The sequence below is a fragment of the Sunxiuqinia sp. genome (assembly GCF_055140945.1).
In genome coordinates, this window is sequence record NZ_JBSQYS010000026.1 from 1 (window position 1) to 57,671 (window position 57,671).

The following is a 57,671-nucleotide window of genomic DNA, read 5'->3' on the forward strand; positions in this document are numbered from 1 at the left end:
AAATGTACTTTGGTCGAAACCACAACTACCTTCATTGTTATTAATGAAGACGTGTCAGATGGCGGAGTTTGTCCTGAAACGATTACCCGTACTTATCAAGTGACTGATTCATGCGGAAACACCTATGTGAAAGATTACATTTTCACAATTATCGATGAAACCAAACCAATCTTTGTTGGTCCAACGAGTATTACGGCTCAATGCTCTGCTCCTCCAGCATTTGCAAATCTTAATGCATTCTTGAGTGCCGATGGCTATGATATCATAGATTGTAAATTGAATACATCTAGCTTTAGCGTACAAACTGAAGCTCCAATTGGTGGACCATGCAACCAAAGAATTGTAAGACGCTATTCAGTTGAAGATATGTGCGGAAACATTTCTGTTTTCACTCAAACGATTACTATTCGTGATACTGAGAAACCGGTATTCGTGCGTGCTCCTCAAAACCAAACGGTTACTTGCAATATTCCAACGCCATATCAAAATTATAATGAATTTGCATCTGATGGTTGGATGGCTACAGACAACTGCGGACTGAATTATAACAGTTTCAGACACGTTTCAGATGATACCACATCCTTTAGCTGTCCAATCGTGGTTTACCGGACTTACGCAATTACTGATAATTGTGGTAATACTGCTGAACTTAAGCGTTTCATTACTGCAATTGATGAAGAGCCGCCAACAATCAATGCGCCGGCAAATATGCGAATAAACATTGGTACACCATATCCTGATGCTGCGGTTAACTATGCCGAGTTCACCGCCCAAGGAGGAACAGCCTTTGATAATTGTGAAATCGACACTGCCTCGTTGAATTTGATCGATGAAGTAACATATACGTCTACTGATGCGGACACGATTGTTAGGACTTACGAAATAAGCGATGCTTGTGGAAACACTTCTACCGATGCACAAGTGATCATCATCAATAAGCTGGTGCCGGCATACCTGATTAATTCACCTGATTTATACATTGAGTGCCGTACCGATTTAGGTACTCCATTTACAACATTGGCTGAATTTATTGCTGGAGGTGGATTTGGATACAGTAGTTGTGGTTTCGACCAAAGTACATTTGCAATGGTTTCTGAAAGTTCAGATGGATTGAGATGTCCTGAGACCGTTACACGAACTTACCAGATCGTGGATCTTTGCGGCGATACGGCTACTGCGACTCAAACCATCTACATTCATGACCTAACAGAACCGACCATTTCATGTCCTGCTAATGTTTCAATTAGCTATGAAGCTGGAATACCCGAACCGTTTACAGACTTGGCTGGATTTATTGCAGGTGGTGGTCAGGCTAATGATAATTGTGGGCTAGTCAACGAAACATTCACCTTGGTTGACGAAAGCTACCCACCGGGAACCTGCCCCGAGCAAATTATCAGAACCTACGAAATAGCTGACTCCTGCGGCAATACGGCACAATGTCAGCAAGTGATTACGGTACTCGACAACGTAGGTCCTGAAATGACCGCTCCTGCAGACATTGAAATAGTCTGTTTGGGCGACACCACATTGTCGTATGCAAGCTATGCCGAATTTGTTGCAGCAGGTGGTTCTGCCAGCGATCAATCTGGAATTGTGGAAAGCTCATTCGGGCTTTATACCGTCGTACAAACAACTACCGCAAATGGAGCTGAAGTGATCCGTACTTATGCCATTAAAGACTCCTGCGACAATATTGGCGTCGTTGAACATCGGATTATCGCACTGGATGATGAACCGCCAATTGCAGTTTGTAACGATATAACGGTCACTTTGAATGAAAGCGGAGTTTATCAATTGACTGATATTGACCTTCAAACAATTGGCAGCGGTTCATCCGACAATTGTACTGCTGCAAGTGACTTGCTGTTCAGTGTTAGCATTAGCCAGTTCGATTGTGCTGATATTAACGGATTTATTTCCGTAGTCTTGACCGTGACCGATGAAGGTGGCAACAGCTCAACATGTAATACAACCATTCAAGTGCTCGACACCATCGTTCCAACCGTGAATTGTAAAGACATCACAACCTATCTTGGTGCAAACGGTCAGGTGACTGTTTCTGCGTCTCAATTATTGGATACCTACGATGACAACTGTAGCATCGCATCGATATTAGTTAACAAAGGAGATTTCGATTGTACAAATATTGGAGATAATTTGGTTTCAATTACAGTTACGGATCTCGCAGGCAACTCTGCAACATGTAATTCCACAGTAACAATTGCAGACACAATTCCACCAAGAATTGTATGTCAGGATATTGAATTGTTCTTAGATGCCAGTGATGTATTATCAATTAACGAAAGCATGATCGTATTGGCAAGCTCCGATGAATGCGGAATTGCTTCAGTTGAATTGAGCCAAACAGACTTTAACTGTCTGAATGTTGGTCAGAACAGTGTGACTGTTACTGCGACTGATGTTAATGGTAATGTTTCAACTTGTATTGCACAGGTAACCATTTATGGTAATTCTCGTCCTGATGCACAGGATGATACTGAAACCATTATCCATAACCTGCCAACAATCATTGATATTTTAGCCAATGACACAGATCCAAATAGCTCGATTGATGCATCAACATTGACTATTACGAACCAGCCAAGCAACGGAACAGTCGTAATTAACAGCGACTTTACAGTTACATATACGCCAAATACTGACTATACCGGAACCGATGCCTTTACCTACAGCATCTGTGACGATGGTATTCCATGCGATACATTGTGTGACGAAGCGCTCGTTCAATTGGCAGTATTGCCTCCAAATGAGCCTCCTACAGTTATGGTTGACAATTTCACTGGTAGCTGTAATAACATCGTTGGAAGCTTAACCATAAATGATTTCGATCCAAATGGAGATCAACTCATCATCAATACCACACTGGTGGTTGAGCCAACCCAGGGAACTTTGACCATATTCGATGATGGTACATTCCGCTATGAGTTTGAACGTGGCATCGCTTACCGCGACAGCTTTATTTATGAAGTTTGCGATGATAATTACAATAGCATGTGTACTCAGGGAATTGCGTACATCAGTATTTTTGCTGACTCGGATTGTGATGGAGTTGCCGATAGCACTGATATTGATGATGACAATGATGGTATTGTCGATTGGGAGGAAGGAGATCGGACAATTGATTCGGATGGTGATGGAGTACCAAATAGTTTGGATATCGATTCGGATAACGATGGTATTATTGATAATATTGAAGCACAGGCAGAAGGTGAATATGTTGCACCAAGCGGATTGGATGAAAATAGAAACGGATTGGATGATATTTACGAACAAGGATCGCAAGTTGGTATTGACGCAGTTGACACTGACGGCGATGGCACTCCTGATTACCTGGATGCTGACTCTGACAATGATGGAGTGCCTGATAGCGTCGAAGGTTATGACATTGGAGCAAAAGGTATTGCCGAGCTAATTCCTGAATATTCAGATATTGACGGAGATGGATTGGATGATGCTTACGACAATTTCTTCGGGAATTACAATACCAATGATCCGGACAACCCATATGGAACGAATCCACACTTGCAGGACTTTGATAATGATGGAATCCGTGACTGGCGTGATACGGATGACGACAATGACCTGATCCCAACGAAATATGAGGATTTAAACAACAATAACATTTACTACGACGATGATATTGATTTCGACGGACATCCGGAGTATCTGGACTTCCAGGAAGACTGTGAATTATTTATTCCTGAAGGGTTCTCACCAAATGGTGATGGCATTCACGATTTCTTCCAAATCGTTTGTATCGACAAATATCCGAATGCGAAGTTGTTAATCTTTGATCGTTGGGGAGAATCAATGTATGAACATGAACACTATGGTAATCTAAGCTTCTGGGGCAGCTATGAAAAAGCATGGTGGGATGGAAGCCGAACAAACGAAGGCCAATTTGACAGTGAGAAACTTCCGGTAGGTAACTACCTATACATCTTGATCAAGGGAGACGGAAATATGGAAAGAGGATTTGTAATGATTTCGTATTAAAGAATATTATTAATAATATCGTAGCGGGAATGGCTGGAAGGAGAAAGCAACATATAATTACCAATTGCATGAAGAGAAGTTTCGTTCTTTTCATGATGGTAATGGCTTTTCATATCTCAGCCCAAGCACAAACCGACCCTATTTTCACCCAATACATGAACAGCATACAAACGGTAAACCCGGCCTATGCCGGTATGTGGGAGAAAGTAGGGATACAGGTTTTTACCCGTCAGTATTATGTCGGCCACGATGGAGCCCCTCTCACCAAGTCAGTTTCATTCTACTCCCCTATAAAAAATGAGAATAATGGAATTGGGCTGAATATTGTTGACGATCGGATTGGTTATGAAAAAAAGTTAACTGTTACTGCCGACTATGCCTATCAGGTCAGGTTAGATTGGAAAACCTATTTACGCATGGGATTAAAGGCCGGTTTTATTAACTACGACAACCTTTTAACACAATATCAGCTGTATCCTGATGGTATCGATGATCCCCAATTCATGGAAGACGTTCACATTAATTTCATGGTTAGTTGGGGAATTGGAGCTATGGTTTACTCGAAAGACTACTATGTCAGTTTTTCAATTCCACAAATTATCAAGAATGATTTTCAGGCCAACCGAAACAACTATTCTTCACTTGCTGAATTAAGATATGCCTATTTAATTGGTGGATATCTTTTTGGGCAGCAGCGACAAATTCGGTTTAAACCATCCTTTATGTTAAAGGGTGCCATTGGAGCTCCACTTCAAGCAGACGTCTCTGCTAACTTTTTATTCTACAATAAATTTTGGCTCGGAGCAATGTACCGAACCAACAATACTGTTGCCGCAGTCATGCAGTTGGTCGTATTAAAAAACCTCCGGCTTGGGTATGCTGTAGATTACTCAATATCTCAGGAATTTCGAAAATACCAGTTGGGAACTCATGAAATCCGTTTGATATACGAGTACGACTTTTATAAACGACCTTATACCAAAAGACGGTATTTTTAATTGAAGTGCAGATAGAAAAAGACATCAACTAAAACAGAAGAACAGAACGAAGAAGAAAAAAACAAGAACAAGAAGATACACGTTCCAAACATTGAGATCTTCAGGAAGTCGTCGTTACACTCTGAAACCAGAACAAAACAATCGCCCGATCTATATTGTTGTATTTTAGAAGGTTAATGCCAGACCCATTACCCCTTCGGTAGTCGTCTTACATTTCAACACATTCAAAAACATGGCAATCAGTAATCTAAAAAGTAAGTTTTACAGCTCCACCAAGATTTCCTTGATCTATTTGATTATTAGTTGCGTTTACATCATTTTCTCCGATGAATTTATTTTGCATATTTTCGGCAGTACACTATCAGTTTCTACCTTAACGACCATTCAAACCTACAAAGGACTGTTGTTTGTTTTTCTAACCTCAGCCCTTCTGTTTTTATTAATTCAACGCGAAATAAAAGCAAAAAGAAAATACATTCAGAAACTGGAATTGCAAAAGCAGGATCTTTTAAATCTAACAGCTGAAAATGAAAAGGTAAAAAAAAGGTTGCAGGAAAGGAATGTCTATATTGAAACCATCTTGAAGAATCTTCCTCTGGGAATTGCCGTAAATAGAATGGATATTGGCACCACTACATTTATGAATAAAAATTTCTCGAAAATCTATGGTTGGCCGGAAAAAGATTTGGATAACATTGACAGTTTTTTTGAAAAAGTTTATCCGGATGAAAAATACAGGGAGCAAATAAAAGAGAAGATGTTTAAAGCTATTGAAGATGGAGACCCCAACCAGATGCTTTGGACGGATATCGAAATTACAACCGGCACCGGCAAAAAAAAGATTATAGAAGTCCAAAACATACCGGTATTCGATCAGAATTTAATGATTTCTACAGTCAGGGACACAACCCAACAAAACACGATTGAACAAAAGGTGAAAGCAAGCGAAGCAAAATTTTCGACACTTTTTAAAATGAACCCAACTGCCATTGTTTTTACCCGTCTTTCGGACGGCGCAATAATGGAGGTCAATCAAGCGTACATCGATTTATTTGGGTATTCAAAAGAAGAGCTGATCAATCAGTCAACAAAGAAGATTTCTATTTGGGAGAATTCTACGCAAAGAGATTTGATGATTGAAACACTAATGCAGGACAGATTCATCCATGATTTTGAAGCTCTGGCAGTTCGCAAAGATGGTCAAATCATCGAGACGCTTTCCTATCTTCAAGTCATTGATCATTCGGGAGTTGAATCAATAATCGCCATCATTCTTGACATCACTGAAAAGAAAAGAAACGAGCACAAAATCGAAGAGTCGAGAATACTGTTGGAGAAAATTATAAATAATCTGGATGAAGCTGTTTTATTAGTTGACCCTAAGGCTAGAAATATAAAACTGGCTAATGCTGCCGTTGAACGTATTTTTGGATATTCACCAAGAGAGATTGTTGGCAAACAAACAAAACTGCTACATATTAATCAGGAAATGTTTGAGGAATTTGGAAAACGAAGTATACCGAAACTTGAAAAAGATGGTGTGTTTCACACTCAATTTCAAATGAAACATAAAACCGGAAATTTAATTGAAACCGAGAATACCGTTTCAACCATAAAAGAAGAAGATGGATGGTTCTTGGGTGTTGTAAGTGTAATTCGAGATATCACAAAACGAAAAAAAACGGAAGGCAAACTAAAAGAATACCAGAAATCGTTGAAAATGCTGACAACAGAAATCTCATTGTCTGAAGAAAAACAACGAAAAGAAATTGCAGCCAATATTCATGACCATTTAAGCCAACTGCTAGTCATATCAAAAATGAAATTGACAGATATTCAGAAAGATACTACCAGCCCCAAAATACTTGATGAGTTAAAAGCAGTAATTAACTACATCTCAGAAGCACTGGAAAATACCCGAAAGATAACTTACGACCTTAGTCCACCTGTGTTGTACGAACTTGGTCTAATTGAAACCTTGTATTGGCTTGCAGAAAAAACAGAGGAGGAACACCGCATAAAAACAACATTTTCGTCGGATGTAAATGAACTACAAATCACCGAATCCAATTTGATTTTCATATACCGAATAGTACAGGAGTTAGTCAATAATAGTGTAAAACATGCACACGCAAAAAAGATTAACATTTCTCTCAAAGCTTTGAATGGTGAACTTGAAATCATGATTTCCGACAACGGGAAAGGATTCAACGTCAAAAACATACCACAAACAAAAATAGGGAAAGGTGGGTTTGGTCTTTTTACCGTAAGAGAACGGATACAAAATCTGAATGGTAGAATTTCAATTTATTCAGAAATGAAAAAAGGAACGGAAGTTAAAATTTATATACCTTTAGAATAATCTAACATCCGCATAAATGCAAATTGAAATCGTTTTAGTCGATGATCACAAAATTCTCCGCGATGGTCTCAAAAATGTAATTGAGAAAATCGCAAATATGAAAGTAGTGGGAGAAGCAGATAACGGAAGGGAGGCCTTGGAACTATGTTCTAAACTAAAACCTAAAGTTGTAGTAATGGACATCGCCATGCCAGGTTTAAACGGAATTGAAGCCACCCGCCAGATTGTTAAGGAGAATCCAGAATGCAAAGTAATCGCGTTGTCGATGCACTCCAACAAAAGATTTGTGACCGGTATGATTAATGCTGGTGCTTTTGGTTATATGTTGAAAGATGCCGACGCAAGTGAACTGATAAAAGCCATAAACACGGTTGTTGCTAACAAAAAGTACGTTTGTAACAAAATTTCAGGAGTTGTCCTTAATAAGGAAGTAATCAATAACACAGAGGAAGAAGAAACCGATTTAAGCCAACGTGAAAAAGAAATTCTTCAGTTAATTGCCGAAGGAAAATCTTCAAAAGAAATAGGTACTATTCTTTTCCTTAGCTCAAAAACAGTAGACACACACCGGAAGAATATTATGGATAAACTGGAGTTACGAACCCTGCCCGAACTAACCAAATATGCTATACGATCGGGGTTAACCTCACTCGACGATTAAGCTTTTTAACTACTTTCCATTTTTCTGAACATCCAATTTCCGTTGTTCACCTCTTCAGGAAATAAGAATACTCAAACACGAGATTAAGCAATCTGCTTATTGCAATAAACTTTAACCCCTTCCATCTTTGTATCTGGAAAAATAGCGACGCAGATATAAAATTTAGAGATGGGCAGAGGAGAAAGAAACGTGAAGGAAAAGAAAAAGCGAAGCAAAAAATTTGAACTGCTTTTTAACGAACTAAATGATGCCATGTTTCTGCACGATTTTGACGGAAACATACTTAAGGTTAATGACTACGCCTGTAGAAGGCTTGGTTATTCAAGAGAAGAGTTTGCATCAATGAATATTGGCGATTTTGCTTCTGATGATATTATTTCAAATTGGAAGGAAAGGATTGAAATCATCAAACGACAGAAGAACTTCACTTTTGAAACTACCTATATCACCAAATACAATCAGTTAATCTATGTTGAAATCGTTTCAAAACTCATTGAAATAGACAACAAGACATTGGTTTTAAGCAGCGGTCGTGATATTTCAAAAAGAAAAAATTATGAAATGCGATTGAAAGAATCGCGCAATATTGCAGCCGAGAACGAACTCGAATTGAACACCATTTTCAACAAAGCACCATCAACAATCATTCTTTTTGACGAGGAGTCAAGGATTATTCGAATCAACCACAAGGGGATATTAAAATTCAACGTAGACGATGAAAACCTTATTAATAAGCGAATTGGAGACATTCTCAATTGTGAAAGCACTCGAAACAGAACCATTAATTGTGGTTTTGCCAGTGCATGCATAAAGTGTCAGCTTTCAGAGATTATTCGCAATACCATCACCCAAAAGGCTGAATACAACAAAAAGGAAATCTCAATCGAACTCCTGCGAGATGGCGTATCGACCAATAAAACACTGTTAATTTCCACTGCATTTTTAAAAAAGAACGGACAAAATACCTACCTGGCAACTATCGACGACATCACATCCAGAAAACAGATGGAACTGGAATTAATTGCAGCAAAAGAAAAAGCCGAAGAATCGGAAAAACTTAAATCTGCATTTTTAAACAATATCAGTCACGAAATTCGTACTCCGCTTAACGGAATATTGGGCTTTATCAATTTCTTCGAAGATGATAGTTACAATTATTCGAAAGAAGAAAAAACGGAATTCATTCGGATTATGCGCGAGAGTGGTGAGCGACTTGTCAACACTGTTACCGATCTGGTTGAGGTATCAAAACTAGACAGTGGAATTCATACCCTTTGCGAAGAAAAAGTGGAGCTCATTAACGAGCTTCAAGCCTTTGTAAACGAACAAAAAGTCCGATTTGCAAACACAACTATTTTATTTGAATCTGAAATTGACCCTGCTTTAAAAAATCAGACCATTGTAATTGATAAAATCAAGCTTTTTCAGATTCTAAAAAACCTTATCAATAACGCACTTAAATTTACATCGCAAGGAAAAGTATGTTTATCGGCAAAAACAAAAAATACCAACCTTATTTTTTCGGTTGAAGATACCGGAATCGGTATAGACCCCAAATACCAGGATGCCATTTTTGAGCCTTTTCGACAAGCTGATTCCGGCTTATGCAGAACATACGACGGAAATGGCCTTGGCTTGACGATTGCTAAAAAACTAGCCGGAAAACTAGGAGGGGATATTTGGTTTGAATCAGAGTCTGGTAAAGGAACTACTTTTTTCTTTTCCGTTCCACTTCATATCATCAAAAGCACAAACACACATTCGGTGCATCAACGCAACGGGGCCTCACCTAATTTGAAACTGGCTGGTAAAAAAATCCTAATTGCAGAAGATGAAATGTCAAATTACGTGCTTCTTGAAGCAATTCTCAAGAAAGAACAATGTCAACTTGTCCATGCTTCTAACGGCAAAGAAGCGGTAGACATTTTCAGCAAGGATCCTTCGTTTGATATCATAATAATGGATATAAAAATGCCGGTGATGGATGGATTGGAAGCAACGAGTAAAATTAAAGCAATACGGAAAGAAGTTCCGATTGTCGCTTATTCAGCATACGTCTTTAATGAAGAAAAACAGAAAGCGATAGAAGCAGGTTGTATCGATTTTCTATCCAAACCTGTTGGGAAGGAACAAATATTAAAAACCATCGAGAAACACATTCTTTCTTCAAGCGAATTATTTAAACATTGATTTGTTGCTTATCCCAGATTATAAATTCTGAATTTATAAACCGATTATTGCCACAATTTTAGCTATGACAGCTCTAAGAAACCGAATAGCCTCCGAATTCCACCCCGTAAAGATTGTTTTAGTAGAAGATAATGCTGAAGTGGCTGGATGGATAAAAGATAAGATAAACGATTTCGGGAATTTAGCACTTGCAGGGATATCTAATACATATAATGGCGCATTTGAAATGATTAAAAACGAAGAGCCACAATTGGTTATTCTGGATTTAAGACTCCCGGACGGAAATGGATTGGACATTCTGAAAAAAATAAGAAAAACCAGATTGAATATTATTGTAATAATTCTATCACTGAATATTCAGACTAAAAATGTTTGTTTAAGGATGGGAGCTGATTATTTCTTCGATAAAAATAAAGGCACTGACGTTCTAATAGAAAAACTAAAATATTTCAACGGCTAATAAAATTTCATGAGCGATTTAACTTGTTCTTAGCGCATGAATAAGTTCCTTTTTTGACATTTTACTCTGGCCATTAATACCAACGTATTTTGCTTTGTCGTATAAATGGACAAATGTTACAGCTTTCTCATTCCTTCGCAGTTTGTCTGGATTAATTACACCGCGCGGTAATAGCAGCATGCCGTAGTTGTTATTTCAAATTCATGGATAGAATTCACTCAATTACAGATGCAAGCTGACATTAGGTTTTTTAATTACTATTAAATAATCCAACGATTACTATGCCCAACATAAATATAAATAAGAACCAGAAAAAGGTTCCCAATGCCAATGTGGTCTCTTGTTCTTTGGCAATTTCATCTTTTTGCAGTTCTAACTCGCCCTTGGTTTTTGGGTTTGGAGTTGTGGCTGCTAACAGCAGCGCAATTATTAATCCGACTACCAGCGGTGGAATCCAATACACAGTATCATAAAAATACGGTCCTACCGGAGCAATCCAAAAATCGGCAGCAAAAACTGCCAACAGAACAATTGCAAAAAAAGCCCAGAAACTTCCCCACGGTCCTCTCTTTTTCAGAAAATAAGAAAAGAACAGAGTTATTAAAAATGTAATTGAAACCAGATAAACTATACCTAAAAATATGCTACTCATAACTGTTGTTTTTTATATTCAATTCATATTTAAAACCAATATTGTGCCAATATCACCCATTACATTTTGAACTTTAGCTTTAAAAACACTAAAAACAAAACCAGATAGAATTAAGTATTTTTTTGAATGGATTAAACAATCCGGTTCTTTCCGAATTAATGAAACAGTTTTTTTTCATACACGCTAAAACTGCCTCTAGCTTACGATTACACAAATATGAATTACTCTGGTAGCATTAATTTTCTTTCAACTCAAGCTTCAGATAATTTACGTAATAGTATTCTTTTCAAAATACATCTCTCAAAAGAGTTGAATCATTGTTTGTCTCTCAATTTAAGCGCAAAAGCGAATCCAACATTTGAGGAATTATTCTGTGAATTGTAGATTTTTTTCCTCAATTTCATTTATTAGCCCTTTGTTATTTTTTTTAATTAATATGCTGGAACGACTAGCTCAGTAATCTTAAATGAATCACCCCGCTGCAAGCGGACCAGCTATCAAAAAGAAATCAAACCTAAGTCAGGACAACATAAATGCCCGACATTGAATAAGCAGCTAAAATTTTGTTTTCCGTAATTGAAAAAGCAAAATATGAAAGCTGATATTTCCCTATTGTTTGTAATAGGTGACAGAATTCATATCACGAAGGAGAATTTATACGCAGAACAAGCTATTTCCATAATAACTCTGTAGAATTATTTCCTCGCTATTCAACAAATCAACAGATATCAACATATTACGCTTAGCTTTCAATCAAAAACCCTGAGCACATTCTACTATTAAACAGGCACTTACACTTGCAACAAAAAGTATATATCAGATGGATAAGCTTGGTACGGTTATCGATTTCCTTAATTCACACACGAACTCAATAAAAAAAGAAGGACATACATTATGAAACCACTACCAAATGAAATTGTCAAAAAGAATATTGTTGACCAACTTGTCTGGAATGGCGATATAAATATTAAGGATATCAATATCGAGGTCGGGGATGATAAAGTACTGCTTAAAGGAACCGTTGACAGTTACAGCAGTAAACTTGAAGCCGCCAGAGAGACAATGCTTATAGCCCGCAACCACGATATCGAAAACCAACTGGAAGTTAAATTTAATCCCAAACAATCGGTTACGAACGATCTTGAAATAATGGACAACATTCAGAATATTTTAAGGTGGAATGATGGAATTAATCCAATAGACATACAAGTTGAAGCTGAAAACGGAAAGGTGACTTTATCCGGTACCGTTTCCCGATCGCGTGAAAAAACGAAGGCTGAGAAAATTGCAGCGTCCGCCAAAGGTGTTGTTGATGTTAGTAATCAGATTTCAGTAAAACCATCAACGATACATTCTGATACAGAGATTGCAAATGATGTTAAAAGAGCATTCGAAAGAAATCCACTTATCGACACGGACAAAATTTTTACAGAAGTAACGACCGGTATTATTCATCTCTCAGGCTCTGTTGCCAATGACGTTATCAGGAAGGAAATCCATGATATCGCCCTGTATACTGATGGTATTGTAGATATTGTGAATGAAATTACCATTGAATAGCAAGTAGTTCGCCATTACTTCTGCGCCTGAATCCGATAAAAAAAATAACAAATATCCCTACCCGACTTGCGGACTTGTTGGATATAAAACCAGAGAATGAATTCCAGGTTCGAGCCTACAGAAACGCTATCCGAATCATTGGAGGACTTTATTTATTCCCGAAAGGTTTTTCATGAATTAAAAATTTAAGGAAATCACATTATGAAAGTTAAAAGTATGATTTTACAGTTATTGGTGTTAATCCTCATTGTACCGACTGCCTACAGTCAGCCTCGCGAAATATACATCGAAGGGCACGACCAGTTGAGGTACACAGTTGAAACAATAAAGGCAAAACCGGGCGAAACCCTGAAAATAACGTTGAAAACGGTTAGTGCAATGGACAAAAGTCAGATGTCGCACAACTGGGTGTTGCTAAAACAAGGGACTGACCCAATGAACTTTGTTACCAAAGGATTACAACACCCCAAGTCAGAATACATTGATCCGGCGCTGACCGACAAGATTATTGCAAAAACCGATATGCTTGGTGATGGAGAAACGGATTCAGTAACTTTTAAAGTACCCGACAAAAAGGGCGAATACCAGTACGTTTGCACTTTCAGAGCACATTTTCAGGCCGGAATGAAAGGCAAATTGATTGTGGAATAATTTGAGGTGCAGAGGCGAACAAAGGAAAAACTTACGAAAAAAGAAAATCTATTCCATCGAAACAAAAGCCCGAGAATAAACGTCACGTATACCACTGAACGAATGCAGGAAACACAGTGAAGACGACATCTGTGTTTATAAAAAAATAAAATAATTGATTATGGAACTCATCTATAAATTTGAAGAACTTGACAACTCGAATGTTAAAGAAGTTGGCGGAAAAAATGCTTCGTTGGGCGAAATGTTTCACCAGCTAAGTTCGAAGGGTATTAATGTCCCCGACGGATTTGCTACGTCAGCTGAAGCCTACTGGAGATTCATCCGCGAAAACGAGCTGGAAGATAAGCTAAAAGAGACGCTTTCTTCATTAAATGATGATGATTCCACCGAGCTGAAAAAAGCGGGCAAAAAGTGCCGCAAATTATTAATGAAAGCCACCATTCCCGAAGACATTGAAAAAGCTATTCTCGATGGTTACAATGAACTGAAAAAGCGTGAAGAATCACTGGAGAGTGTTGCTGTGCGAAGCAGTGCTACTGCCGAAGATTTACCCGATGCAAGTTTTGCGGGGCAACACGAAACGTACCTCAACATTAAAAATGAAGATGAATTGCTCGAAGCCTGGAAAAAATGTGTGGCTTCGTTGTTTACCAACCGTGCCATAAAATACCGCGAAGAGAATGATTTTGAACACATGAATGTGGCACTTTCAGTAGGCGTGCAAAAAATGGTACGTTCCGATAAAGCTTCGGCAGGTGTAGCTTTTACCATTGATCCCGACAGTGGCTTTGAAAATGTGATCCTGGTAAACGGAACATGGGGACTGGGAGAAAATGTGGTGCAGGGGACTGTACGCACTGATGAATTTTATCTTTTTAAAGAAGCGTTGAAAAATGACAAAGATCCCATTCTCTCCAAAAAACTGGGTTCGAAAAAGAAAATGATGGTTTACAAGAAAAAGAAGAAAAGCGACGAAACCATCAAAAACAAAAAGACTCCGTCTAAAAAGAGAAAGAAATATGTATTGAAGGATGAGGAGTTGGTTCAACTCGGGAAGTGGTGTCTCGAAATTGAGAAACATTACAACAAAGCCATGGATATTGAATGGGCAAAAGACGGAAATTCCGATGAATTATTTATCGTACAAGCTCGTCCCGAAACAGTACATTCTTCCAAAGAAAAACCAAGCAAGTTGAAGAAATTCAGTCTGAAAGATGGAGGCCACGAACCGATGCTTACCGGCGTGGGTATTGGTGATAAAATTGCTGCCGGCAAAGCAAAAATTCTCGATTCGCCCGATGAGGCCGACAAACTGGAGGAAGGAGATGTTCTGGTAACCAAAATCACCAATCCGGACTGGGATCCGGTGATGAAAAAAGCCTCAGCCATTATTACCAACAGCGGCGGCAGAACCAGTCATGCGGCAATTGTAGCCCGCGAGTTAGGCGCAGTAGCTGTTGTTGGCGCAAAAGATGCCACCGACGAAATAAAGGACGGGCAGGAAATTACCGTTTCGTGCGCCACCGGGAACGAGGGGCGCATTTATGACGGAATCCTTGACTGGAATGAAGATGAAATTGATCTGGATAAAATTGGAAAACCTGATACTGAAGTAATGCTTATTCTTGCTAATCCCGCTACTGCGTTCAACAATGCTATGCTTCCGGTTGACGGTGTAGGTTTGATGCGCCTGGAGTTTGTCATTAACAGTTCCATCAAAGCGCACCCAATGGCTCTCATAAACTATGATGAACTGAAAAGCAAGAAAGCAAAAAAGAAAATTAAAAAGCTCACCAAAGGATACGACGATAAAAAAGAATATTTTGTCGATAAATTATCGAAAGCAGTGGCTACCATTGCTGCCGCTTTCTATCCGAAAGATGTAATTGTGCGGATGAGCGATTTTAAATCGAATGAATATGCTGAATTAATTGGCGGTAAGGAATTCGAGCCGCAAGAAGAAAATCCGATGGTTGGTTTTCGCGGTGCCTCCCGTTACTATCACGATAAATACAAAGAAGGATTTGCGTTAGAATGCCAGGCAATGCAAAGAGTGCGGGATGACATGGGACTCACAAATGTAAAACTGATGATTCCGTTCTGCCGTACTGTGGAAGAAGGAAAAAAGGCAAAGCGCGTTATGGCCGAAAACGGATTGAAACGCCGTAAAAACGGGCTTGATATATATATGATGGCCGAAACACCAAGTAACGTAGTTCTCGGTGAAGATTTTGCTGAAATATTCGATGGGTTTTCTATCGGTTCCAACGACCTGACACAGTTGACACTGGGACTTGACCGCGACTCAGAAATGGTGAGCGACTTGTTTTCCGAAAAGGACAATGCCGTAAAAACATTGATTAAATGGGCTATTGACAAAGCGCACTCCAAAGAACGCAAAATAGGTTTGTGCGGACAGGCGCCTAGCGACTTCCCCGAAATGGCACAATACCTGGTTGAATGCGGAATTGATAGTGTTTCGTTTAATCCCGATGCTGTAGCCAAAGGAATCGAAAATATTGCAGAGGCCGAGAAAAAGAAAAATAAATAGTTATGCCTGAATTACCCGATGTTGAAATTTTCAGAAAAGCAGCTGAAGTTCCTGCATGTGGCATATTAATTGATTTCTTCTATTTGTCCGTTCGAATGAAAGATCTGGCTGGGGGACCAACAAACAGGAATGAATTAGTTTGAAATTATTTAAAAATCAATAAATTATAAGTTATGAAAACACTAAAGTACATTTTTTTATTTGTATTCTATTTGTATGCAATCAACCTCGTGGCACAAGAAACAAAATGGGTAGCCGACAAAGCTCATACAAAAGTTAAATTTTCTGCAACTCACATGGCAATTTCTGAGGTAGATGGTAAGTTTACCGATTACGATGTGGAAGTTTTTGCTGACGGTAAAGATTTTGACGGAGCAAACGTTAAAGTGACTATTGATGCAAAAAGTATTGATACCGACAATTCTAAAAGAGACGAACACCTGCGCTCTGATGATTTTTTAAGTGTGACAGAATATCCTGAAATAACATTTACGGGAGAACTGGAAGAAACCGCCACAAAAGGAGAATATAACCTTGAAGGTGTATTAACCATCCGCGGCATTTCCAAAAAAGAACTACTTCATGTTGAACACAATGGAACGGTAGAAGCGATGGGAGCTGTACGCGCCGGATTTAAAATTACCGGAACAATTGACCGTTTTGACTACAATGTAGACTGGAACAAAACGTTTACAAGTGGACTGGTAGTTGGCAAGGAAATTGACATTGTTTGTGATATTGAACTGAATAAAGCAAAAGAATAACAAGATAGGGAGCCAATCAGTTAGTAAAAAAAGAAGAGCCGTGGACAGGGAATTTTCCCTTGCAACGGCTCTTTTTTTTTTAATAATTTGCTTTTTTTTATGTCTCCGGTGAAACTCCCATTGATAATCATTCTCGTATGTTTTGAAAATACTTCTTATGGTCGTTTCATCTAAAAGTATTACTCGGCAATGCCAATTACACCGCAGGCAACTCTCGCTCCGGCTGCTCCGGTAGGCTGCGACGTTAAATCATCTTCACCAGCATGCACGATAATTGCCCGGCCAATGATCGCGTGTTTGCCGGTAAAGCTTATCATTGAGTCTGTCATTTCAAAATGAACCGTACCATCTTCGTCAGCTTCAATATTCCCCAAATCGCCTACATGACGCTCAGCATCAGAAGGTGAACCGTGCTTTGTGTTTTCAGGGTTAAAATGTCCTCCAGAGGAAGTTCCATCAGATGCCGAACAATCTCCGTATTGGTGAATGTGGAAACCGTGCTTCCCTGGCGTAAAGCCTTCGCCATCAAAAACTATCTTCACATCTGAGCCGCTTTGGGTAAATGTTACAATACCGCGTACATCGTTTCCTTCAGTAGGATGCAGAACACAAACAGCTTTGTTTACCGACATGTCAGACTCCACAACACTTTTTTCAGTATTCATGGACGACTCATTTTCCTGATTTTGTTTTTGTGCATTGGTGCACGACTGAGTTGCAAATAATATTCCTGCTGCAATTAGCAAATTAAGCACTAGTAGTTTTCTATGTTTCATAACTTAAATTTTTAGAGTTAATTATAAATTTCATCACTGTTCTTGATGAACATATATTAAATCCCTAATTTTAGCCGGGATTATATTTTCACCATTAGAGCAAAGAAAATGTGTTATTCAATTTCCTGAAACACCCAAATCTGCTTCAACCGATGGATAAATCGACTCATTTTAGAGCAACACAAATGATTTATCACAATTACATGGGAAGACCATTTCCCCGGAAAAAGCATATTTGTAATCAATCAACGATGTGAGTTCTTCGCTCATCTCTATTTTTCCTTTACCTGTTTACATCCCACCTTTTTTTTCAACGCTCCTAGACCTATATTGTTCAACTGTGCATTACTAAATAATATTGGAAGTGCTGCATTTGAATATACAAAAACCTAAAAGCTACTATGTTCTTGAATATCTCCCCGACGATTCCAAATATACCACAAGCCAGTCTAGCTTCTACATCACCTGTTGGATGAGAAAACAAGTCGGTTACACTGGTATGCACAGTAATAGTCGCACAACAATACGATTCAATATCCGTCTCGCATTATTTATCTTTGCTGAATATAGAAAAAGGGACTACCCAATATGAAAAATTGAATAGTCCCTTTTCTATTTAAGTTTATATCGCAGCTATCAGCAGCTTTTATATACTCCTAAAAGACGATGCAATTCGAATACTTTAATTGATATCCCAAAACAGCCTCGTGGTTAATAAATCTCCACCTATTGCACTTGCTGCGGCTGCATAGTTATCAGCATTTAGTGTTTGTTCGTTAACCGGATAGGTAAAGCGTGTTGGAACCTCATCAACTCCGGTTGGTGGGTTTGGAGGCAATACTAATACAGATGGGTAGTCCAACCTTCTGTAAAAAGTGTAACCGATAAATCCCCTTGTATACATCGCTACCCAGGCTTGAGTTCCAATTGCATCTTTCCAATTGGCGTAGGAAGAGTACGAATGAGCTGCAAGGAAATCAGCTGCTTCCCCTTCTGTTCCATCCCATTGAGTAATCGATGATGTGACCGCTTCGTTGAAGTATTCCTCAGCAGATGTCGATCCCACATTCCATTCGCGAGCAGCCGCCTCAGCAAGGTAAAACTGAACTTCGTCATAGGTCATTAGAAAGCCTGGGAAATCAGGCTGTTCGATAGCAGAATTGTAGTGTACTTTCGAGCCATATGAACCACCGCTTGCACCATAGTCAGTTGTGATACCCTCCAAGTTTTCAAAATAGTTGTCCAGTCTCGGATCACCTTGATCTGTCATAAAATTAACCATGCCTGATACCATCACGAAATCGTGTCTTCCACTCAACACCAAGTCAACGTGAAGCTCATTCACATAGGGTAACGATTTTTGGTAAGGAAAGTAAGCTCCGTCTTCCTTTGATTCAAATACACCTTCGTATGCTGCTTCAACGGTAGATTTCCCGAGAGCAGAAAGTGGACCATCTGCAATTCCGACACCCAATTTAACCAATAATGAATTACCGAATTTAATCCACTTTGAAACATCTCCACCGTAGATTAAGTCGGCAGTATCAAAACTTCCCTGCGAATCATCAAGCGTTTCGGTTGCTTGACTTGCTATGGCAATAATATCTTTATAGATCTCTTGTGCATCATCGTATTTCGGAGTATAGTTGTCCGGGTCAAGTGCCTCAGAGTAAGGAACATCTCCAAATATATCAACCAAACGTTGGTAAATAAAAACGTTAAGTAAATCGATAATTGCAAGCCTGTTTGCCTGATTCGCTTCCTTCGCTGCCAAGTTTGGTGCTTCAAGCTTTTCGGCGGCAATTAGCTCCGAAGCATCTTTCAGGTCAACGAGCATTTCATAATAGTTCTGAAAGATTTCATCCGGGATTCTTCTGTTCACAATATCATAATTGGCTTCATCTCTGTAGGAGCGTTCTGTCCAATATTGAGCCATCAGTTTCCAGATGTTAACATTGACATTGGTACTCGCCATCTGATCGGCCAGTTCAATTTGAGCATTTGTGAAAAGAACACTGGCAGTAACCGCCTGAGGGTGTTTCTTATCAATATTTAGTTCCTCGAAATTGTCAGTACATGAAGACAATACTCCAAGAAGAAATATAATTGAAATTAATATCTTATTTCTCATTTCAGTAAGTATTAAAAGTTAACATTTAAGGTGAAACCAAAATTCTTGGTTGATGGCATAACTCCACTTTGCCAGCCCTGGATGTTCCCTGCACCCTGTGTTGTTTCCGGGTCAGCGTAGGGAAGATTTTTATGAATGATCCAAAGGTTGGTTCCGACAAAACTAACTGACATTTCTTTAATGAAAGTATTGTCAAAAATATCATTGGGTAAGGTATATGTCAGCGACAGTTCTCTCAGCTTAACATAGCTGGCATCATAAATGTGCATCGCATTCGGTGCAATTGCCGAACCTACGGGGGTATAATAAGTTCCCATTTCGTCCGAACGAACATCATTCGGAGTTCCGTCAGGCAGTACTCCTTCCAATATTAAACCTCCATCAGTTGCAGGATCTCCGGTTACATAGTTACGTAATGGATTTCCAAGTTCATTCAGCTCGGCAGATTCTTTATACAATCCGGTACTCGAACCATACCACATGTCGAGCGAAAATAAGTCTCCCCCATGCTTCCAGTCGATTAAGAAACTTAAATTCAGATTTTTATATGAGAAGCTGTTTCTGAAGCCGGCAGTCCAATCTGCGTTAACATCACCAATAATTTGATCTGAAGTTGCTGTTTTTTGGTAAACACCATCTTCAATGATTCTTTTGTCAGATGATCTTTCATCGTTATAATAAACAAAGTCAGTTCCCATAATTACTCCAAGAGGAAGTCCTTTTCTTGCATTAATCGTAACTCCTCCCTGAAGATCAGCCAATTGTAAGTTATCTAATCCTTCTGCAAGGGAAACAACTTCGCTTTTGTTTTTTGACCAGTTCAAGTTCAAATCCCAGCTAAAATCCTGAGTTTTCACGGGAGTTGCATTTATCATGAGCTCGACCCCTTTGTTGCTTACTTCTCCCGCGTTTACATATTTAAAACTGGATCCTGTAGCATACGAAATTGCTGCTGGCATAATTTGGTCAACAGTTCTATTATCGTAAACTGCCACATCAAGACCTAATCGGTTTTTCAAAAAGTTCAAGGTCAATCCAGCCTCTAAACTTTTTGTCCGTTCTGATTTCAGACCCGCGTTGTTAATTGTTTTCCTGGCATCAGTAGAACCACTGTTTGAAGCGACACCATTTCCACTAAACGGAAAGTCTTGATAGTAAACGTTAGTTAAACTCGCAAAAGGAGCATCGTTACCAACTTCCGCATAGTTTAATCGGAACTTACCTAAGCTTAAAACATCCGGGTCAATAAACTCAGTAAAAATAAAACTAGCTGAAGCAGATGGGTATAAGTAAGTATTATTATCGGTTGGCAATGTTGATGATTGATCAATCCGAAGTGAACCTTCAACAAATACAATGTTTGAAAAGCCAACTGAAGCATTTGCAAAATAGCCGTTTACCTGAATGCGTCCTTCATTTTCTTCCGGCAACTGCAATGGCGATTTGGTATTTGCTAGTGAGTAAATCTCAGGAACTGCAAGACCTCCATTGGTAGATGCCCAAATATCAGAGAATGAGCTTTTCCTGATATTGGTACCGATCAAACCGGTCATGTTAACAGTTTCAGACAGGTCTTTTTGGAAGTTGGCCATCAAATCAAAGTTAACCTCGGTAAAATCACCTCTTTTTACAGAATAACCAGACGAAGTATCGTCGTATCCAACTCCAAATTCTTCAGCGATCGAACCAACAGCTCTCCGTTCTTCTTGAATATAGGTGTAATGATCAATGGCAGCTCTACCTGTAAATGTTAAAAAGTCAGTTGCTTCCCAATCAACTTTAGCATACCCAATTAAACGATCTCTACTATCGTTCTGATAGTTTTTATATCTTGTCCAGTAAGGGTTATCCCAATAAGCAGGAGCCAAATCATCCGGAGCGTTCATGTTCCAGGTTGCATTCGTTCCTAATTGCTCAAATGCAGCTTTCTGCTCAAGGACATCAATATTTACCTGCCACCACTGGCGGAAGGATGATAAAATGTTACCACCATAACCAGTAGAGTTTCTACCCTTGGTTTCGGTATTGATATAATTGGCAAATGACGAAACTTTGATTTTATCTGTGACATCGTATGAACCTGTGAAACTGAAGTTGTTTTTATCCAGTGTACTGTTTGGCATCAAACCGGTTTGTGTCAGGTTTTGGTACGAAAAACGATAGGATGTATTTTCTCCACCTCCTGTAATTTGAACAGAGTTTGACATCGATGTCGAATTTTCAAAAAATGCAGAAGCATCGTTTTTCGCAGCAACCCATGGAAGTGCTTGACCGTAAGTGCTTAATCCGGGGATGAACGAATTCCACTGGTAAACATTTAAACTCGGATCAAAAGGCTCGCCCATTGATGCATCTTCATAAGTTGGATCAATATATTCATCTGTTCCATCACCATCATAGTCCCAGTATTCCAATCCTGGATGGTCTGAGCTACTGTACCAGTCTAAACCATAACCACCACCATATTTATTCTGATATTCAGGGAAGGTACTTTTATCCATAACACCAACAGTAACATTGCCTGAGTAAGAAACACCTAACCCAGTTCCCTTTTTACCTTTTTTAGTGGAAATTAGCACAACGCCATTTGCAGCTCTGGAGCCGTAAAGTGCTGTTGCTGCTGCACCTTTCAATACAGAAATTGATTCTATGTCATTCGGATTAATATCAGCTGCAGTATTTCCATAGTCATAACCGTGTCTTCCTTCTTTCTGATACGAATTATTGGAAGTGGAATTGTCGATAGGGATACCATCAATTACGAAAAGTGCCTGGTTGTTTCCTGTTAACGAGGAAGATCCACGAACGATAACGTTTGTTGATCCACCAAAGTTGGTGTTGGCTTTAATTTGTAATCCGGCCACTTTCCCTGACAATGCAGTCGTAAAATTATTGCCCTTGGCAGTGTTGACCTCTTCACCGTCAACTTCCTGTACTGAATATCCCAGAGATTTTTTCTCTCTGGAAATACCAAGAGCAGTAACTACAACTTCATTTAAACCAACTACATCAGATTTCATTTTAACATCGATTGTAGTGCTGGTAATTTCAACTTCTTGTTTGAGCATCCCAACAAACGAAAAAACCAGAGTAGTCGCTTCTTGTGGAACTTTTAATACATAGTTTCCATCAAGATCAGTAATCGTTCCGAGCGATGTGCCTTTTACCGACACAGAAACACCAGGTATCGAACTTCCATCCTCAGCAGAAGTAACAACACCTGTAATTTCCTTGGTTTGAGCCCAACTCGACTGCAAACCAATTGCAAAAATTGCAAGTAATAATGCGATTCTTTTCATAGAAATAATTTTAATAATTTAAATGCATCAATTCATAAATGGTGTGGTCATAAGGGATTTCTGAATGCCCTTACCTGTTATATATTATACAGGCTGCGCATTTTCGTGAATGCATCGCCCTATTCGAATTTTAGGTTCCAAAAGCAAAAATTCAAAAAACAATATGTAAGCACTAGTTACCTTTATTGCCTGTTTTTAAGAGTACACTTTTTTTAAAATAGAAATTCCCCAGAAATAAGATCAACTACCTTATATTCCCCCAAACATATGGTAGCTGCCTTGTTATTTTAAATTACATTTTAAACCTCGCATCTCCATTTTTGCAAGGTTATGTTATCAGATGTTAATTAAAACTAACAAAACAAAAATAAAGAATTATAACAATTGACTAAGAATCGGGTAGTTTATTTAACAGACATCAAACACAACAAATGTCATAAATCAAAAAAATAACAACCTAAAACCCCACGTGTAATAAATGATTAAAACATTGCATATGTGCACATTGCAACAGAAAAAATCTATCACCGGACAATGCTATTTAGAACTAGTCTAAATTAGAACAACTTTGTTAAATTTTTCATTTTCTTAACACAATAGGTCTTGGGATAGGCATCCCCAGTCGATATTGTAAAAAAATCACCGGCACCCCCCTTGTCGGCAGGGGGCAATCCTGATATACTTACATTTTCTGAGACATACACCTGACTAATGCCAGCTCCTTTGGCTCCAAGTATGTCTGTCTCCCAGGAGTCACCGATCATAACACTCGTCTTCTTTTTTGAATTACAACACTTTAGGGCATGCAGAAAGATACGTTTGTCAGGTTTAGGAATTTGAACAGCTTCTGAAGTAAAGACCCGGTCGAAGAAAACATCAAGTCCGCTTGTTAAAATTTTGCGATGCTGGACTTCGGTAAACCCATTTGTAATAATGTGCATTTGATAGCGTCGCTCTTTCAGGTATTGGAGTGTTTCAATCACTCCCGGGAATAGCTTTGTTTGCAATGGCATCAGCTCGAGGTACTGTTCATTCATTACGACCGGGTCAATCCCTTCAACATTAAAATGAGATAAGGTATCTTCGAAACGTTTTTTGATCAGATCTGGTTTCCGAATTTCCTTATTTCGGTAGGCTTCCCAGAGTTTGTGATTGATTCCTTGATAATAGCTAAAAAAGGCTTCAAAGTCATTAATCTGATCATTTACACTGAGTTCTTCAAACGTTTGTTTTAAGGCCAGCTTCGAATTTGCATCAAAATCCCAAAGCGTGTGATCCAGATCAAAAAAAAGCTGCTCGTATTTCTTCATGGTTGTTGCAGTCTGCCAGTTCTACTTTTTCCCTTCAACAACAATAACAATTTCGCCTTTTACTGTTTTGGCTTTAAAATAATTGGCTAGTTCAACAACGGTACCCCGCTTCGTTTCTTCGTAAAGCTTAGTCAGCTCTCTTGAAACAGAGGCCATTCTGTCGGCTCCAAAAAACTCGGCAAATTGTTCCAGACTTTTGACCAGCCGGTAGGGCGATTCGTAAAAAACCATGGTGCGTTCCTCTTCGGCTAACTGCTTCAGCTTTTTTTGCCGTCCTTTTTTAGGTGGTAAAAAGCCTTCAAAACAAAACCGATCGTTCGGTAGCCCCGAATTTACCAGAGCCGGAATAAGTGCTGTAGCTCCGGGCAAGCATTCAACTTCAACATCATTTTCAATACAAGCTTTTACCAGTAAATAGCCAGGATCGCTAATTGCCGGCGTTCCGGCATCGGAAATTAAAGCCAGGTTTTCGCCCGATGCCATTCGTTGCGCCAGGCTTTCAACCGTCTTATGTTCGTTGAACTTGTGGTGCGAAAAGACTTTTTTCTGAATCTCAAAATGATGCAGCAATTTGGAAGATGTCCGGGTATCTTCGGCCAATATTAAATCAACTTCTTTTAACACTTTAATGGCACGAAGCGTGATATCATCCAAGTTTCCAATTGGCGTTGGTACAATGTATAGTTTCCCCATATTAATTTGTAAATCGACGTTTAACCAGTTGTGCAAACTGAATGCTGGTATCTGTTTTTTTCCATTTGAAGTTTGAATTCAAATAGGACACCGCGTCATCAAGATTGTCGGATTGATCGATACTGCGAATGGTGCGATGAAAAAGAGCAGGATCGTTGTCGAAAAGCTCGCGAGTGTACTGAAAGCGGTCGTTCAGCCCAATAGCTGTCTCCAGCTTTTCGATAGGAGAACTTGCCAGTCTTTTATCGAGTGAGTTCGAAGCTAAAATCAAATCATTCAGCGATTTACCTTTGACAAAATTTTCCCCTAACGTTTTGAGTTTATCAGATTCTTCTTCGATGCTTTCTTCTTTTTCATTCGAACTACTTCCTGTAGTTGGTTCGGGCGTCTGTTCCTGACTATTTTTTTCTCTCGGAGCCTCTGGAGTTTCTGCTATTTCCTTTTCAGAAGCTTGCTCTGGTTCAATATTGGTGTTATTTGGCGTATTCTCAGGTTTTATCTCATTTTCCTCCGGTTTGCTCAACTCCTCTTTTACTTTTTCTTCAATTTTTTCTGAAGGAAGAATTGGTGTCGTAATCGTTGTTTCCTGTCTCTCCGGCATCGGCGTGTTATTCTGTGCTTCGCTAATTTCCTTTAGGAATTCAAACTCCTGCGAAACCAATTTCGATTTACTTAATGCAATATTCAGTTCAAACTTCGAAATATCCTGAGATTGATGTAATGAAGCAGTTATCTCATTCAATTCTTCCAAATCTTTTAAAATAAGTTGTATCAATTTGTGTTTTTCCATAATCATTCCAAAACTAGATTACCCGACATTTTCGTTACTTTTGTAAAAGTAGTAAAATCCAAAATTAATAAAGGTAAATGTTTCTTGAAAGGGATGTCAGTCATCATAAAAACGGTGGAACAATCGAAGTTATTGCCGGATCAATGTTTTCGGGCAAAACAGAAGAATTAATCCGGCGTTTAAAAAGAGCACAATTTGCTAAGCAAAAGGTGGAAATTTTTAAACCGGTGGTTGATACGCGTTATTCGATCGCGGAAGTGGTGTCCCATGACGAAAACTCCATTCCCAGTTCTCCGGTTGAAAACTCAGCAAATATCCTTTTATTAGCCGGCAATGTTGATGTTGTGGCCATTGATGAAGCGCAGTTTTTTGACAAAGGGCTTGTTGAAGTTTGTCAGAAGTTGGCCGACATGGGTATTCGTGTGATCGTTGCCGGCCTGGATATGGACTTTACTGGAAAGCCTTTTGGGCCAATGCCGGATTTGATGGCTATTGCCAATTACGTTTCTAAAGTGCATGCTATTTGCGTTCATTGCGGAAGTGTTGCCCAGTTTTCACATCGGTTGGTGTCGAACAACAAACAAGTGATGCTTGGAGAGAAGGAAGAATATGAACCCCTTTGCAGGGTTTGCTACAATAAGGCGAAAAACACATGACAACATACGACATCGACAAAATAGCTGATATTATTGATGGAAACCTACAGGCTGCTGTAAACGGCAATGCAAAACCGATCTCCAATATTTCCATTGATAGCCGAACCATTGTAGATCCGGATTCCTGTTTGTTTTTTGCGTTAAAAGGAGAACGGCACGATGGACATCGATTCATTGAAGAGTTGCACAAAAAAGGGGTTCGTAATTTTGTGGTGTCGCAATTGCCAACAAAATCTGATCTGGCAAACTTTATTGTTGTTAAAGATACATTAAAGGCACTACAACAACTGGCTACTCATGTGCGGAATGAATTTGAGTTCCCCGTGTTGGCAATCACCGGAAGTAATGGAAAGACAATTGTAAAAGAATGGCTGTTTGATTTATTGCAAAGTCAGTTTCGAATTGTTCGGAGTCCTAAAAGCTACAATTCACAAGTTGGGGTGCCACTTTCGCTTTGGAACATGAACCGCGATGCCGACCTTGGAATTGTTGAAGCAGGAATTTCCAAGCCAGAGGAAATGATAAAATTAGCTGACCTTATTCATCCCGAATTTGGAATAATTACAACGATTGGAGACGCCCATCAGGAAAATTTTAAAACGTTGGAAGAAAAGCTTACGGAAAAGTTAAAGCTTTTCGAAGGTTCCGAGTTGTTAGTTTATCGAAAAGATTCAGCATTAATTGATCAAGTTGTAAGCAACAAATTTAGAAACGAGCAACCAAAACTTTTTTCGTGGTCTACCGGCGAATCAAAAGCCGATTTGCTTATTCGAATTGAAAAGAGCTTGCAGAAGACAAGTCTTTATTTTTCCTGGCTTGAAAAATCGTACGAAACCGAAATTCCTTTTACCGATGATGCGTCGTTGGAGAATGCTTGCCACTGTTTAGCTTTTATCGCGGCCAAAGGCTGGTTGAACGAATACCTATTGAGTCAATTCTCAAGCTTGCAGCCGGTGGCTATGCGTTTAGAGTTGAAGCAAGGAATCAATGATTGCCTTCTTGTTAACGATTACTATAATTCCGATATCAATTCGCTGGAAATTGCTTTACAGTTTCTGAATCAACAAACCAGCTCCAGTAAACAGCAGAAAACGGTGATCCTTTCAGATATCAGGCAGTCGGGCTTTCCGACTCGCCAATTGTATGCTGAAGTAAGCCGCTTGTTAAAAATGAACAAGGTGAATCGACTAATTGGAATTGGCAAAAACATAGCGGAACACGAGGCTGTTTTTGAAATGACGACCGAATTTTATCCTTCAACATTGGATTTTGTTCACAATTGGAAATCGCACAATTTTAAAGATGAAGCCATATTAATAAAAGGTGCCCGGGAGTTCCGCTTTGAAGAAATCGCCTTGTTACTTCAAAAGAAGTATCACCAAACACAGTTGGAAGTCAATTTAAATAGCTTAGTTGAAAACCTGAACATTTTCAGAGAAAAAGTAAAACCACAGACGAAAATAATGGCTATGGTGAAAGCATTTTCGTACGGAAGTGGCACCGTGGAAATTGCGAGGGCTTTGGAATTTCAGAAGGTCGATTATTTAGCGGTTGCGGTGGCTGATGAAGGCATTGAATTGCGACAGGCAGGAATCGAAACGCCAATCGTTGTCATGAATCCGGAGGGGCATAGTTTTGAGGCGATGATTGAATATCGCCTGGAACCAAACGTTTATTCCGCGGAGTTGTTTCGGCAGTTTAATGCCGTAGCAAAAAGTTCTGCCGTTTCGTATTATCCGATCCACATCAAAATTGAAACCGGGATGAATCGGTTGGGATTTTCAGATATTGATGAAGTAAAACACATTTCCCAACAAATCAATCACGAAGAAGTATTGCGCATTCAATCGGTATTTACACATTTAGCAGGTTCCGACGAGGCACAGCACGACGAATACACCCGTAAGCAATATCAACGGTTTATTGAGATCTCAGATATCGTGGTGAGCTTTCAGAAAAATAAGGTCATTCGACACATATTAAATTCAGCCGGAATTGAGCGGTTTCCCGAATTTCAACTCGACATGGTTCGTTTAGGGATCGGACTTTATGGCGTTCCGGCAACCAGCAATACGCCTATTCGCCCAATTGCGCGATGGACCAGCGTTATCTCACAAATTAAAACGGTTAATGTGGGCGAAACAATCGGTTATGGACGGAAGGGAAAGGCAGATAAAATAAAGACAATCGCGATCGTTCCCGTTGGGTATGCCGATGGTTTTTTACGACGTTTCAGCAATGGCGTAGGAAAGATGTGGATTAACGGGACGAAAGTACCTGTTATTGGCAATGTGTGCATGGACATGACCATGATTGATATTAGCGAAGCAAATCCGCAAGTTGGAGATTTAGTGGAACTAATGGGAGAGCATATTCACTTAACAGATTTGGCAGAGTGGGCAGAGACAATTCCCTATGAGATACTGACCGGGATTTCGCAGCGGGTCAAGCGAGTGTATTCTCAAGAATAAAAAAAGGGGAAATAAAACCCAAAATTTCATTCCCCTTTTGCTGTTCAGCTATATTTTTTACCCTAATTTACTGATTCGCTCCAATTTTTGCTCATCTAAAATTCGGATTTTACGTCCGTCAATGGCGATAACCTTTTCGCCGGCAAAAGTTGAAAGTGTCCGAATAGCGTTGGATGTTGTCATGTTTGAAAGATTGGCAATGTCTTCACGCGAAAGAAATACTTTTAATGTTGCACCATCATGCTCAAAGCCATATTTATCTTTCAGCAGTAGCAGCGATTCGGCCAACCGACCTCTAATGTGTTTTTGAGTTAGTGTAACCGTTCTGGAGTTGGAAAATCCTAATTCACGAGCAAGTTTGCGTAGCAGTTTTGCGGTAACACTTGTATTTTTCAACATTGAGTTGAAGAAAAAATCACTATCAACATGACAGGCAAGCGAATCTTCCAAGGCAACCGCTGAAGCGATATGAATTTCTTCGGCAAGTAATGCCCGATAGCCAATGAAACCATAGGGTTTCGTCATTCTGATAATTTGTTCGCGCCCACCAACCCCTTCTTTGAAAATTTTGATTTTCCCTTCAATCAAAAAAGAAAAACCGGTTGGTTTATCTCCCTCTTTGTAAATAAATTCATTCTTCTTAAAATTGGTCAGGGTAATGTGTTTGAGTAGTCGTTCTTTCTCATCGGGAGTGAGACAACTGAAAACCGATTTTGGGTTTTCAAGCATTTCTTTAATCCCCATTTCATGGCTTAGCATACATTCCAACTTTATATGTTATAGAGCATCAAAGTTAACCAATTTTAACAAATAAAAAACGTTTTAACATCCTTTTTTAGCCAAAAAGTGCTGGCTCACAAATAAATCTGAAAAAGAGTACTATTCCTGTATAACCATTCTTTTTGAATTAATGATACCTTGCAACAAGGGGCATCTTTCGTCCAAATCCAAAAGCTTTTGAGCTAACCCTTATTATCGGGGGGGACTGAAAACGTTTGTATTCATTTTGATTAACCAATTGCGTTACTTTAAAAACCATTTCTTTATCAAAACCTTGTTCAATAATCTCTTTGGGTGATAAATTTAACTCAATGTAATTGAACAAAACCCGATCTAAAATGTCGTAGTCGGGAAGTGAATCGGTGTCTTTTTGATCTGGTCTTAGTTCTGCCGAAGGAGGTTTTTGAATGCTGTTGTACGGTATGACTTCTCCATCCCGGTTAATGTAATTCGAAAGTTTATAGGCATCGTTTTTATAAACATCTCCAAGTACTGCCAAACCACCATTCATATCGCCATAAAGAGTTCCATAGCCCACTGCACATTCACTCTTATTCGTTGTATTCAGCAAGATGTTTCCGAACTTGTTCGATAAAGCCATAACAAGTATTCCACGGGTTCGAGCCTGAATATTTTCTTCGGCAACGCCTGGAGGCAAATTTCCAAACACCGGACTTAATTGATTTTCAAATTCGTCAACCATATTTTGAATGGCGATGGTGTCGTACTGAATACCCAGATTCTCGGCTAGATGCAGAGCATCGGCCACACTGTGGTCAGAGGAATATTTCGACGGCATTAAAACTCCACGTACATTTTTTTTCCCCAAGGCCTCTACAGCCAGAGCACAAACCAAGGCCGAGTCAATTCCACCGGAAAGACCCAGAATTGCTTTTTTAAAGCCCATTTTCTGAAAATAGTCTCGAATCCCAAGAATTAAGGCTTGATGAATTTTAGCAATATAGTCTTTTTCTTGTTGGTGTTTGGGTGAAGGGTTCTCGGTGTCAACCACATGGAAATCTTCTTCGAAATATGCCAGCTCCACCGGAATTGTTCCGTCTTCTTTCAAATAGATCGAACCACCATCAAAAACGACTTCCGTATTCGCACCAACCTGATTTAAGTAGATAATTGGAAGTTGGTATTTGATGGCTTTCTTCACCAAAATATCTTTTCTCCAGTTCTCCTGATTGTATGAAAACGGAGATGCTGAGAGGTTAATTACAAGATCAGGATTCAGCTTGCTCAATTCCTCCAGAGGCGAACGGGTATACAACTTGTCTTTTCCAAATTCATTCTGGCTTGGCTGTTCATCCCATAAATCTTCACAAATAGTAATGGCCAGCCGTTTGCCGTTTAGCTCTACAATATCGAACTGGCGGTTGGGCTCAAAATGGCGATACTCATCAAAAATATCGTATGTAGGAAGCAACGATTTATGACGGATTGCCTCTATTTTTCCATCTTTCAGCAAAAAAGCTGAATTGAAAAGTTTCTTTCCTCGTTCACTTTGGTTAATACTTGGACCTCCAACCAATGCCGCAACCTTAGTGCATTCTTTGGCTATTCTGGCAATGGCTTGTTCCGCTTTTTCGATAAACTCTTTCCGCTCAAGTAAGTCATGCGGATAATAGCCGGTTATAGCCAGTTCTGAAAAGATAACCAACTCCGCTTCCTGCTTCTCCGCTTTCCTGATGGCTTCAATAATTTTATTGGAATTATCTTCGAAATTAGCAATATGATAGTTCAGTTGTGCTAATGCAATTTTCATGGTGAATCCGTTTTAGGAGAGCAAAAATAATTGAAAAAGAACAAAAAACGATTGGATTCTTAGAAAACAAGGCCAAGTTTAAATACAAGTGAATTCAAGGTCGTTTTATCGTCAAATTGGTCATTTGAAGTAACATCAAGAAAACCATTTTTATAGATGATTCCCAGCGTGATCGCGTTGTTGCTTCCAAGGTCGAAATGAGAACCGATTCCCATGTTGAGAGCCAAGTTGAATAAATTAATCTCTTCATTAATATTGTTTTTTCTCAAGGTTTCATCATCGCTCTCTCCTTTCGCTTGGATGTTGACTAAACCTGAAAACCCAAATTGTCCCCAATACGACCAGCGACGAAACTGGCTTGTGCGAAGTTTTACGGCCAATGGGACTTCAACATATTTTAGTTTATACCGAAAAGAAGTTCCCGACTGGAATGTTTGTCCGGCAAACTGCACATCGCCGACACTATTGTAATAACGAATATTCCCTCCGGTATTATTAATCAAGATTCCGGTCGCAAAGGCATATTTTGATTCTTCATCGAAGAAAAAGTCAGCATTTACACCATAGTCAATCCCCAAAGCTGCGCTGCCTGATTCAGTCCCCTGAATATCCGCCGAAAACCAATTGACCGATGGACTGGCTGAAAATGAAAGACGAGTTGATCGCTGTGAAAAAGCGATTTGACTGATGATTAAGAAACCGGCAATTAAGCAAATTATTTTTCCTGGCTGTTTCATAAATTTCTGTTTACTGACTATTGAAACGCACAATGTAAGCGTTTTTGTATTCGCAAATCTCGAATAATCTTTTTAAAATGGCAATTAACAGGTTCTCATTATTGATAATTACACCTGACACACCTGGCAACCTTCTTAAGTGACTTTTTACTTCTCTCTGCTTACATAATGAACATACTTTCATAAGTGCTTCAAAATCAGATGTTGTGCAGTATGTTTGTTTTTATTTAATCTAAATAAGAAGTAACTTCTTGATGGAATTGATTGGTTAAACTTAAAAAATTACAGAATGAAAACACAAAAGCAGTTATTACAAAAGATTGTCATCGCTACTATGATCCTGTTTTTTGCATGTAGCCCTTTTCAGAGCCAAGCTCAGGATGATCCCATGTTCTTTGTTGTCGTAGATTTTATGAAAGTGAAAGCCGGCGATGAAGGTAAATATGTTGATTTGGAAAAAAATGTCTGGAAACCGATACACCAGGAGCGGATTAATCAAGGTGAGATAATTGGCTGGATACTTTATCAGGTCCATTACACCGGTTCTGATGACGAATATAATTTTGTTACCGCATCGGTTTTTGATGATCCTTCCAGGCTTGAACATACTTTTCGGCTTGACATGGAAAAGGTTCATCCTGACATGGACTTGGAGAAAGCTTTTCAGGAAACAATGGAAAGTCGTGACTTGGTTAAGCAACAACTTTTGAGACGGATTGATGCTGTTTTCCCAGAGGGTGCTCCCGCAGATTATGAATATATCCAGGTGAATAAAATGAAGGTTAATCCCAGCATGGGAGGTGAGTATGTCAGTCAGGAAGTAGATGTGTGGAAACCGGTGCATCAGGAACTTATAGATAATGAAGCACGTGCTGGCTGGTCTTTGTGGGAGACCACTTACCCAACCGGAATGGGCATGGAGTACAATTTCGTGACAGTTGATTATTTTAAAGACTTTTCAAAGATAGGAGCAGCTGACGTGTTTGGAGCATTTGAAAAAGTTCACCCTGATAAGGACCCGATGGACTTAATAAATGCTATTGGTGAAACCCGGGATCATGTTAAAGCGGAATTATGGAGAGTCGTTGATTCGGTCTGGAAACAATAGAATATAATTGCAAAATATAACTAGCGGCAATAAAATATTTATTCACTGAATAAGTTATAAATTTAACCCCGGTTTAAAAGATCGGGGTTAATTGTGTATTATAATTCGGTATTATGCTCAGAACAAGAGAATTTTGTTTTAGGAATTGTTGGTTGATTGTATTCTTAATCGCGTTTGTCTTTGCTTCATGCAATCGAAATCCGCTGAAAATTGATGTGTCAGATGTAAAAGTAAATCTGACTTACAAAAATTACGAGGCTGATTTGTTTGAAGCGAAAGGAAGTCTAGAAGAGGAAATACCAATACTGCAAGAAAAATATGGCCGCTTTTTTGAGCTTTTCAACTTGCATATGATTGGTGTTGGAATGCCGGATGATGACGGGTTTTACAAACAACTCGAGTCCTTTTTAAGCGATACGATGATTGTGAACTTGAAAGAGCAAGTTGATCAACGGATCAATAAAAATGAATTGGAACAAGAATTTATAGAAGCCTTCAAGCATTATCGTTACTATTTTCCGAACAAAGTTGTTCCCGGCATTTATACTTGTGTGAGTGGCTTGAACCAATCGATTGTTTTAGCTGATTCCTTAATTGGCGTGAGTCTGGATAAATACCTTGGAGCCGATTTTGATTATTACCCGCGCTTAGGAATTCCAGCATATAAAATACGGAATATGCACCAGCAAAAGATTGTTTCGGATGCAATGTATTTTTGGGCTACGACGGAATATCCAATCAATTTAAAAGCCAGCAAGGTAATTGAAAGTATGATTTACCAAGGCTCCATGTATTATTTTGTCGAAGCCATGCAGCCTGAATTAACTGACAGCCTGAATATTGGGTTTACCGAAAACCAGTTGGAATTTTGCCAGAATAGCGAAGCCAATATGTGGAACTACATGGCGGAACAAAACCTGCTCTTTTCAACCAACCGGATGGATATTAAAAGGTACGTGGACGATGGCCCATACGTTTCTGTTTTTTCTACCGAATCTCCGGGCCGGGTTGGAGCTTGGTTAGGCTGGCAGATTGTACGTTCGTATATGAAAAATAATCCGGAGGTTACGCTAAAGCAACTGATGGAAAACCAAGACTACCTCAGCATTTTGAATCAATCGGGCTATCAACCCGACTAATTTTTACGAAATACTTCCTTTGGCTTCGATGATGATTTCCTTGACTCTTGTATTGGGAGCGAGTTTCAGCAAATACTCAATCGTTAAGAAAATATCTTCAGGTTGAATCATTTCTTCGTCAGTTAATGGAGTGCCAGCCAGCGTGGCCATTTCGGTTGCCACATAGCCCGGGCAAATGGCTGTTACAGAAATGCCATATTCAGCCAACTCCCGATAAAGTGATTCGTTTAAACCAACCAATCCAAATTTAGAAGCTGAGTAAGCTCCGCTATTGGCAAAACCAATTTTCCCTGCTCGCGAGGCGATATTAAAAATGGCACCCGATTTTTGTTCCTTCATCACCGGAACGAAAGCTTTCAATAAACTAAAGTTAGCAGTGAGGTTTAGCTCCAGCTGTTTTCTGAATTCATCAGCGTCCATTTGAAGGTTTCCGCCAATGTACATGCCGGCATTATTTACCAAGACATCAATGCGACCGTAGTGTTTCCTGATTTTTTGAATGCAATCTTCCAGCTCGTTTTCTTTAGTCAAGTCAACAGCAAATAAACTCGACTGTCCTCCATTTTCCTGAATTTCTTCAGCAAGCTCTTCCAGCTGCTGTTGGGTGCGGGAAATCAGCAGGCAATGGTAGCCCATTTTTGCGAGCCCTATGGCACAAGCTCTTCCAATTCCTCGGCTGGCTCCTGTAATGATTGCTATTTTTGTGGTATTCATAATCGTCGTTTTTTTGCGTTTGCCCCGAAGTTAACAAAAACGATGGGAGGTTTCAATCAACGTTAATTAGAAAAATCGCTACCGTGGATATTCTTAATTTGAACTCCTTCCTATTTCAACAAAAAAAGCAAAATAGAGAACGTAAAAAAAAGCCCACCGTATTTTGGTCAGCTTTTTTCACTTACTGCCAGATAGCTTGAATCGATATCTTTTTTTACTCTGCTGATTTTGCTTTCGCATCAGCTTCTGCTTTTTCCATTGTCAACTTGAGAGGGTCAATTTCTTCGCCCCAGTAAATTGTACGGTGTGGGAATGGGATTTCAATTCGGTGTTCATCGAACGCTTCTTTCAGTCGTTTCCGGTATTCGCGACCGACATTCCATTGCTGGATGGGTTTGGTTTTAATCCGGCCTTTTACCACCAACGCACTGTCGCCAAAGCTATCCAGTCCAAAAATCTCCATCGGTTCCAAAATCATCGATTTGAAGTTTGAATCAGCACGCAGGTCTTCCGAAACATCCTTCATAATTTTCATCACCTTGTTGAGGTCTTCTTTGTAAGCGACACCAATATCAAACACCATAGCCGACCAACCTTTGGTCATATTGGAAACCGAATTGATTTTTCCATTCTGAAAGATATGAACGACCCCCGATAAATCGCGCAAGGTGATGGTGCGAAGCTCAATTTTTTCAACAAGTCCTCCTGTTCCATTGATAATAGCTACGTCGCCTGTTCGAATCTGATTTTCAAGTAAAATGAAGAATCCGGTGATAAAATCGCGCACCAGTTCCTGTGCACCAAAACCAATTGCCAATCCAATAATTCCGGCACCTGCCAAAATTGGGGCAATGTCAATGTTTATTTTTTTCAAAAAGATCATAACGAAAATGACCCAAATCAATATCGCGACCCCCTTCTTGACAATCCCCATTAAGGTATTGAGCCGTTTCTCTACTTCAAGATTGGGTTCGTCGGTCTGATTGACCATCCGTTTGATCAATAACTTCTTGGTTTTATTGATCATAAACGATGCCGCTCGCAAGGCGACTAATAATAAAATAACCAAAATAATTATCGCAGGCAATTGCGAAACGATCCAGTTAACTAAGTTTTCGGACAAAACAGTCCAAAAATCATTGGTGAAAATTTTCTCCATGGGCTTCAATTTTTGTGAGTGATCTATTTTCTGAAAGATACACATAAAAAAGGCTGCCCTTCTTAGAACAACCTTCTGTTTTATTTCCTATTTTCTATCGGATTAATGCAGGCAAAACCGGGTTTTTCTTAAAATCAAACGTTACCGGAACAACAGCCCATGAGTCAACAATATCGCCATCGGCAATTGCAGGCTCCCATTCTACATCAACTTCTTCAACGGCTTCAACGGCTTCTTGTTCAAGCTTATCAACACGCTGTTCAAAAGGCGAATCAATCGCATGATCTGCTGTTACAAAATCAACTTCACCATCTCTTCCTACAACAAACTTTACATAAACGGTACCTTCTACACCGTAATCCTCTGCATTGTCAGGATATTGTAAATTCTTTTGAATTCGTTCTCTGAATTCGTCATACCCAACTTTAGGTTCAGCTTCTCGCTCAGGAGCATAATAAATCCCCACACGATTGCAGTAATTTCTCATGTCATCTTTGGCACTTCGAACGCTGTATATTAATGCTGAAACCTCTTTTTTATCTGCAGGATTATCAATTCCTGTGACCATAACCTTGTCTAAATGACCATCGTGATATACGTACTCATATGCAAAATCCGGATAATCAGCGACAATTTCGTAAACCCCAACTAAGTCGGTCTCAATCTCATCTTGCATCGTTTCCAGCTTATCGTATTTCATATCCTTTTCCTGAGCCGTGACTGTCAAAGCCCCTGCTATTAAAAATCCAATAATTGTCGTGTAAATTTTCATTGTTTTGTTTTTCGTAAACATATTCTTTTCCTTTCTTTATTTGTTCAACTTATAAAAAAAACACTTGCTTATTTTTTCGTCGGCAAGCTGACATGAAAATAAGCATGTCATTTATTATAGTCTTGAATATCATGCCATGGTCTGATTTTAGTATAAACAATCGCTGGAAATCCCTTTGTTGTGGAGGATTAGAAAAGGTTTTCCTCGAAACCTCCGGAATAAGGGTACATGTAGAATAATATCGAAATTTGTGGAATTAGTTTCACAAAGGCACTTTCAAAAAAAGCGATTTGTAGATACTTGAACGCAGTTTAATCGATGATCTACTCATTTTCATCTAATAAATGAGGAAATTCAATTTTCTTTAATGAAATTCGATTTTATCATTTTAGCAGGAAGCTGTAACCTTTTTTACGCCGAAGAATCTAAAAGGAGTTAAACGTTTCCCAAAAAAGACAGTCTACGAACTATACTAAAAAATGAACTGTGAAAATTTCGATTGACCAACTAAGCAAAATTTATCCAAATGGTAATCGTGCGCTCAACAATATTCAGCTTGAAATTGAGAACGGTATGTTTGGTTTACTGGGTCCAAACGGAGCCGGAAAATCCAGTTTGATGCGCATTTTGGTTACTTTAATGAAACCCAGTGAAGGAAAAGTAACCATCAATGAATACGACTTGGTCAAAAATCGAAAAGAGATTCGTAAAATGCTGGGGTATCTACCACAAGATTTTCGATTTTTTTCGCAACTAAAAACGTACGAATTCCTGGATTATGCCGCTCGCTTAGCCGGAATAAAAAAAAGCAAGCTTCGGGCTAATGCGGTGGACAAAATGCTGGAGGAAGTTGGTCTTTTTGAAGCACGGGATCGCCAAGCGAATCGGCTTTCGGGCGGAATGAAGCGTCGATTAGGCATTGCCCAGGCATTGATTAATAACCCGCAAATCATTGTTGTTGATGAACCTACCACCGGTTTGGATCCGGAAGAACGAATCCGGTTTAGAAATTTACTTTCGAGTATTTCAACTAACGATGTCATCATCATCCTTTCGACTCATATTGTTGGCGATATTTCAAGTACCTGTAAAAACATGGCTTTGTTGAATCAAGGAGAACTGGTCTACAGCGGCTCGCCCGACGATTTGGTTGCACAGGCCGAAGGGAAAGTCTGGTTGATAAAAGCAACGGAGTCGGAATATCAGGAAATCAATGAAAAATACCCGGTGATATCGAATGTTCCCACCAGTGAAGGATGGGAGATTCAGGTAGTTGCCAACGAAATAAATGGCTACGACGGACACAACATTGAACCCAATTTGGAGCATGCCTATGTGTATTTTATGGAAAGCCGCCTGAACCAATGGACTGCCGTTTAATCGCTAATGACTAACTTATGATATCAATTCACAATATACGATCAATTGCCCGATACGAAACAAAGACACTTCTACGAAGCTGGTTCTTTCGCATTTTTGCTATTCTCGCAATACTTTTTATTACATTCTTCAACTTTGGCGTATTGATCGAATCGAATGGTGGAGCAGGTGAATGGAGCATAAAAGGGTTACCGTCAGTCATTCCGTATGTGAACCTGTTGTTTTTGAATGTCGTGCAGGCTGTTATTGCCATCTTCCTGGCTTCTGACTTTTTGAAGCGTGACAAGAAGCTGGATACAACGGAGGTAATATACATGCGTGCAATGACCAACGGCGAGTATGTGATTGGAAAAACGCTGGGGAATCTGGTCGTATTTATTGTGTTGAACCTGATCGTTCTGGCAATCGCATTGCTTTTCAATCTGGTTACGGCAAATACTGGAGTTAACGGAATGGCCTATCTGTATTACTTCCTGGTGATTAGTATTCCCACACTGGTGTTTATTATGGGACTCTCGTTTCTGATCATGTCCCTGATTCGCAATCAAGCAGTAACTTTTGTTGTTTTATTAGGCTATGTCGCAATCTCTTTGTTTTACCTTCAGGATAAGTTTTATTACCTGTTCGACTACATGGCATTCAACATCCCATTAACTTTTTCTGATTTTGTTGGATTTGGGAATCTCACAACCATTCTGGTTCATCGGGGAATGTATTTTTGCTTTGGTATAGCTTTTATCTTTTATACCATCCTGCTTTTAAAACGGTTATCCCATTCTGAAGTTATGCGGATTTTCTCGTTTGGTTTTGGAACACTGGCTCTGGCGGGAGGCGTTTTCCTTGGCAGCATCCATGTCGGGTCATTTACCAAAGATCAGGATTTGCGGGAAGAAATGATTTCCCTGAATGATCAGTATCTGGATGTAAAGCAATTATCGATTTCTTCGTACAATATTCAATTGGAACATACCGGGGAGACAATTACCTGCACGACCAAACTGCAAGCTGTTAATGAGACCAGTGAGGTAAATTCAAAAGTACTCTTTAGCCTGAATCCGGGACTGGAGTTGAAGCAAATTACGATTGGAGGTAAAGATCAAACTTTTGAGCGTAAGTTAAGTTTGGTTGAGCTTAAAAATTTACAAGTTGCTCCGGGCGAAGAGCTTGAGCTGACTTTTACCTATCAGGGTAAAATTAACGAAGCAGCTTGTTTTCTGGATATTGACGATGAAACCAGACAACAGGCTTATCGAAACATGATGTATCAGATTGATAAGCGATATGCTTTTATCACCCCAAACTACGTTTTATTAACCCGCGAAGCCAATTGGTATCCAATTCCCGGAGTTGGTTTTGGCAAAGAAAACAAACAATGGACTGCCCGACAGTTTAGCGATTATCGATTAGAAGTGACCATCCATGACGGGCTAACAGCTATTTCACAGGGTGTTGTCGAAGAAGGTGATCATAAATTTGTGTTTACCAATTCTCATGCGCAGTCACAAATTTCAATAGCTATCGGTAATTATGAAAAAATTAATCAGGAAATTGATGGACTCGATTTCAATATTTACTATCGCAAAGGGCACGATTATTTTTCTGATTTCTTTGAGGAAATAAAGGACACCATTCCGAGTGTTATTACAGAAGTCCTTCAGGATTTTGAGCGTGATGTCGATTTGTACTATCCGTTTGAGCGATTGTCGCTGGTTGAAGTCCCTATTCAATTTTACTCCTATGAGCGGGTTTTAACCGGTACTCGCGAGCAGATCCAACCGGAAATGATTTTGTTCCCTGAAAAAGGCTTGTTGGTTAACGAAGCTGATTTCAACGGACGGATGAATCAGCGCCGTCGCCGGGGACGCGGCGACGACGAGAACCTAACGCCCCAGGAGAAAAAAATACGCATATTGCAAAACTTCCTGGCCACTTTTACCCAGGAACAAGGAAGACCCGATGTTAACCGCTCGCAAGGAGAATTGGAAGTTGAAGAGACCGACAACGCGCTGTATGCCTTCCCGCTATTTTACAACTATGCTTTTTATATCAGCTCGGAACGATGGCCGGTTACCGATCGTGTTTTTGAAGCCTACAAAAAGCAGGCAAGCAATAATCCCCGCATGGGCTGGATGCGCGACCTGCAAGGCATGTCGGAAGATGAACAGGGAAACCTCGCCTTGTTATCGCAAAGTTTTGAAGAGATTTTAAATGATCCGGAGCAAAAGCTGATTGTCGACAATGTTATTCAATTAAAGGGCAAGGCGCTGTTTTCAATAATTAAAACCAAAGCTCAGGAAGAAGCTTTTGAAGATTTTCTATACAACTACCTCAATCAGGTTAAATTTTCAGTTTCAACCATTGATGAATTTAATGAAGCCATTCAGAATGAATTTGAAATTGACCTGATTCCATACATGGAAGATTGGTTTAGCAGCACAAAACTACCGGCTTTTTTGATTGGACATGTTGATGCCGTCAATGTGCTGGATGGAGATCAGCTGAAAACCATGGTGAAATTTAAAGTAAGCAATACGGAGGATGTGGAAGGAATTATTTCTGCTGACTTTCGAATAGGAGGAGGACGAGGTGGTCGTTTTGGTGGAAGGGGAGCATCTCCCGAAACCATCAGTAAATTGATTCATCTGGATGGGAATCAAACCAAACAGGTTAGTTACTTACTAAGTGGAACTCCACGTGGGCTGAGCATCAACACCCTGACATCTAAAAATATTCCTTCAGAAATACGACTTCAGTTAGATAATATTGAAGAAGATAAAAAAGCAGTGCCCTACGAAGGCATTGTCGAAGTTGATGTACCTGTTCGAATAGCCGAAGACAACGAAATCATTTTGGATAACGAAGATCCCGGGTTTGAAGTGAAAGGCGAAGCCGAAACCAGCTTACTTCGTCGTTTATTAATTCAGGAAACAGAAAGCTCGACCAAGTATGAAGGCTTTTCAGGTTGGCGACCACCGCGTACCTGGACATTGACAACGAACTCTGATTTTTACGGAGCCTACATTCGCTCAGCATATTATATCCGATCAGGCGAAGGAGATAAAATAGCGACTTGGAATGTGCCCATCAAAGATGCCGGCTATTACGATGTTTATGCCTTCGTGTATAAAGAAGATGGTCGTCGTCGAAATAATGATGGCGAATACCACTTCATTGTGCATCACGATGATGGTGATGAGGATGCCTTAGTCGAATTAAAAAGTGCTGAAGATGGATGGAACCATCTTGGAGGGTTCTATTTTTCACCAGACACTGCAGTAATTGAATTGACAAACCAGTCGGAATCGCGAATGGTAGTTGCCGATGCCGTTAAATTGATAAAACAATAATTGATACCTATGAAACTCATTTTTACAAAACTTAAGATTCTTGTTCTGTTGACGGCTTTTCCCGGAGCACTGGCTTTTGGGCAGCAGCTTTTGAGCTTGGAGAATGCGCTGGATATTGCTTCGCAGAATAGCCCGGACATCCGTATTTCGCTATTAAATCTGGAACGTTCGCAAGAATCGCTCAATGCCCAAAAAGCAGCCCTAAAATCGCAGTTTACCCTCAGCTTGAACCCGGTTGATTTTAGTCGAACCCGTTCGTTCGATGATTTCTCATCAACTTGGTATACCAACGAATCATTTGGTTCATCGGGAACCTTCACTGTTTCACAACCTGTTTTATGGACTGATGGAACCGTGCAATTGGTAAATCGGTTTGGTTGGCAAAAAAATATCAACGATGTAACCAATCGGGAAGATCGGGCATTCACCAACAATTTATACCTTAGTCTCACCCAACCTTTATTTACTTACAATCGGCTAAAACTTCAGCTCAAAGAACTCCAGCTCGATTTGGAAAACTCGAACCTGAGTTATGCCATGCAAAAACTGAATCTGGAAAAACTGGTTACCCAGTATTTTTACAATGTGTATATGGCGCAAATGAGCTTAACCATTGCCAAGGATGAAATGGAAAACACCAAGAAAAGCTACGAGATAACCAAGAACAAAGTTGAAGCCGGATTGGCAGCGAGAGAGGAGCTCTACCAGGCAGAACTGAACTACGCAACAGCCGAGTCGGGTTTGCAAAACAAACGGGTGAGTTTAGAAAATTATAAAGATCAATTTAAACAATACATCGGCATGGATATTTTCGAAGAAATTTCGGTCATGACCAATGTCGACGCGAATGCTGTTGATGTTGATCTAAAAAAGGCAATCGATTATGGGTTGGCTTCCCGAATGGAACTGCGCCAGCGAGAGATTGATATTGAAAACTCGCAGTTTGATTTGATTCAAACAAAAGCAATGAATGAGTTTAAGGGCGAGATGAACCTTTCTGTTGGAATTATCGGTGAAGACCGCGTTGTTGGTAATGTTTACAACAATCCAACGAACAATCCCCAAGTGTCTCTTTCATTCAATGTCCCACTGTTTGACTGGGGTGAGAAAAAGTCTAGAATTAAAGCACAGGAAGCAGTTCTCCAAACGAGGGAACTCAATCTTGAGAATCAGGAAATACAAATCGTGATTGATATTCGGCAGGTTTACCGTTCGCTTCAAAACTTAAAAACACAGATTGACATTGCCAGGCAAAACGAAAAGAATGCTCAGTTAACCTACGAAATTAATCTGGAACGCTATGCCAACGGCGATCTGACCAGCATGGATCTGAACCTCTATCAAACACAGCTGTCGGAGAAAAAAATGGCTTACGCACAATCTTTAATCGATTATAAAATAGAGCTGTTGAATCTAAAAATTCAAACCCTTTACGATTTTGAAAAAAGTCAAGGTATTGTTCCTGAAGAATTAATGAAGAAAAGTAATAACTAAAACCATCCATCATAAAACGCAAATCAATGAAAATAACGAATTTCTATATCATCAGTATTATTGCGCTGCTCGGCTTGTCAGCCTGCAATAATCAAAGTGCTGACTCGGAAACTGAAGTGGCCATTCCTGTTTCGGTTGAGGATTTAAAACCCAGCTTCATTGAGCAAACGATAAATACCACAGGAACAGTGGCCGCAACCCAAGAGGCTACATTGACGACAGAGATGGGCGGCCGCTATTATTTAAATACCAATCCTCGCACAGGAAAACCGTTCCGGTTGGGCGATCAGGTTGCTAAAGGGCAGGTAATTGTGGAGCTGGAAGATGAAGAATACACGAATAACATAGGCTTGGAGGCGAAGGAACTCAACTTGAAAATATCGGAACAAACTTATACCAAGCAAAAATCGCTTTTCGATAAAGGTGGTGTAACCCAAAGTGAATTAAGCAATGCAGAAGTGTCGGCTGTAAATGCCCGCGATAGTTATGCACTAGCCAAAATTCAGTTGGAAAAAATGAAAGTTCGAGCACCGTTTAAAGGAGTGATCACCGAATTACCACATTTTACCGCAGGAACTAAAGTGCCCAGCGGAACAGCAGTTGTTAGTCTGATGAGTTACGAACAACTCCAACTGGAGGTTAATTTGCCTGAAAAATACATCAACAAAGTTGAGCAAAACCAAGATGTAAGGGTTATGAATTACACCTTGCCCGAAGATACGCTGCAGGGAGTTGTTCGCGAATTATCTCCGGCAATCAGCACCGAGACCCGAACATTTAAAGGAAAGTTGAGCATTGAGAATGAAGCACTCAAGCTGCGACCGGGAATGTTTGTTCAAGCTGAAATTATTCTTGACCGACGCGATAGTGTGATTGTTATTCCGAAAGATGTGATTGTTTCGAACCAACGTGGCAAATCTGTTTTTATCGTACAAAAAGGAACTGCGGAACAAAAGCAAGTAACCCTGGGATATGAAGATCAGGATAAAGTGGAAATCACTTCCGGCTTAAAAACAAACGATCGTCTCGTGGTAAAAGGATTTGAGACCCTGCGTGACCGTTCCAAAGTAAAAATCATCAAATAGAAAGGAAATACCGTGAAGAAGTTAAGCGAATTTTCGGTCAACTACCCGGTTACTATTCTGATGATGGTGCTTGGAGTCGTTCTGCTCGGGTACATCTCGTACGATAAGCTGGGTGTCGATCTGTTTCCGGATTTAAACAACCCCCGCCTCTTTGTTGAGCTGCAGTCGGGTGAGCGTCCGCCGGAAGAAATGGAGTCCCAGTTTGTGGAGAATCTTGAAGCTCTGGCTATCCGGCAATCAGATGTTGTTCAGGTTTCCTCGGTGTCTAAAGTTGGCAGTGCCCAAATTACAGTGGAATATGCCTGGAACAAGGATATGGACGATGCTTTTCTGGATCTGCAGAAAGCAGTGACTTCATTTGCCCAAAACCGGGAAATAGATGAGATCAATATAACGCAGCACGATCCAAACACATCGCCGGTAATGCTTTTGGGACTGAGCAATCCATCCATTGACGATATGAACGAGCTGCGCAAGGTGGCTGAAAACTATGTCCGCAATGAGTTGATTCGCCTGGAAGGGGTTGCCGAAGTTGAAGTTTCGGGTGATGAAGACGTCGAAGTATTGATTGAAACCAATGAGTACCTTTTGGATGCCTTTGAGCTGACAATGGATGAGATCAGCAATCGGATTGGAAGTTTCAACCAGAGTATCTCAGGCGGAAGTATTGAGGAAATGGGATTGCGTTACGTGGTGAAAGGCGTAAGCTTGTTGACCGATATTGACGATTTTGAAAACGTCATCGTTGGGTATAAACAGGTGATGGCCGATAATACAGAGGCAGCCTATGCCCCAATCTATTTGCGCGAAGTTGCCAAAGTTAGTTTCCAAAACAAGGAACCCGACAACATCGTTAGGTTAAACGGGAAGCGTTGTTTGGGGCTTTCAATTTATAAAGAAACAAAATTCAATACCGTAAAAGCGGTTGATGAAATCAACAAAGCCATTGTTGATGTCGAAAAAGCACTGCCGGGCTACCAGTTGCAGATGGTAACCAACCAGGGAAGTTTTATCAGCGATGCGATTAACGAAGTGGAGGAATCTGCTTTGCTTGGTATCTTGTTGGCAGTTATCGTCTTGTTTATTTTCTTGCGCCGCGTAGGAAGCACATTAATTATTAGCATCGCCATCCCAATTTCCATTATTGCCACCTTCAACCTGATGTATTTTAATGGCTTGACTTTAAATATTATGACCTTGGGAGGGCTCGCTCTGGGAGCCGGTATGTTGGTTGATAATGCTATTGTGGTGATGGAAAACATTTTCCGAAATCATGAGTCGGGCATGTCGGTGCGCGAAGCGGCGATCACCGGAACCTCGCAAGTTAGCGGAGCCATCACGGCATCAACCATTACCACCATCATCGTATTTTTGCCTATCGTTTATCTGCACGGTGCTTCGGGCGAATTGTTTAAAGATCAAGCATGGACAGTAGCCTTTTCGTTGGTATCCTCGCTGGCCGTGGCCATTTTGGTAATTCCCATGTTGTTCGATCTGTTTTATAAGAAAAAGAAGCGGACAGTTAAGAATCGTTCGGTACAAGTAAAAGGCTACGGCCGTTTTTTATCGAAAGTATTAAAAGTGAAGTGGCTGGTCATTCTGCTTGCTCTTGCCTTGGTCGGTGCATCAGCATTATTGCTTCCATTTATTGGGACTGAATTTATGCCGAAAACGGAGACACGGGAATTTAGTATGGAAATTCGAATGCAGGAAGGAACCCGGATTGAGCGAACAACTGCTGCCGTTGAAAATCTGGAACAAGTGGTTGCCGGGTTGTTGGGCGAAAACCTGGAGACCATTTATAGTCATATTGGCCCATCAAGTGGGATTAGCAGTTCGGCTTCAGCAATTTTTGAAGGTGAAAACACAGCCACTATTAAACTCATTTTAACACCTGAAAGCAGCATTGCTTCATCAGCGGCAATCCAAAAAATCAGTCATGCGATTGGTGAAATTTCAGGCATGGAAATAAGCTACCAACAGGATGAGACTGCCCTGAAAAGCATTATGGGAACCGATGAAGCTCCGGTGGTGATTGAAGTCGAGGGCGAAGATCTGCAAGTCATTGAATCGTTAACCGCAGAAGTCAAGGGCTTCGTTCAGGATTTACCGGGAATGTACAATTTTGAATCATCAATGGAAGAGGGTTCTCCCGAAGTTGAGATCGTAGTAGATCGACTGCGGGCCGGGATGTATAACCTAAGTGTTAGTGATATCGTGTCGCAAATTCAAGCACAGTTAGAAGGGAAAGATGCCGGTCAGGTTAAGCGTCAGGGAGAAATGCAGAACATTAGCATTAAGCTACCGGACAAAGGCTTGTCGCAAATTGAAGAATTAAGAATCACCATTGGCAATCAGGAATTCATGGTAGGTGAGCTGGCTGAGATCCGAATCGGACAATCGCCTAAAGAAGTGTATCGCCGTAACCAAAGTCGGATTGGAAAAATATCTGCTCAACTGGAAAAAGATGTCCCCTTGGATCAAGCGGTCAGCAAAATTCGAGAAGCCATCAAACCCATGAGTATTCCTCCGGATTACAAGGTAAACATCAGTGGTGAAGAAGAAAAGCGACAGGAGTCCATGGCGAGCCTGAGTTTTGCCTTGTTATTATCCATCGTTTTGGTGTATATGGTTTTGGCTTCGCAGTTTGAATCGCTGCTTCACCCATTCACCATCCTGTTGACCATTCCATTGGCTGTGGTTGGCTCTGTGTTGGTGTTCTTCCTGTTAGGAAAAACACTTAACATTATGGCTTACATTGGTATCATTATGCTGGTCGGGATTGCGGTAAACGACTCCATCATTTTTGTCGATCGCATTTTGCAGCTTCGAAATGAAGGCATGCAACGTATGGAGGCCATTTTACAAGCCGGGCAACAACGGATTCGCCCGATCATCATGACCAGTTTAACAACCATTCTGGCTCTATTTCCATTGACTCTGGGAATGGGCGAAAGTGCATCGCTGCGTTCACCAATGGCTTTGGCGGTTATTGGAGGATTGGTTACGTCAACCATATTGACTTTGGTGGTTATTCCATGTATGTACGAAGCCATTGAAGTCATCAGAGACCGGTTAAAAAAAGAGCCGAAACCAATTGGATAATTGAGGAGATAACGATGAAATTCATAATCGATAGAAAGACCCTGATCAGCATGTTGTTTATTGGATTGACCCTTTTGGGGTACGTATCCTATAAACAGTTGGGCGTTGAATTATTGCCTAATGCGGAGCTGCCCTTTTTGTTTGTTCAGGCAGTATCTAACCAGGAGGCTGACCCCGAATATCTTGAAAATGAAGTCGTCATTCCTATAGAAGGTGCTGTTGGCACCTTGGAAGGTATCGAATCGCTGGAGTCAAATATCACCTCCCGAATGGGGACGGTCGTTGTTTATTACCAGAAAGATGTTGACTTCAGTTTTGCCTACCTCAAGTTACAGGAAAAGATAAACGAGATACAAGGTGACTTGCCGGACGGTGTGCGTGTTAGCGTAAATCGTGTTGACCTCTCACAAATGAACAACCAGTTTATGGAATTGCAGGCTCGCGGAAGTGGTGGAGTCGATCGGGTACGCAATATTGTTGATCAGGAAATAGCTCCTGATCTGGAGAATCTGGATGGCATTGCGGGTGTCAATGTGTTTGGTGGTCGTGAAAAATCCATCGAGGTTATTTTGGATATGGATGCCTGTGAAGCATACGATATTACACCGGCACAGGTTCGTTCGTTACTTTCTCAAAACTCACAATCACGCACTTATGTGGGCAATCTTAAAGAAAGCGATAAACTCTACTTTGTGCATGTAACTGCCGAATACGATCGGGTTAGTGAGCTGGAAAACCTGGTGGTATCTGATGGACCAATCTTGCTAAAAGATATCGCAAAAGTTCGTTTCGGTGTAAAGGAAGAAACAAGCTACAGCCGGGTGAATGGGAAAGACGCAATTACCATTCGTTTGATCAACGATTCGCAGGTCAACCAGATTGAGCTATCTCATAAAACACAGGAGCTGGTTGAAAAACTTAATAAGAAGCTGGCCCGCAAGGACGTGGAGTTGTTTATTCAGGATAACTCCGCTGAAACCATGGAAAACAATATCGACCAAATCATCAACCTGGCGTTGGTTGGTGGATTGATGGCCGTGTTTGTACTGTGGATGTTTTTGCGAAATGTGCGTATTGTGGCATTTATTGCCCTGGCTATTCCGATTTCAGTATTCACTGCCTTCAACCTTTTTTATGCCTACGATATTACCCTGAACAGCCTGACACTGGTTGGTATGGCACTCGCCATTGGCATGCTGCTCGACAATAGTGTTGTGGTACTTGAAAATATTTATCGACTTGCCGGAAAAGGAGTAGATCCGGATTCGGCGGTCACGCAAGGGACATCCGAAGTTTGGCGTTCTATCCTGGCAGCAACCTTAACGACGATTACGGTGTTCCTGCCCTTTGTTTTTTCAACCAATTTCATGATTGAAATGCTGGGAAAGAATGTCGGTATTTCCATCATTTCAACCTTGCTGGTTTCGTTGGTTGTAGCATTGTTATTGGTACCAATGGCTGTCCACTATATTCTGAAAAGAAAACGCGGCAAAGAGATCTCCTTTGAAAAGGTGACCACCAATAACCGGATGGTGCAAGTATACTTGTTGCTGCTGAAATCGTGCATGCGCTACCCCACAAGTACTGTTTTGGGAGCTGTCGTTATTTTCTTCATTACCATTTTTGCCAGTTTGGCTATTAGTGTCAGCTCACTGCAGGAAGTTGAAGAAGACCAAATTCAATTGTATGTGACCATGCCATCGGGCTCGAGTCTTGAAGTAACAGATGAAACAGTAACTAAGATTGAAGAAAAACTGGCAGAAGTTAACGAGAAATTGGATGTGGTGAGTACCATTGAAGAGGAAAAAGCAGTTGTTTCGTTAACGCTGGTTGAAGATTATGAAGAGGTTGATGGCCGATCATTTGCCGAAATAAAGTCAGCCGTAAATGATCTGACAAAAAATATCGGTTCAGCGGAAATCTCCTTCGAACAAAGCCAATCAAGTGGCGGTGGAGGCGGTGGTTTTAGTGGCGGCCGCAATATGATGGGCAATTTTCAACGGATGCTGGGAATTGGTTCCGAAGAAGAAAAAATTGTATTGAAAGGTCAGGATTTTGTCATGATGCAAACGGTGGCCGAAGACATTGAATATTTTCTGGATGACCTGGATTTTATCAACCGTGTGCGACTGAATGTGTCGGACAACCGACCGGAAGTCCACATGCTGTTCGATCCGCTGCTGATGACAGAATACAACATCAGTATGGGACAGGTAGCCAGTGAGCTGAATTCCTTTTCAGGCGAAATTTCTACCGGCGTACAATTTAACCAGGGAGTAGACGAATACGAAATAATTATCAAGCAAGGCGAAGAAGATCCACTGGAAGAAGATATGCGTACCATGGATGATTTGAAAGTTTTGCAGGTGAGCGATGCCTCGGGAGGCCTGCACGATTTGCAGGAGTTTACTCAGTTGGTTTACGCTCGGGGCTTGGCCGGAATCAACCGGGTGAACCAGGAAAAGCAAATCGAAATTACCTATAGCCTGATTAATGAAGCTCAGCAATCGAATGACTTGCTGGAATCTTATCGCTACGAAATCGATGCGCTGATTGCCAATTACAACTTCCCTTCAGGGGTGGCCGCTGAAGTGATTCACGAAGAGGACGATCTTGGCGAATTTAAGTTTTTAATCTTGGCTGCCATCATTTTAATTTTCATGATTCTGGCATCGGTGTTCGAATCATTTGCAACGCCCTTTGTGTTGTTGTTCTCCATTCCGCTTGCGGCAATCGGTTCGCTATTGGCGTTGATTATTACCGGCAACAGTTTGTTTAATGCCAATACGATGATCGGCTTCCTGATCTTATTGGGTGTTGTGGTTAACAATGGGATCATTCTGATTGATTACAGCAATATCTTGCGCAAGCGAGGATATCGCCGTTCCCGGGCGTTAATGACCGCTGGATTGTCGCGGGTTCGCCCAATCCTGATTACAGCCATTACTACCATTGTTGCAATGGTTCCACTAGCCTTGGGTCAAGCCGAATACGTGAGTGTGATTGGCGCACCATTTGCCATCATTGTGATTGGCGGTTTGGCATTAAGCACCGTGCTGACCCTGATTTTTATTCCAACGTTTTATTCGGGATTGGAAAGTGCTTTGGAGTGGTTCCACCAGTTGGATTGGAAACTGAAAGCCTTGCAACTGATCGCCATAACAGGTGTTTTATTCCTGATTTACTATGACGTGGATTCCTTAACCTGGCAACTGGTTGATACGGTTTTGGCAGTTGTTTTAATTCCCGGCACCACATGGTTTGTGCTGAATAGTTTAAAGAAAGCAAGTGCTCAACTCATCGCACCAGACGAAAAAGTGCATATCGTCATTCAAAATCTGGTGAAAATATACGACCGCCCTAGCCGCTTTGCCCGCGAGTGGGCCGGTGGCCTCAACATCCGCCGACGAGCCGGCTTGGAAAAAGAATTCCGCTCCATTCGGGAGTTTGATCAGCTGATCTGGCAATTGCCTCTGTTGGGTTTTATGATCTATTTTACCTTTTTCTACTTAGATGCCGCTTTCTGGATTAGCTTCATGATGATAATCATTTACTTATACCTGAACCAGATCTGGAAACCGATTACCATTTATTTAAACCATCGGCATCAGGAAACAAACCGAACGGCTTTCATGCGGATTAATAAATTAGGCAAGCTGTTTCTATATTGGTTGTTGCCTTTAGTTGGATTGGTTATCCTCTGGGCAAAAACAGATGTTATTGGACTGGTAATCGCATTTGGAGCACTGTGGTATTTGGTCTTACTAATTTCAGTTACAGCCAAACGGCTTTACGAAGAAAAAATAAATATTGAGCGGATCACCGGCCGTTTTGGTTCGCTGCGACGGGGGATTTTTCGGTTGGTAAAACAAATTCCGGTGATTGGAAAACGTCGGGTTCCTTTTAAGGCGCTCAATGGGGTTTCGCTGGAAATTGGAACTGGAATGTTTGGACTACTTGGACCCAATGGAGCCGGCAAATCAACCATGATGCGGATTATTTGCGGAATTTTTGAGCAAAGTTACGGCAAGGTCTGGATCAATGGTATTGATACGCAAGAAAAGCGCGAAGAGCTACAGGGATTGATTGGCTATTTGCCGCAAGAGTTTGGAACCTATGAAAATATGCCTGCTCAGGAGTTCCTGGATTATCAGGCTCTGCTGAAAGGACTAACCGATGCCAAACAGCGAAATGAACGAATCGAATATGTGCTGAAAGCGGTTCATATGTGGGAAAAGCGAGGCGATAAGATTGGCTCATTCTCCGGTGGTATGAAACAACGAATTGGGATTGCACAAATCCTGCTTCATCTGCCTAAAATTTTAGTGGTGGATGAACCAACTGCCGGGTTAGATCCGCGTGAGCGTATCCGTTTCCGAAACCTGTTGGTGGAGTTGAGCCGCGAGCGGATTGTTATTTTTTCAACCCATATTATTGAGGATATTTCAAGCTCGTGTAATCAGGTGGCCGTAATCAACCGGGGTCAAGTAAAATATCATGGTACGCCAATAGAAATGGTGAACCTGGCCGAGAATCTGGTTTGGCAATACGATGTGCCGGCTGCTGAATTTGATAAGATGCCTAACAAGCAAATGGTAACACACCACATGCGGGTAGGCGAAAATATAAGGGTACGCCTGTTGAGCCATGAGAAACCAGCCGATGATGCTGTAGAGGCCAAGCCGGTACTGGAAGATGCTTATTTGTGCTTGATTAAAGACTTGAAGTAATAGAAGGCTGGTTGACATCCGATGTGAAAGAAATCATTCCGAACTTGTTTCGAAATCCGCCAGCTATTAAAAAGTAAACCCTGAAACAAGTTCAGGATGACTTGATCAATTAGTTTTAATTTATGGTTTTAAAAAAACATGAACACACTCAAACTTAGAAATACGATGAACCTGATTGGCAAGATGATCCAATACAATTTCCGGATTATTTTTGGTGGCCGTTTTATCTGGTTCTTGCTATCAGCCTTTGCATTTTATGTATTTATTTCCATCATGGCTGTGTGGAATGGTGAATTGCCTGACGAAGAATTTGTGTACGGCGCACTTACCTTTCCGGCCATTCTGCTTATTTTTTATCCCATGACTTTTGGCATCCAAAATGATTTAGATGCCGGGATTCTGGAAATCCTCTTTGGAATTCCTGACTACCGCTATAAGGTTTGGCTGGTGCGGTTGATCCTGGTCTTTGTGTTGGTTTTTTTCTTGTTGCTTGGTTTTGCCGGTGTTAGTTCTATCTTCTTAGCCCGTGTTGATTTATTGGAGATGAGCTCGCAGCTGATGTTTCCGGTTTTCTTTTTAGGAAGCATGGCATTTATGTTTTCAACCATCATAAAAAATGGGAATGGAACAGCGGTGGTGATGGTGATTTTTGGTGTAATCTTTCTTGTTTTTGCCGACGCTCTGGAACGAACATTTTGGAATGTTTTCCTCAATCCATTCAATGTTCCTCGCAATATGAATGAAGTGATGTGGGAGGGTATTGCGCTGAAGAACCGAATTTTTCTGGTCGTTGGGGCATTGGTATTTGTGCTGTATGGACTGTTTAACCTGCAAAAACGCGAGAAGTTTATTTGATAGAGTTTCAAACCCGGAGTTTCTAATTTATCTTACCACTTTCGAAGTTTTAGTTTCAATCATTCCGCTTTATTGTAAACTAAATTTCGTGTTCCCAACAAATTGAACAACGATTGAAAATCGTCGCGAGCGGTTCGGATTAATTGCCATTTGAACTCCCAATTAAGTAGAGAAATATCTGTGGCCGTTTTTTTAAGATCAGAAGCGATTTGATATAATTTCCACCAATTTTGTTTGGTTTATGGGCTTCGAAATATACTCATCGCATCCAGCTTCGATTGCCTTTTCTCGATCCTCCGATTGTGCGTAGGCTGTTTGCGCTAAGATAAATATGTCTTTATTGAATTCACGTATTCGTCGTGTTGCCTCGTATCCATCTATGCCAGGCATTTTAATATCCATTAGAACGATGTCTAGTTCCGGATTATTACGGCACATTTCTACGGCTTCAATCCCCGTTTTTGCAACCAGCATTTCTTTCGCATATTCTTTAAGTATGATACTTAAATAAGTTATGGCAGTTTCATCATCTTCGGCAATCAATATTTTTAATTCGTTTTCAATTGACTGCGGTTGATTCAAATCCTCTGCGTTCTTTTCATGTATTTCTTTTGTGTTTGTTTTGTAAGGAATTGTAAAGTAAAATTGAGAACCAACTCCTTCCTCGCTTTCCACCCAAATTTGTCCACCTAACATTTCCACATAGGCTTTCGAAATGGCCAGTCCCAACCCGGAGCCCTCATAAACCTGCTTGTCATGAATATCAGCTTGCACAAAACGATTAAATACGGCTTCTTGTCTTTCGGTTGGAATTCCGATGCCTGTATCCTTCACATAAAACTCGAGTTCTTTATTGTTGGCTTTTTTATTGATCGAATAGCCAAATTCAATACTGCCGCCACGGGTGTATTTTATGGCATTCTTGATAAAATTTACGAGTATTGAATTTAGTTTTTCTTTATCCGAATTAACAGAGGCCTGTTGATCGGGAAGCCGGTTTGTAATGGAAAGTTTGATGTTTTTCTTCGTCGTCTCAGGCTGGAAAAATGCAAAAAGCTCATCCAATTGATTATTCAAATTGATATTAGAAATTTTAATATCAACTTGCCCCGATTCAATTTTAGAGATATCGATGATGTCGTTAATGGTGGTTAACATGCGGTCGCCGCTTTTTTCAATAATGTCGATGAATCTTTCTTGCTGCTTACCAGTCAGTTTGGGATTTTTCAGTAGGCTTGTAAACCCCAGAATACCATTCATGGGTGTACGTATTTCATGACTCATATTAGCCAAAAATGCTGATTTTAGGCGGTCGCTTTCTTCGGCTTTTTCTTTGGCTTCTATTAACTCAATTTCAACCTGCTTACGATCCGTTATATCAGATAAAATACTGAGGTTAAAATCTTTTTTTATTCGAATTGCGGCATAAAGTGCAGTCTTTATGTCACCATTAGGGGTTATAAATTCAAATTCTCCTCTATCTTTGTTTTTATCTATATATTCTTTGTACTTTCTGGATGCTCCTTTTTCTTCGATCGTTTGCAAATCGGCCACATTCATTTTCAGAAGTTTCTCTTTTGAGTATCCCAATAATTCAGCTGCAGCATTATTACAAATCATATAGTTTCCCTGATCGTCTGAAACGATTATCGCGTTCAGGCTGTTATCAAAAATTGCTTTTAAGAAGGATTCACTGTTTTTAATTTTTTGTTCAGCCAGTTTTTGTTCGGTGATATCATGCAATATTCCGGTAACTTTAGCCGGATTGCCATCTTTGTCTCTTTGAACTTCCGCGATAGAACGGATTATCTTTTTTTCAGAAGTATTTTTGGGAGTTATTTCAAATACGATATCATATGGTTTATTTTTATTCACCAGATCAATCATTGCCTGATTGACTTTTTCTCTGTCTTTCTCAGCAACAATTTTCATCACTTCTTCTGCCGAAAATTCTTCTTCATCCAAATCCAGCTTATAAATACGTTTGCTTTCATCTGAACCCCAGAATTCATTTGTTATCAGGTTAAATTCCCAGCTTCCAATATGACCGACCTCCTGAGATTTTCGGAATCTTTCCTCACTAATTTCTGCGTTTCTCTTCGCCTTTATTATTTCGCTCTGGACTTTTTTCCATTCGGTTATATCCTTAATCGTTGCAAAATTGCTGATTACGTTTCCTTTGTCGTCCACCAACTGCGACGGGCTTACAATCACGGGGAAACGTTCGCCGTTTTTCTTCTTAAATACCAACTCCAATTCTCCGGCTTTTCCTTGAACACTCTTTTCAAATGCCCTATTTATGTTCTCATATTCCTCTTCGGGCCAGTAAGGGTGCGGCGGTTTGGTCCCTACCAATTCCCTTTTGGAAAAACCCGTCATTTCGCAGAATGATTTATTTACATCGAGATGAACTCCCTTTGCATCCAGGATGGAAAATCCATTGGGCATAGAACTGATTATACTTCTTGAGAACTGTTCACTCTTCTTCAATTCTTCCTCTGCTTTTATTCTTTCCGTAATATCTTCACCAGAACTTAATAAACCTGTAATTTTCCCATCATCATTTTTTATAATATGATTATACCAGCGAATGGTTCTAAATTCTCCGGATTTGGTGATAACCTGATTTTGATAATAAGACATCTCTTCTGCTTCACCATTCATGAACTTTTGGAATTCTTTTCTTAGTTTTTTAGATATTTCTCGGGGTATACAAGTCTCAAACCAATTTTTCCCTATTAATTCATGATTGTCGTATCCCAGCATGTGATGACCGCTTCCGTTCAGTAAAGTAATTTTACCCTTTTCATCAAAGGTCATCATGATTTCTGCGGAAATGTTTAAATACAGCTCTGCTGTTTCTTTACTTTTTACAAGCTCCTTTTCGTTAGCTAACAATCGCTGATTTGCTGCCTTCAATTGCTCTTCGCTTGCCTTTAATTGTTGGTTAGCGGCTCTAAGTTGTTGTTCGCTTGCTATTAACTGTTGATTTGCCGCCAGAACTTGCTGTTCTCCTGCTGACAATTGCTGATTGGAGGCTTGTAATTCGTGTTCGTTTGCCAGTAACTGTTGATTGAGTGCCTTCAATTGTTCTTCCGCTTTTTTCCGTTCAGTAATATCCTGAAAAGTACCATGTAAACGCACACATTTACCCTCTTTTAGTTCAGGTTTACCAATGGCATGTACCCACAATGTATTGCCTTTTGCAGTTACAAATTGTGACTCTATTTCATATTGGCTTCCTTCTTGAATGGCTTTATCGATTGCTTTTCCCATCCGTGTTTTTGATTCTCCCGGAAAGAAATTAATCGCTTCCTCGAGTGTTGGTAAATAATCTTCAGGAACTTCATGTATCTTTTTCGTGCTTTGTGTCCAGTAAACCGTGTTGTCTTCCAAATTAACTTCCCAGCCACCAACGCGCGCCATTTCACCGGTATCGTTTAAAACCTCCAGATTTTTGCGCAAATCTTCTTCTGCCTTTTCAAGTTTTTTGTTTTTATCAATGTCGGCGCATAGGTGTTTTATTTTCTGTGGTAAAATGTCTATAAAATCAGATTCTTTCACCATATAGTCCCAAACACCCTCCTTCATCATTTCAATGGCAATTTTCTCATTACCAAAACCTGTAAGTACAATTACCGGGGGTATTTTATGGTATTTTTGGGTTAATTGTTTTGTTAATTGGCTGCCTGTCATATCCGGCAATTTGTAATCGATCAACAGGATCTCATTTTCGTCACCACTGGATTTATCCAATGCTTCTTGTCCAGTCTTTGCGCAGTCGGTTTTATAACCTTCTTTTTGAAGCGTTTTCTGAATTAAGCGATTCAATCCTTCATCGCCTTCAACAACAATGATTTTATAGTTTAGACTCTTAACTGGTTTTGCGGCATCCGGTTTTTTGTCATGTACATTCATGATTCTGTTTTTAGATGGGTCCTGATTTTTTCCAATAATCTGTCCTTTTCTATCGGTTTAGCAATGTAATCGTTACATCCGGCCTTTATTGAACTTGCACGGTTGCCTACCATGGCATAGGCCGATTACACAATGACTATCAACCCTTTATTGAATTCCCAGATTTTCCGGATAGCCTCATACCCGTTTAATTCCGGTGTTTCAATAGCTATAGTCACGATATCAATATCGGTATTTTTTCGGCATGAATCAACTCCTTCAATAACCAATACTGCAAGAAAAACTCATTGAGCAATATGTCATAAAACATTACAATTATAGAAGGTCACGGACCTATTTGATATTTTCGGTTTCGCTTCTATCACAAATTGTTAAAGACTCGAAACATGACACTAAATTATTCGCACTACTTAAATGATCATTCGTCGATAAACTGAGTGTAGTGTTGGTAGCGTTCGAAAATTTGACGTACATAGTTGTACGGTTCTATACCGCGAACATAACCGTAGTTTACAACCGGATCGTTATAATTTTTGGGTACGCTTAATTCCAAAATCATATCCTCAACATTCTCATCCCAAA

Annotated in this window: 38 protein-coding genes (1 of these 38 running past the window's edge); 22 read left to right on the plus strand and 16 right to left on the minus strand. The window is 40.1% G+C overall.

What is annotated here, in order from left to right; translation table 11 throughout:
- From ACTB00_RS12710 to ACTB00_RS12735, 6 genes are all read left to right on the plus strand, one after another.
- Window positions 1–4,020, plus strand: a 4,020-nt coding sequence (locus tag ACTB00_RS12710) for an Ig-like domain-containing protein (protein ID WP_463300295.1), incomplete at its 5' end; no start/stop codon positions are given.
- A gap of 68 nt (window positions 4,021–4,088) precedes the next feature.
- A complete protein-coding gene (locus tag ACTB00_RS12715) occupies window positions 4,089–5,018 on the plus strand; it encodes a PorP/SprF family type IX secretion system membrane protein (RefSeq protein WP_463300296.1) in 930 nt (309 codons plus the stop codon).
- 232 nt (window positions 5,019–5,250) lie between these two features.
- A complete protein-coding gene (locus tag ACTB00_RS12720; RefSeq protein WP_463300297.1) occupies window positions 5,251–7,380 on the plus strand; it encodes a PAS domain-containing sensor histidine kinase in 2,130 nt (709 codons plus the stop codon).
- Window positions 7,381–7,396: 16 nt separating this feature from the next.
- Window positions 7,397–8,041: a response regulator gene (locus ACTB00_RS12725; RefSeq protein ID WP_463300298.1), complete on the plus strand. Its 645-nt coding sequence runs from the start codon at window positions 7,397–7,399 to the stop codon at window positions 8,039–8,041.
- Between the two features lie 168 nt (window positions 8,042–8,209).
- Complete coding sequence (locus ACTB00_RS12730; protein WP_463300299.1) at window positions 8,210–10,231, plus strand: ATP-binding protein; 2,022 nt, start codon at window positions 8,210–8,212, stop codon at window positions 10,229–10,231.
- A gap of 64 nt (window positions 10,232–10,295) precedes the next feature.
- Complete coding sequence (locus ACTB00_RS12735) at window positions 10,296–10,691, plus strand: response regulator (RefSeq protein WP_463300300.1); 396 nt, start codon at window positions 10,296–10,298, stop codon at window positions 10,689–10,691.
- Between the two features lie 18 nt (window positions 10,692–10,709).
- Here ACTB00_RS12735 and ACTB00_RS12740 read toward each other — a convergent pair whose 3' ends face one another.
- Both ACTB00_RS12740 and ACTB00_RS12745 read right to left on the minus strand, forming a co-directional pair.
- Window positions 10,710–10,871: a hypothetical protein gene (locus ACTB00_RS12740; RefSeq protein ID WP_463300301.1), complete on the minus strand. Its 162-nt coding sequence runs from the start codon at window positions 10,869–10,871 to the stop codon at window positions 10,710–10,712.
- A gap of 70 nt (window positions 10,872–10,941) precedes the next feature.
- Entirely contained in the window at window positions 10,942–11,343 is a 402-nt protein-coding gene (locus tag ACTB00_RS12745) for a hypothetical protein (RefSeq protein ID WP_463300302.1), read from the minus strand.
- Window positions 11,344–12,237: 894 nt separating this feature from the next.
- Between ACTB00_RS12745 and ACTB00_RS12750 the strand changes: the two genes are divergently transcribed.
- The 5 genes from ACTB00_RS12750 (at window position 12,238) to ACTB00_RS12770 (ending at window position 16,869) form a co-directional block, all read left to right on the plus strand.
- Window positions 12,238–12,903, plus strand: coding sequence for a BON domain-containing protein (locus ACTB00_RS12750; RefSeq protein ID WP_463300303.1), 666 nt, complete (start codon window positions 12,238–12,240; stop codon window positions 12,901–12,903).
- A gap of 216 nt (window positions 12,904–13,119) precedes the next feature.
- Window positions 13,120–13,554, plus strand: a complete 435-nt coding sequence (locus ACTB00_RS12755) for a plastocyanin/azurin family copper-binding protein (protein ID WP_463300304.1) — start codon at window positions 13,120–13,122, stop codon at window positions 13,552–13,554.
- Between the two features lie 160 nt (window positions 13,555–13,714).
- The gene (gene ppsA / locus ACTB00_RS12760; protein WP_463300305.1) at window positions 13,715–16,105 is read left to right on the plus strand and encodes a phosphoenolpyruvate synthase; all 2,391 of its coding nucleotides are present in this window, start codon (window positions 13,715–13,717) and stop codon (window positions 16,103–16,105) included.
- Window positions 16,106–16,107: 2 nt separating this feature from the next.
- Window positions 16,108–16,248, plus strand: a complete 141-nt coding sequence (locus tag ACTB00_RS12765) for a hypothetical protein (protein ID WP_463300306.1) — start codon at window positions 16,108–16,110, stop codon at window positions 16,246–16,248.
- Between the two features lie 30 nt (window positions 16,249–16,278).
- On the plus strand, window positions 16,279–16,869 hold the full coding sequence (locus ACTB00_RS12770) for a YceI family protein (RefSeq protein WP_463300307.1): 591 nt from the start codon (window positions 16,279–16,281) through the stop codon (window positions 16,867–16,869).
- 179 nt (window positions 16,870–17,048) lie between these two features.
- Here ACTB00_RS12770 and ACTB00_RS12775 read toward each other — a convergent pair whose 3' ends face one another.
- The 6 genes from ACTB00_RS12775 to ACTB00_RS12800 all read right to left on the minus strand — a co-directional run bounded on the left by ACTB00_RS12775 (window position 17,049) and on the right by ACTB00_RS12800 (window position 25,868).
- Window positions 17,049–17,645, minus strand: coding sequence for a superoxide dismutase family protein (locus ACTB00_RS12775; protein WP_463300308.1), 597 nt, complete (start codon window positions 17,643–17,645; stop codon window positions 17,049–17,051).
- Window positions 17,646–18,327: 682 nt separating this feature from the next.
- Window positions 18,328–19,776, minus strand: coding sequence for a SusD/RagB family nutrient-binding outer membrane lipoprotein (locus ACTB00_RS12780; protein WP_463300309.1), 1,449 nt, complete (start codon window positions 19,774–19,776; stop codon window positions 18,328–18,330).
- Window positions 19,777–19,787: 11 nt separating this feature from the next.
- Window positions 19,788–23,075 (minus strand): SusC/RagA family TonB-linked outer membrane protein, encoded by a 3,288-nt coding sequence (locus ACTB00_RS12785; RefSeq protein WP_463300310.1) that lies wholly within the window; start codon window positions 23,073–23,075, stop codon window positions 19,788–19,790.
- A 557-nt stretch (window positions 23,076–23,632) separates the two neighbouring features.
- Window positions 23,633–24,385: a YjjG family noncanonical pyrimidine nucleotidase gene (locus ACTB00_RS12790; RefSeq protein ID WP_463300311.1), complete on the minus strand. Its 753-nt coding sequence runs from the start codon at window positions 24,383–24,385 to the stop codon at window positions 23,633–23,635.
- 21 nt (window positions 24,386–24,406) lie between these two features.
- Window positions 24,407–25,078, minus strand: a complete 672-nt coding sequence (gene rsmI / locus ACTB00_RS12795) for a 16S rRNA (cytidine(1402)-2'-O)-methyltransferase (protein WP_463300312.1) — start codon at window positions 25,076–25,078, stop codon at window positions 24,407–24,409.
- A gap of 1 nt (window position 25,079) precedes the next feature.
- Entirely contained in the window at window positions 25,080–25,868 is a 789-nt protein-coding gene (locus ACTB00_RS12800; RefSeq protein ID WP_463300313.1) for a hypothetical protein, read from the minus strand.
- Between the two features lie 77 nt (window positions 25,869–25,945).
- Between ACTB00_RS12800 and ACTB00_RS12805 the strand changes: the two genes are divergently transcribed.
- Both ACTB00_RS12805 and ACTB00_RS12810 read left to right on the plus strand, forming a co-directional pair.
- The gene (locus ACTB00_RS12805) at window positions 25,946–26,524 is read left to right on the plus strand and encodes a thymidine kinase (protein WP_463300314.1); all 579 of its coding nucleotides are present in this window, start codon (window positions 25,946–25,948) and stop codon (window positions 26,522–26,524) included.
- Window positions 26,521–28,995, plus strand: a complete 2,475-nt coding sequence (locus ACTB00_RS12810) for a bifunctional UDP-N-acetylmuramoyl-tripeptide:D-alanyl-D-alanine ligase/alanine racemase (protein ID WP_463300315.1) — start codon at window positions 26,521–26,523, stop codon at window positions 28,993–28,995. Before ACTB00_RS12805 ends, ACTB00_RS12810 begins: the two co-directional genes overlap by 4 nt.
- A gap of 57 nt (window positions 28,996–29,052) precedes the next feature.
- Here ACTB00_RS12810 and ACTB00_RS12815 read toward each other — a convergent pair whose 3' ends face one another.
- The 3 genes from ACTB00_RS12815 to ACTB00_RS12825 all read right to left on the minus strand — a co-directional run bounded on the left by ACTB00_RS12815 (window position 29,053) and on the right by ACTB00_RS12825 (window position 32,283).
- Window positions 29,053–29,754: a Crp/Fnr family transcriptional regulator gene (locus ACTB00_RS12815; protein ID WP_235934060.1), complete on the minus strand. Its 702-nt coding sequence runs from the start codon at window positions 29,752–29,754 to the stop codon at window positions 29,053–29,055.
- Window positions 29,755–29,902: 148 nt separating this feature from the next.
- Window positions 29,903–31,546, minus strand: coding sequence for an NAD+ synthase (locus ACTB00_RS12820; protein ID WP_463300316.1), 1,644 nt, complete (start codon window positions 31,544–31,546; stop codon window positions 29,903–29,905).
- A 59-nt stretch (window positions 31,547–31,605) separates the two neighbouring features.
- Window positions 31,606–32,283 (minus strand): outer membrane beta-barrel protein, encoded by a 678-nt coding sequence (locus ACTB00_RS12825; protein WP_463300317.1) that lies wholly within the window; start codon window positions 32,281–32,283, stop codon window positions 31,606–31,608.
- 289 nt (window positions 32,284–32,572) lie between these two features.
- Here ACTB00_RS12825 and ACTB00_RS12830 point away from each other — a divergent pair, with 289 nt between their 5' ends.
- Complete coding sequence (locus ACTB00_RS12830) at window positions 32,573–33,391, plus strand: hypothetical protein (protein ID WP_463300318.1); 819 nt, start codon at window positions 32,573–32,575, stop codon at window positions 33,389–33,391.
- A 113-nt stretch (window positions 33,392–33,504) separates the two neighbouring features.
- Window positions 33,505–34,530 carry a gliding motility lipoprotein GldB gene (gene gldB, locus ACTB00_RS12835; protein WP_463300319.1) on the plus strand — a complete coding sequence of 342 codons (1,026 nt, stop codon included), beginning with the start codon at window positions 33,505–33,507 and terminating at the stop codon, window positions 34,528–34,530.
- 3 nt (window positions 34,531–34,533) lie between these two features.
- Here gldB and ACTB00_RS12840 read toward each other — a convergent pair whose 3' ends face one another.
- The 3 genes from ACTB00_RS12840 to ACTB00_RS12850 all read right to left on the minus strand — a co-directional run bounded on the left by ACTB00_RS12840 (window position 34,534) and on the right by ACTB00_RS12850 (window position 37,175).
- On the minus strand, window positions 34,534–35,244 hold the full coding sequence (locus ACTB00_RS12840; RefSeq protein WP_463300320.1) for an SDR family oxidoreductase: 711 nt from the start codon (window positions 35,242–35,244) through the stop codon (window positions 34,534–34,536).
- Window positions 35,245–35,458: 214 nt separating this feature from the next.
- The gene (locus ACTB00_RS12845) at window positions 35,459–36,403 is read right to left on the minus strand and encodes a mechanosensitive ion channel family protein (RefSeq protein ID WP_463300321.1); all 945 of its coding nucleotides are present in this window, start codon (window positions 36,401–36,403) and stop codon (window positions 35,459–35,461) included.
- A gap of 94 nt (window positions 36,404–36,497) precedes the next feature.
- On the minus strand, window positions 36,498–37,175 hold the full coding sequence (locus tag ACTB00_RS12850; protein ID WP_463300322.1) for an energy transducer TonB: 678 nt from the start codon (window positions 37,173–37,175) through the stop codon (window positions 36,498–36,500).
- 486 nt (window positions 37,176–37,661) lie between these two features.
- Between ACTB00_RS12850 and ACTB00_RS12855 the strand changes: the two genes are divergently transcribed.
- The 7 genes from ACTB00_RS12855 to ACTB00_RS12885 all read left to right on the plus strand — a co-directional run bounded on the left by ACTB00_RS12855 (window position 37,662) and on the right by ACTB00_RS12885 (window position 53,171).
- Window positions 37,662–38,555 (plus strand): ABC transporter ATP-binding protein, encoded by an 894-nt coding sequence (locus ACTB00_RS12855; protein WP_463300323.1) that lies wholly within the window; start codon window positions 37,662–37,664, stop codon window positions 38,553–38,555.
- Between the two features lie 17 nt (window positions 38,556–38,572).
- Complete coding sequence (locus tag ACTB00_RS12860) at window positions 38,573–41,902, plus strand: golvesin C-terminal-like domain-containing protein (protein ID WP_463300324.1); 3,330 nt, start codon at window positions 38,573–38,575, stop codon at window positions 41,900–41,902.
- Between the two features lie 9 nt (window positions 41,903–41,911).
- Complete coding sequence (locus tag ACTB00_RS12865; protein ID WP_463300325.1) at window positions 41,912–43,396, plus strand: TolC family protein; 1,485 nt, start codon at window positions 41,912–41,914, stop codon at window positions 43,394–43,396.
- 26 nt (window positions 43,397–43,422) lie between these two features.
- Complete coding sequence (locus tag ACTB00_RS12870; protein WP_463300326.1) at window positions 43,423–44,481, plus strand: efflux RND transporter periplasmic adaptor subunit; 1,059 nt, start codon at window positions 43,423–43,425, stop codon at window positions 44,479–44,481.
- A 12-nt stretch (window positions 44,482–44,493) separates the two neighbouring features.
- Complete coding sequence (locus tag ACTB00_RS12875; protein ID WP_463300327.1) at window positions 44,494–47,586, plus strand: efflux RND transporter permease subunit; 3,093 nt, start codon at window positions 44,494–44,496, stop codon at window positions 47,584–47,586.
- A 14-nt stretch (window positions 47,587–47,600) separates the two neighbouring features.
- Window positions 47,601–52,316: an efflux RND transporter permease subunit gene (locus ACTB00_RS12880; protein WP_463300328.1), complete on the plus strand. Its 4,716-nt coding sequence runs from the start codon at window positions 47,601–47,603 to the stop codon at window positions 52,314–52,316.
- A 138-nt stretch (window positions 52,317–52,454) separates the two neighbouring features.
- Window positions 52,455–53,171, plus strand: coding sequence for a hypothetical protein (locus ACTB00_RS12885; protein ID WP_463300329.1), 717 nt, complete (start codon window positions 52,455–52,457; stop codon window positions 53,169–53,171).
- 198 nt (window positions 53,172–53,369) lie between these two features.
- Here the strand turns inward: ACTB00_RS12885 and ACTB00_RS12890 are convergent, their stop codons facing one another.
- Window positions 53,370–57,089: a PAS domain S-box protein gene (locus tag ACTB00_RS12890; protein ID WP_463300330.1), complete on the minus strand. Its 3,720-nt coding sequence runs from the start codon at window positions 57,087–57,089 to the stop codon at window positions 53,370–53,372.
- Window positions 57,090–57,507: 418 nt separating this feature from the next.
- On the minus strand, window positions 57,508–57,671 hold the 3' portion of the coding sequence (locus tag ACTB00_RS12895) for an MltF family protein (RefSeq protein WP_463300331.1). The gene runs 1,285 nt beyond the window's last position; only the last 164 of its 1,449 coding nucleotides appear in the window; its start codon lies off the right edge, out of view — the gene reads right to left on this strand; it ends in the stop codon at window positions 57,508–57,510.

Excerpts from the sequence above, each read along its gene's own strand:
- ACTB00_RS12715 (WP_463300296.1), top strand. The coding sequence starts at position 4,089 with ATGAAGAGAAGTTTCGTTCTTTTCATGATGGTAATGGCTTTTCATATC.
- ACTB00_RS12720 (WP_463300297.1), top strand. The coding sequence starts at position 5,251 with ATGGCAATCAGTAATCTAAAAAGTAAGTTTTACAGCTCCACCAAGATT.
- ACTB00_RS12725 (WP_463300298.1), top strand. The coding sequence starts at position 7,397 with ATGCAAATTGAAATCGTTTTAGTCGATGATCACAAAATTCTCCGCGAT.
- ACTB00_RS12730 (WP_463300299.1), top strand. The coding sequence starts at position 8,210 with ATGGGCAGAGGAGAAAGAAACGTGAAGGAAAAGAAAAAGCGAAGCAAA.
- ACTB00_RS12735 (WP_463300300.1), top strand. The coding sequence starts at position 10,296 with ATGACAGCTCTAAGAAACCGAATAGCCTCCGAATTCCACCCCGTAAAG.
- ACTB00_RS12740 (WP_463300301.1), bottom strand. The coding sequence starts at position 10,871 with ATGCTGCTATTACCGCGCGGTGTAATTAATCCAGACAAACTGCGAAGG.
- ACTB00_RS12745 (WP_463300302.1), bottom strand. The coding sequence starts at position 11,343 with ATGAGTAGCATATTTTTAGGTATAGTTTATCTGGTTTCAATTACATTT.
- ACTB00_RS12750 (WP_463300303.1), top strand. The coding sequence starts at position 12,238 with ATGAAACCACTACCAAATGAAATTGTCAAAAAGAATATTGTTGACCAA.
- ACTB00_RS12755 (WP_463300304.1), top strand. The coding sequence starts at position 13,120 with ATGATTTTACAGTTATTGGTGTTAATCCTCATTGTACCGACTGCCTAC.
- ppsA (WP_463300305.1), top strand. The coding sequence starts at position 13,715 with ATGGAACTCATCTATAAATTTGAAGAACTTGACAACTCGAATGTTAAA.
- ACTB00_RS12765 (WP_463300306.1), top strand. The coding sequence starts at position 16,108 with ATGCCTGAATTACCCGATGTTGAAATTTTCAGAAAAGCAGCTGAAGTT.
- ACTB00_RS12770 (WP_463300307.1), top strand. The coding sequence starts at position 16,279 with ATGAAAACACTAAAGTACATTTTTTTATTTGTATTCTATTTGTATGCA.
- ACTB00_RS12775 (WP_463300308.1), bottom strand. The coding sequence starts at position 17,645 with ATGAAACATAGAAAACTACTAGTGCTTAATTTGCTAATTGCAGCAGGA.
- ACTB00_RS12780 (WP_463300309.1), bottom strand. The coding sequence starts at position 19,776 with ATGAGAAATAAGATATTAATTTCAATTATATTTCTTCTTGGAGTATTG.
- ACTB00_RS12785 (WP_463300310.1), bottom strand. The coding sequence starts at position 23,075 with ATGAAAAGAATCGCATTATTACTTGCAATTTTTGCAATTGGTTTGCAG.
- ACTB00_RS12790 (WP_463300311.1), bottom strand. The coding sequence starts at position 24,385 with ATGAAGAAATACGAGCAGCTTTTTTTTGATCTGGATCACACGCTTTGG.
- rsmI (WP_463300312.1), bottom strand. The coding sequence starts at position 25,078 with ATGGGGAAACTATACATTGTACCAACGCCAATTGGAAACTTGGATGAT.
- ACTB00_RS12800 (WP_463300313.1), bottom strand. The coding sequence starts at position 25,868 with ATGGAAAAACACAAATTGATACAACTTATTTTAAAAGATTTGGAAGAA.
- ACTB00_RS12805 (WP_463300314.1), top strand. The coding sequence starts at position 25,946 with ATGTTTCTTGAAAGGGATGTCAGTCATCATAAAAACGGTGGAACAATC.
- ACTB00_RS12810 (WP_463300315.1), top strand. The coding sequence starts at position 26,521 with ATGACAACATACGACATCGACAAAATAGCTGATATTATTGATGGAAAC.
- ACTB00_RS12815 (WP_235934060.1), bottom strand. The coding sequence starts at position 29,754 with ATGCTAAGCCATGAAATGGGGATTAAAGAAATGCTTGAAAACCCAAAA.
- ACTB00_RS12820 (WP_463300316.1), bottom strand. The coding sequence starts at position 31,546 with ATGAAAATTGCATTAGCACAACTGAACTATCATATTGCTAATTTCGAA.
- ACTB00_RS12825 (WP_463300317.1), bottom strand. The coding sequence starts at position 32,283 with ATGAAACAGCCAGGAAAAATAATTTGCTTAATTGCCGGTTTCTTAATC.
- ACTB00_RS12830 (WP_463300318.1), top strand. The coding sequence starts at position 32,573 with ATGAAAACACAAAAGCAGTTATTACAAAAGATTGTCATCGCTACTATG.
- gldB (WP_463300319.1), top strand. The coding sequence starts at position 33,505 with ATGCTCAGAACAAGAGAATTTTGTTTTAGGAATTGTTGGTTGATTGTA.
- ACTB00_RS12840 (WP_463300320.1), bottom strand. The coding sequence starts at position 35,244 with ATGAATACCACAAAAATAGCAATCATTACAGGAGCCAGCCGAGGAATT.
- ACTB00_RS12845 (WP_463300321.1), bottom strand. The coding sequence starts at position 36,403 with ATGGAGAAAATTTTCACCAATGATTTTTGGACTGTTTTGTCCGAAAAC.
- ACTB00_RS12850 (WP_463300322.1), bottom strand. The coding sequence starts at position 37,175 with ATGAAAATTTACACGACAATTATTGGATTTTTAATAGCAGGGGCTTTG.
- ACTB00_RS12860 (WP_463300324.1), top strand. The coding sequence starts at position 38,573 with ATGATATCAATTCACAATATACGATCAATTGCCCGATACGAAACAAAG.
- ACTB00_RS12865 (WP_463300325.1), top strand. The coding sequence starts at position 41,912 with ATGAAACTCATTTTTACAAAACTTAAGATTCTTGTTCTGTTGACGGCT.
- ACTB00_RS12870 (WP_463300326.1), top strand. The coding sequence starts at position 43,423 with ATGAAAATAACGAATTTCTATATCATCAGTATTATTGCGCTGCTCGGC.
- ACTB00_RS12880 (WP_463300328.1), top strand. The coding sequence starts at position 47,601 with ATGAAATTCATAATCGATAGAAAGACCCTGATCAGCATGTTGTTTATT.
- ACTB00_RS12885 (WP_463300329.1), top strand. The coding sequence starts at position 52,455 with ATGAACACACTCAAACTTAGAAATACGATGAACCTGATTGGCAAGATG.
- ACTB00_RS12890 (WP_463300330.1), bottom strand. The coding sequence starts at position 57,089 with ATGAATGTACATGACAAAAAACCGGATGCCGCAAAACCAGTTAAGAGT.